This is a genomic window from Litorivivens sp. (genome assembly GCF_057445395.1).
In genome coordinates this window covers 1-56,159 of the sequence record NZ_JBVBUV010000003.1, presented here as the reverse complement: position 1 = coordinate 56,159, position 56,159 = coordinate 1, and the positions used below count along the sequence as shown (strand labels likewise).

The 56,159-nt window shown below is 54.2% G+C and carries 59 protein-coding genes and 1 tRNA gene (1 of these 60 running past the window's edge); 45 read left to right on the top strand and 15 right to left on the bottom strand.

Translation table 11 applies throughout. The annotated features are described in order from the left end of the window. Window positions 1-31 carry the 5' end (the start) of a hypothetical protein gene (locus tag AC222A_RS01770; RefSeq protein ID WP_372747868.1) on the bottom strand. The gene continues 461 nt to the left of window position 1, outside the view, so the window shows 31 of its 492 coding nt (coding positions 1-31); its start codon is at window positions 29-31; its stop codon lies off the left edge, out of view. A 67-nt stretch (window positions 32-98) separates the two neighbouring features. After that, window positions 99-812 carry a DUF1499 domain-containing protein gene (locus AC222A_RS01765; protein WP_486774582.1) on the bottom strand — a complete coding sequence of 238 codons (714 nt, stop codon included), beginning with the start codon at window positions 810-812 and terminating at the stop codon, window positions 99-101. 159 nt (window positions 813-971) lie between these two features. On the opposite strand from AC222A_RS01765, the gene AC222A_RS01760 reads away from it, so the two are divergent. After that, entirely contained in the window at window positions 972-1,748 is a 777-nt protein-coding gene (locus tag AC222A_RS01760) for a glucose 1-dehydrogenase (protein ID WP_372758611.1), read from the top strand. Between the two features lie 24 nt (window positions 1,749-1,772). Here AC222A_RS01760 and AC222A_RS01755 read toward each other — a convergent pair whose 3' ends face one another. Continuing rightward, window positions 1,773-2,615, bottom strand: coding sequence for a MerR family transcriptional regulator (locus tag AC222A_RS01755; protein ID WP_372747865.1), 843 nt, complete (start codon window positions 2,613-2,615; stop codon window positions 1,773-1,775). 287 nt (window positions 2,616-2,902) lie between these two features. Here AC222A_RS01755 and AC222A_RS01750 point away from each other — a divergent pair, with 287 nt between their 5' ends. The 8 genes from AC222A_RS01750 (at window position 2,903) to ung (ending at window position 12,287) form a co-directional block, all read left to right on the top strand. Further along, complete coding sequence (locus AC222A_RS01750) at window positions 2,903-5,380, top strand: TonB-dependent receptor (RefSeq protein ID WP_486774581.1); 2,478 nt, start codon at window positions 2,903-2,905, stop codon at window positions 5,378-5,380. 14 nt (window positions 5,381-5,394) lie between these two features. Next, window positions 5,395-6,060 carry an START domain-containing protein gene (locus AC222A_RS01745; RefSeq protein WP_372747863.1) on the top strand — a complete coding sequence of 222 codons (666 nt, stop codon included), beginning with the start codon at window positions 5,395-5,397 and terminating at the stop codon, window positions 6,058-6,060. A 41-nt stretch (window positions 6,061-6,101) separates the two neighbouring features. After that, window positions 6,102-6,956: a metal-dependent hydrolase gene (locus tag AC222A_RS01740; RefSeq protein WP_372747862.1), complete on the top strand. Its 855-nt coding sequence runs from the start codon at window positions 6,102-6,104 to the stop codon at window positions 6,954-6,956. Continuing rightward, a complete protein-coding gene (locus tag AC222A_RS01735; RefSeq protein ID WP_372781250.1) occupies window positions 6,953-7,954 on the top strand; it encodes an alpha/beta fold hydrolase in 1,002 nt (333 codons plus the stop codon). The genes AC222A_RS01740 and AC222A_RS01735 overlap by 4 nt, the downstream gene beginning before the upstream one ends. Beyond that, window positions 7,951-9,480 (top strand): flavin-containing monooxygenase, encoded by a 1,530-nt coding sequence (locus tag AC222A_RS01730; RefSeq protein ID WP_486774580.1) that lies wholly within the window; start codon window positions 7,951-7,953, stop codon window positions 9,478-9,480. The genes AC222A_RS01735 and AC222A_RS01730 overlap by 4 nt, the downstream gene beginning before the upstream one ends. Before the next feature lie 50 nt (window positions 9,481-9,530). Beyond that, on the top strand, window positions 9,531-10,364 hold the full coding sequence (locus AC222A_RS01725; RefSeq protein ID WP_372747859.1) for an SDR family NAD(P)-dependent oxidoreductase: 834 nt from the start codon (window positions 9,531-9,533) through the stop codon (window positions 10,362-10,364). A 160-nt stretch (window positions 10,365-10,524) separates the two neighbouring features. Further along, window positions 10,525-11,532 carry a conjugal transfer protein TraF gene (traF, locus tag AC222A_RS01720; protein ID WP_486774579.1) on the top strand — a complete coding sequence of 336 codons (1,008 nt, stop codon included), beginning with the start codon at window positions 10,525-10,527 and terminating at the stop codon, window positions 11,530-11,532. A 50-nt stretch (window positions 11,533-11,582) separates the two neighbouring features. Then, complete coding sequence (gene ung / locus AC222A_RS01715; RefSeq protein ID WP_372747784.1) at window positions 11,583-12,287, top strand: uracil-DNA glycosylase; 705 nt, start codon at window positions 11,583-11,585, stop codon at window positions 12,285-12,287. Between the two features lie 56 nt (window positions 12,288-12,343). Here ung and ygfZ read toward each other — a convergent pair whose 3' ends face one another. Then, entirely contained in the window at window positions 12,344-13,369 is a 1,026-nt protein-coding gene (gene ygfZ, locus AC222A_RS01710) for a CAF17-like 4Fe-4S cluster assembly/insertion protein YgfZ (protein WP_486774578.1), read from the bottom strand. 93 nt (window positions 13,370-13,462) lie between these two features. Between ygfZ and AC222A_RS01705 the strand changes: the two genes are divergently transcribed. Next, window positions 13,463-13,723, top strand: coding sequence for an FAD assembly factor SdhE (locus AC222A_RS01705; RefSeq protein ID WP_372747786.1), 261 nt, complete (start codon window positions 13,463-13,465; stop codon window positions 13,721-13,723). Then, entirely contained in the window at window positions 13,686-14,135 is a 450-nt protein-coding gene (locus AC222A_RS01700; protein ID WP_372747787.1) for a protein YgfX, read from the top strand. Before AC222A_RS01705 ends, AC222A_RS01700 begins: the two co-directional genes overlap by 38 nt. Here AC222A_RS01700 and nadB read toward each other — a convergent pair. After that, window positions 14,088-15,677, bottom strand: a complete 1,590-nt coding sequence (gene nadB / locus AC222A_RS01695; RefSeq protein ID WP_372763767.1) for an L-aspartate oxidase — start codon at window positions 15,675-15,677, stop codon at window positions 14,088-14,090. The two genes, AC222A_RS01700 and nadB, sit on opposite strands and share 48 nt — an antisense overlap. Window positions 15,678-15,878: 201 nt before the next feature. Between nadB and rpoE the strand changes: the two genes are divergently transcribed. The 10 genes from rpoE (at window position 15,879) to recO (ending at window position 24,069) form a co-directional block, all read left to right on the top strand. After that, window positions 15,879-16,460 (top strand): RNA polymerase sigma factor RpoE, encoded by a 582-nt coding sequence (rpoE, locus tag AC222A_RS01690; protein WP_372747799.1) that lies wholly within the window; start codon window positions 15,879-15,881, stop codon window positions 16,458-16,460. Then, complete coding sequence (locus tag AC222A_RS01685) at window positions 16,457-17,041, top strand: sigma-E factor negative regulatory protein (RefSeq protein ID WP_372747789.1); 585 nt, start codon at window positions 16,457-16,459, stop codon at window positions 17,039-17,041. Before rpoE ends, AC222A_RS01685 begins: the two co-directional genes overlap by 4 nt. After that, window positions 17,042-17,935 carry a MucB/RseB C-terminal domain-containing protein gene (locus tag AC222A_RS01680; RefSeq protein ID WP_372809922.1) on the top strand — a complete coding sequence of 298 codons (894 nt, stop codon included), beginning with the start codon at window positions 17,042-17,044 and terminating at the stop codon, window positions 17,933-17,935. It begins immediately after the preceding gene. Further along, on the top strand, window positions 17,935-18,408 hold the full coding sequence (locus tag AC222A_RS01675; protein ID WP_372747800.1) for a SoxR reducing system RseC family protein: 474 nt from the start codon (window positions 17,935-17,937) through the stop codon (window positions 18,406-18,408). Before AC222A_RS01680 ends, AC222A_RS01675 begins: the two co-directional genes overlap by 1 nt. Before the next feature lie 108 nt (window positions 18,409-18,516). Beyond that, window positions 18,517-20,316 (top strand): translation elongation factor 4, encoded by a 1,800-nt coding sequence (lepA, locus tag AC222A_RS01670; RefSeq protein ID WP_372747791.1) that lies wholly within the window; start codon window positions 18,517-18,519, stop codon window positions 20,314-20,316. Continuing rightward, entirely contained in the window at window positions 20,316-21,371 is a 1,056-nt protein-coding gene (lepB, locus tag AC222A_RS01665) for a signal peptidase I (protein WP_372747792.1), read from the top strand. Before lepA ends, lepB begins: the two co-directional genes overlap by 1 nt. A gap of 22 nt (window positions 21,372-21,393) precedes the next feature. Then, window positions 21,394-21,771 (top strand): DUF4845 domain-containing protein, encoded by a 378-nt coding sequence (locus AC222A_RS01660; RefSeq protein ID WP_372747793.1) that lies wholly within the window; start codon window positions 21,394-21,396, stop codon window positions 21,769-21,771. Continuing rightward, on the top strand, window positions 21,768-22,448 hold the full coding sequence (rnc, locus tag AC222A_RS01655) for a ribonuclease III (RefSeq protein ID WP_486774592.1): 681 nt from the start codon (window positions 21,768-21,770) through the stop codon (window positions 22,446-22,448). The genes AC222A_RS01660 and rnc overlap by 4 nt, the downstream gene beginning before the upstream one ends. Further along, complete coding sequence (gene era / locus AC222A_RS01650; protein WP_372747795.1) at window positions 22,445-23,341, top strand: GTPase Era; 897 nt, start codon at window positions 22,445-22,447, stop codon at window positions 23,339-23,341. Before rnc ends, era begins: the two co-directional genes overlap by 4 nt. A 5-nt stretch (window positions 23,342-23,346) precedes the next feature. After that, complete coding sequence (gene recO, locus AC222A_RS01645; RefSeq protein ID WP_372747796.1) at window positions 23,347-24,069, top strand: DNA repair protein RecO; 723 nt, start codon at window positions 23,347-23,349, stop codon at window positions 24,067-24,069. A 10-nt stretch (window positions 24,070-24,079) separates the two neighbouring features. On the opposite strand, the gene AC222A_RS01640 is transcribed toward recO, so the two are convergent. Then, window positions 24,080-26,749: an ATP-binding protein gene (locus AC222A_RS01640; protein ID WP_486774577.1), complete on the bottom strand. Its 2,670-nt coding sequence runs from the start codon at window positions 26,747-26,749 to the stop codon at window positions 24,080-24,082. Window positions 26,750-26,901: 152 nt separating this feature from the next. On the opposite strand from AC222A_RS01640, the gene cysM reads away from it, so the two are divergent. Genes cysM through mazG form a run of 3 tightly spaced genes read left to right on the top strand, consistent with a single transcriptional unit; the run spans window position 26,902 to window position 30,880 of the window. After that, entirely contained in the window at window positions 26,902-27,816 is a 915-nt protein-coding gene (gene cysM / locus AC222A_RS01635; protein WP_486774576.1) for a cysteine synthase CysM, read from the top strand. 29 nt (window positions 27,817-27,845) lie between these two features. Next, window positions 27,846-30,077 carry a GTP diphosphokinase gene (gene relA, locus AC222A_RS01630; protein WP_372748249.1) on the top strand — a complete coding sequence of 744 codons (2,232 nt, stop codon included), beginning with the start codon at window positions 27,846-27,848 and terminating at the stop codon, window positions 30,075-30,077. Beyond that, complete coding sequence (mazG, locus tag AC222A_RS01625; protein WP_372748248.1) at window positions 30,077-30,880, top strand: nucleoside triphosphate pyrophosphohydrolase; 804 nt, start codon at window positions 30,077-30,079, stop codon at window positions 30,878-30,880. The genes relA and mazG overlap by 1 nt, the downstream gene beginning before the upstream one ends. On the opposite strand, the gene AC222A_RS01620 is transcribed toward mazG, so the two are convergent. Further along, entirely contained in the window at window positions 30,877-31,209 is a 333-nt protein-coding gene (locus AC222A_RS01620) for a type 1 pili tip component (RefSeq protein ID WP_372748247.1), read from the bottom strand. The two genes, mazG and AC222A_RS01620, sit on opposite strands and share 4 nt — an antisense overlap. A 246-nt stretch (window positions 31,210-31,455) precedes the next feature. On the opposite strand from AC222A_RS01620, the gene adk reads away from it, so the two are divergent. From adk to AC222A_RS01605, 3 genes are all read left to right on the top strand, one after another. After that, entirely contained in the window at window positions 31,456-32,100 is a 645-nt protein-coding gene (adk, locus tag AC222A_RS01615) for an adenylate kinase (protein WP_372748246.1), read from the top strand. A 117-nt stretch (window positions 32,101-32,217) separates the two neighbouring features. Then, window positions 32,218-33,201: a ferrochelatase gene (hemH, locus tag AC222A_RS01610; protein ID WP_372782828.1), complete on the top strand. Its 984-nt coding sequence runs from the start codon at window positions 32,218-32,220 to the stop codon at window positions 33,199-33,201. Window positions 33,202-33,384: 183 nt separating this feature from the next. Further along, entirely contained in the window at window positions 33,385-34,155 is a 771-nt protein-coding gene (locus AC222A_RS01605) for a hypothetical protein (protein ID WP_372748244.1), read from the top strand. Between the two features lie 84 nt (window positions 34,156-34,239). Here the strand turns inward: AC222A_RS01605 and mobA are convergent, their stop codons facing one another. Beyond that, entirely contained in the window at window positions 34,240-34,875 is a 636-nt protein-coding gene (gene mobA / locus AC222A_RS01600; protein ID WP_372748243.1) for a molybdenum cofactor guanylyltransferase MobA, read from the bottom strand. Between the two features lie 44 nt (window positions 34,876-34,919). On the opposite strand from mobA, the gene tsaB reads away from it, so the two are divergent. Genes tsaB through AC222A_RS01580 form a run of 4 tightly spaced genes read left to right on the top strand, consistent with a single transcriptional unit; the run spans window position 34,920 to window position 38,635 of the window. Further along, entirely contained in the window at window positions 34,920-35,582 is a 663-nt protein-coding gene (gene tsaB / locus AC222A_RS01595; RefSeq protein ID WP_372748242.1) for a tRNA (adenosine(37)-N6)-threonylcarbamoyltransferase complex dimerization subunit type 1 TsaB, read from the top strand. Between the two features lie 30 nt (window positions 35,583-35,612). Then, the gene (locus tag AC222A_RS01590) at window positions 35,613-36,416 is read left to right on the top strand and encodes an undecaprenyl-diphosphate phosphatase (protein WP_486774575.1); all 804 of its coding nucleotides are present in this window, start codon (window positions 35,613-35,615) and stop codon (window positions 36,414-36,416) included. Window positions 36,417-36,422: 6 nt separating this feature from the next. Next, complete coding sequence (locus AC222A_RS01585) at window positions 36,423-37,316, top strand: NAD(P)-dependent oxidoreductase (protein ID WP_372748240.1); 894 nt, start codon at window positions 36,423-36,425, stop codon at window positions 37,314-37,316. 5 nt (window positions 37,317-37,321) lie between these two features. Continuing rightward, window positions 37,322-38,635 carry a M18 family aminopeptidase gene (locus AC222A_RS01580; protein ID WP_372758792.1) on the top strand — a complete coding sequence of 438 codons (1,314 nt, stop codon included), beginning with the start codon at window positions 37,322-37,324 and terminating at the stop codon, window positions 38,633-38,635. 67 nt (window positions 38,636-38,702) lie between these two features. Here AC222A_RS01580 and AC222A_RS01575 read toward each other — a convergent pair whose 3' ends face one another. Then, window positions 38,703-39,491 (bottom strand): enoyl-CoA hydratase/isomerase family protein, encoded by a 789-nt coding sequence (locus AC222A_RS01575; protein WP_372750640.1) that lies wholly within the window; start codon window positions 39,489-39,491, stop codon window positions 38,703-38,705. Between the two features lie 69 nt (window positions 39,492-39,560). Between AC222A_RS01575 and AC222A_RS01570 the strand changes: the two genes are divergently transcribed. Both AC222A_RS01570 and AC222A_RS01565 read left to right on the top strand, forming a co-directional pair. Next, complete coding sequence (locus AC222A_RS01570; RefSeq protein WP_372810016.1) at window positions 39,561-40,700, top strand: tRNA-queuosine alpha-mannosyltransferase domain-containing protein; 1,140 nt, start codon at window positions 39,561-39,563, stop codon at window positions 40,698-40,700. Between the two features lie 51 nt (window positions 40,701-40,751). Further along, window positions 40,752-41,765: a tryptophan--tRNA ligase gene (locus AC222A_RS01565; protein WP_372759150.1), complete on the top strand. Its 1,014-nt coding sequence runs from the start codon at window positions 40,752-40,754 to the stop codon at window positions 41,763-41,765. A gap of 49 nt (window positions 41,766-41,814) precedes the next feature. Here the strand turns inward: AC222A_RS01565 and AC222A_RS01560 are convergent, their stop codons facing one another. The 3 genes from AC222A_RS01560 to AC222A_RS01550 all read right to left on the bottom strand — a co-directional run bounded on the left by AC222A_RS01560 (window position 41,815) and on the right by AC222A_RS01550 (window position 44,885). After that, complete coding sequence (locus AC222A_RS01560) at window positions 41,815-43,857, bottom strand: TonB-dependent receptor (protein WP_372782078.1); 2,043 nt, start codon at window positions 43,855-43,857, stop codon at window positions 41,815-41,817. Window positions 43,858-43,872: 15 nt separating this feature from the next. Then, window positions 43,873-44,475, bottom strand: coding sequence for a PaaI family thioesterase (locus AC222A_RS01555; protein ID WP_372750435.1), 603 nt, complete (start codon window positions 44,473-44,475; stop codon window positions 43,873-43,875). A gap of 323 nt (window positions 44,476-44,798) precedes the next feature. Next, window positions 44,799-44,885, bottom strand: a tRNA-Leu gene (locus AC222A_RS01550). Window positions 44,886-45,008: 123 nt separating this feature from the next. Between AC222A_RS01550 and queA the strand changes: the two genes are divergently transcribed. The 7 genes from queA to AC222A_RS01515 are packed head-to-tail and all read left to right on the top strand — an operon-like array spanning window position 45,009 to window position 49,532. Further along, window positions 45,009-46,055, top strand: a complete 1,047-nt coding sequence (gene queA / locus AC222A_RS01545; protein WP_486774574.1) for a tRNA preQ1(34) S-adenosylmethionine ribosyltransferase-isomerase QueA — start codon at window positions 45,009-45,011, stop codon at window positions 46,053-46,055. Window positions 46,056-46,075: 20 nt separating this feature from the next. Further along, window positions 46,076-47,191: a tRNA guanosine(34) transglycosylase Tgt gene (gene tgt, locus AC222A_RS01540; RefSeq protein ID WP_372747249.1), complete on the top strand. Its 1,116-nt coding sequence runs from the start codon at window positions 46,076-46,078 to the stop codon at window positions 47,189-47,191. Continuing rightward, entirely contained in the window at window positions 47,179-47,496 is a 318-nt protein-coding gene (locus AC222A_RS01535) for a YqfO family protein (RefSeq protein ID WP_372763915.1), read from the top strand. Before tgt ends, AC222A_RS01535 begins: the two co-directional genes overlap by 13 nt. Then, window positions 47,489-48,091 (top strand): NUDIX hydrolase, encoded by a 603-nt coding sequence (locus AC222A_RS01530; protein ID WP_372782072.1) that lies wholly within the window; start codon window positions 47,489-47,491, stop codon window positions 48,089-48,091. Before AC222A_RS01535 ends, AC222A_RS01530 begins: the two co-directional genes overlap by 8 nt. Beyond that, entirely contained in the window at window positions 48,088-48,612 is a 525-nt protein-coding gene (locus AC222A_RS01525) for a gamma carbonic anhydrase family protein (RefSeq protein WP_372759749.1), read from the top strand. The genes AC222A_RS01530 and AC222A_RS01525 overlap by 4 nt, the downstream gene beginning before the upstream one ends. Then, window positions 48,609-48,791 carry a DUF1289 domain-containing protein gene (locus AC222A_RS01520; RefSeq protein WP_372763917.1) on the top strand — a complete coding sequence of 61 codons (183 nt, stop codon included), beginning with the start codon at window positions 48,609-48,611 and terminating at the stop codon, window positions 48,789-48,791. Before AC222A_RS01525 ends, AC222A_RS01520 begins: the two co-directional genes overlap by 4 nt. An 18-nt stretch (window positions 48,792-48,809) precedes the next feature. Continuing rightward, a complete protein-coding gene (locus AC222A_RS01515) occupies window positions 48,810-49,532 on the top strand; it encodes a hypothetical protein (RefSeq protein WP_372747228.1) in 723 nt (240 codons plus the stop codon). Window positions 49,533-49,554: 22 nt separating this feature from the next. Here the strand turns inward: AC222A_RS01515 and AC222A_RS01510 are convergent, their stop codons facing one another. The 3 genes from AC222A_RS01510 to AC222A_RS01500 all read right to left on the bottom strand — a co-directional run bounded on the left by AC222A_RS01510 (window position 49,555) and on the right by AC222A_RS01500 (window position 52,251). Then, window positions 49,555-50,013 carry a nitroreductase/quinone reductase family protein gene (locus AC222A_RS01510; protein WP_372747229.1) on the bottom strand — a complete coding sequence of 153 codons (459 nt, stop codon included), beginning with the start codon at window positions 50,011-50,013 and terminating at the stop codon, window positions 49,555-49,557. A 90-nt stretch (window positions 50,014-50,103) separates the two neighbouring features. Continuing rightward, window positions 50,104-51,390, bottom strand: coding sequence for an HlyC/CorC family transporter (locus AC222A_RS01505; RefSeq protein WP_372747230.1), 1,287 nt, complete (start codon window positions 51,388-51,390; stop codon window positions 50,104-50,106). A gap of 66 nt (window positions 51,391-51,456) precedes the next feature. Continuing rightward, a complete protein-coding gene (locus tag AC222A_RS01500) occupies window positions 51,457-52,251 on the bottom strand; it encodes a cytochrome C assembly family protein (protein WP_372747231.1) in 795 nt (264 codons plus the stop codon). A 171-nt stretch (window positions 52,252-52,422) separates the two neighbouring features. Between AC222A_RS01500 and ffh the strand changes: the two genes are divergently transcribed. The 5 genes from ffh (at window position 52,423) to rplS (ending at window position 55,979) form a co-directional block, all read left to right on the top strand. Then, a complete protein-coding gene (gene ffh / locus AC222A_RS01495; protein ID WP_372747232.1) occupies window positions 52,423-53,811 on the top strand; it encodes a signal recognition particle protein in 1,389 nt (462 codons plus the stop codon). 220 nt (window positions 53,812-54,031) lie between these two features. Continuing rightward, entirely contained in the window at window positions 54,032-54,292 is a 261-nt protein-coding gene (gene rpsP, locus AC222A_RS01490) for a 30S ribosomal protein S16 (protein WP_372747233.1), read from the top strand. Between the two features lie 21 nt (window positions 54,293-54,313). Next, window positions 54,314-54,844, top strand: coding sequence for a ribosome maturation factor RimM (gene rimM / locus AC222A_RS01485; RefSeq protein WP_372747234.1), 531 nt, complete (start codon window positions 54,314-54,316; stop codon window positions 54,842-54,844). 4 nt (window positions 54,845-54,848) lie between these two features. Further along, entirely contained in the window at window positions 54,849-55,589 is a 741-nt protein-coding gene (gene trmD / locus AC222A_RS01480) for a tRNA (guanosine(37)-N1)-methyltransferase TrmD (RefSeq protein WP_372758311.1), read from the top strand. Between the two features lie 33 nt (window positions 55,590-55,622). Next, entirely contained in the window at window positions 55,623-55,979 is a 357-nt protein-coding gene (gene rplS / locus AC222A_RS01475) for a 50S ribosomal protein L19 (protein WP_372747236.1), read from the top strand. Window positions 55,980-56,159 lie beyond the last annotated feature (180 nt).

Genomic DNA, 56,159 nt, shown 5'->3' with positions numbered 1-56,159 from the left:
AGCTAGGGTGGTTACACCCGGCTTTGCTCAATCCCGCTTCTCCCATACTGAAAGTGCCGTAAGTGTTGGGCAGACGGCTCGGCACGGCCAACTTTTAATTATAACTCCGCCTTAAAATCCTGAATAAAGGATAGTATACGTCGGGCATTGGCCCCTAGATCGCCTTTGCCAACCCGTGATACTGAGCTTAGATCAACTTCGCTGCCAGAACCACTATTTGTCACTCGAATAACCACATCGTCCTTAAAACCGAACCAACGGGTCGTTGCTACGGCTTCGATCTGATAATTCTGTTCGTCTTTGAGGTAGACTTCCCAACCTTGCCGCTTGGCCGTGGCCAGTGCGAGCTGGAAAGCTTCGGCAGCGCTCAATTCAGTCGTTAGGGTCTGTAGTTCAGGGTAGGCACTGCGCTGGATCTCGGCCAGCTCGGGTGTATATTCCAGCGGGTTGGTGCCTGGCCCCCGCTGGGCCGGGGCGGCCATGAATTTCGGCGGATCTGCCGGGTCGGTCGTTACATTGTGGATCATGGGAGTGCTGCCGCCGCTGAATAAGTTTAGCGAAAAGAAGGCTAGTGCAGGCAGGCCGAGCAGGGCGGCGTAATTCAGGGTGCGACGGCTTTTGTCATCGTTCTGGCGGCGTGTGTACAGGGCCGAAAGGACTATGCTGGTGAGTCCGGTCAAGGTGGCCAGCATGAACAGCAGCAAGCCGATCCTGAAGTTAAATAGCTCCCAGCGGGTACCCAGCGCAGACAGTGGCAGCAATATCAGGCTTAGCGCGGCCATGACCAGGGTTGTTTTCGCAATTCGAGACATAGATAGGCTTCCGGCGGTGGAGGTCGTCTGATTACAGGTTTTACTATTATCTTTTTGTAACTATACCACGCCTTTTCAACAGGCAGACAGCGTGATTAACTACCGCGCCTCAGCTCCGCGGGCACAGCAGAGCATCAGAATGATTAAGTGGAAGGGACTATGACTCGAGTAAAAGACAAGGTCTGTATCGTGACAGGTGCAGCAAGTGGTATGGGCAAGGCGGACGCGATTCGCCTGGCGGCTGAAGGCGCCAAGGTGGTATTGACTGATCTGAATGAGCGAGACGGTCAGGCCGTTGCACAGGAAATTGGCGACAGCGCGCTGTTTATTAAGCACAACGTGACCAGTGAAGATGACTGGAAAAGGGTTGTGGATACCGCGGTATCTCATTTTGGCGGTCTGGATGTGCTGGTGAACAATGCCGGCATGATGACCATGGGCTCGGTCGTGGATTGCACGCTGGAAGAATATCGCAAGGTTAATGGCGTTAACAGTGAGGGGGTGTTCCTGGGCTGCAAATATGCCATCCCGGCGATGGAAGCCACGGGTCGCGGCGGCTCGATCATTAATATGTCATCGGTTGCTGCGCTGCACGGCATGTCTTTTATCGCGGCTTACAGCGCGAGCAAAGGCGCGGTAGCGGCCCTGACCAAATCGGTAGCGCTGTATTGCCGAGAGCGTCGCAACGGTATTCGCTGTAATTCGATTCACCCAGACGGTGTGAAGACTCCGATGGTGTTTAAAGTGGCTACTGGCGCGGAAACCGCCACACGCGAGGAAATCGAGTCGCTGTCTACCGAAGCTAACCCGATGTGTGAACCCGAAGATATTGCCGCGTTGGTGTTATACCTGGCCTCAGACGAGTCCAAGTTTGTGAATGCGGCAGAAATGTTGATCGACAATGCAGCTACCGCTACACCGCCCATTGGCGTGTAACCTACTGGAGCAGGGCGCCCGGTATTACTGGGCGCGATCTTTCCCGGCTTCCAGAGCCTTCATAATATTTTCCAGTTGATCCGCCAGGATATTGCTGGCAGCTACTTCCATCGCCCTTCCCAGCTCTGCTTTCACCACAATTTCAGCCATGGGCCGCATCCGCCAGATCAAGTCGATGATTTTGGGGAATTCCTCCTTGGGCGGGAGCGACTTTTCTTCGTAGGGGCGCAGCACGTTATCTGAAATCAGTCGCACAAATTCCTTGGCCACTTTCTCCACGTTGTCGCGGCTCATGCGCAGGATTTCCAGCTGATCGCCCAAGGGGATACCCATTGCGCACAAATCTGCGGCGACTTTCAGGGTGCTCATGCTGTTCACGCGCACCTGTGCGCCCTGAATGATGGCTATTCCGAGTTCGCTGGCCAGTCGGATATTTGCCGGTGTGAGCTGTCGGCCGAACATTGTCACCATTTGGGTCATGGGAATTATTTCTGGCGCTTCCTTGCCCCAGGGGCTGTTGATTGCAGACTCCATGCCCAGGATTTCGCTCAGGCCAATGCCTTTTTCCAGGCCACTAATCAGATCGAGAATACTGGCGAGGGTGTAACCCCGATCAAGCAAATCAGCGATTACGCGCAAGCGTGACAAATGCTGATTGTTGTAGATACCCTTGCGGCCCCGTAGGGTGGGTGGTGGCAGCAGCCCTTTGTCCTGGTAGGCGCGTATATTGCGCACGGTGGTATTGGCGGCAAGTGCCAGCTCTTCAACCGTATATTCTTTCTTGTCTTCAGTCTCAGGGGCTTGAGGCGCCTCATTCTGCTGGCGGTACTGGGCCATGTTCTGAATTGTTTCTTCGGGAAACTTCATGCTTCGTTTGGCTCGGGCATCTTCAAATAGTGAATATTTGTTTGATAAATGGTGGTTTTCAGCGCAATCCCGCAGCTTGCTTTAATTGGATTGCGCCTTGAAAACAACGACATAGCCCAAAAGCGCGGGGTGCTCGTCATTTCAGCCAATGTCTATTCTACCTACCTCAAACTATCTTGACATCAATTAATGGTAGGTTTATGTTACATCAAATAATGATACATAAATGTGTGTTTCATATTCTAATGGATCATAAGGCAGTGAAACTGCTTCAGAGGATGATAATAATGAATGGTTTGCGCGCTTTTCCCCTGCAGCTGCTAGCAGTTGGCGCGGTTCTCTCACCCTTGGCAAATGCAAAGGCGACTCTGGAAGAGGTGATTGTTACTGCACAGCATCGAGCCCAGAGTCTTCAGGACGTGCCGGTGTCGGTCAGTGCCATCGGTGGCGACAAAATGATCGAAGCGGGTATTAACCGCATGGAGGATCTTCAGGCCTACGTACCAAACCTGACGGTTACGGAGAGTGGTATCAGTACTGATATCTTTATCCGGGGCATTGGTACCGGGATGAACCAGGGCTTTGAGCAATCGGTTGGTATGTATGTCGATGGCATCTATTACGGCCGCGCCCAGTTGGCTAGAGCACCGTTCCTGGATCTTGCCCGAGCCGAGGTTTTGCGCGGGCCGCAGAATATCCTGCATGGCAAAAACAGTATTGCGGGTGCGGTCAATCTGCACACTGCGGACCCAACAGAAGAGTATGAAGGCTTTGCATCGGCACTCTACGAGCCAAATTTTGATGAAAAGGTTTTTGACCTGGTGCTGTCTGGACCATTGACCGATAAGGTGGGGGCGCGGTTTGCAGCGCGTCTGCGTGACTATGGCGGCTATGTTGAAAACCTAACGCTGGACCGCTTCGGGCCGCAACACGATCAGGCGACCTACCGGCTGAAATTAAACTGGGAGGTTGATGACGACACGACCGCCTCGCTAAAACTTGAGTACGGCCAATTTGATTCGCTCGGTCGACACGGTGAGGTTATCCGCGACGATCCTTCAACCTCGTCCACGTTTTTGTTCACCGGTCGCACCGAAGCGGAAATTCTCGATCGAACTTATTTCCCACCGCTGGTTGACGTGGATACCCACGATTCTGTAGCCAACAACTATCAGGACTTTAAAGGGTCTTCCAACGGCAATTACAGCTATAACGACACCTACAACATGACGTTGGATGTGACATGGTTGTCGGATGCGGGGAATGAATTCAAATCTATCACCGGTCTGATGGCCTATGAATACGATGACCTGTGTGATTGCGATTCGACTGCAGCGCCGTTGTTTAAACTGACGTTGGCAGAGGAATACCAGCAGCTCAGTCAGGAATTACGCTGGGTGTCACCCGTCGGTGAGCCCATCGACTACATTGGTGGCGTGTACCTGCAGCGTACCGATCTGACCTTCAACGACAAGCTTATTCAGGACTCGGAGGTTGTCGTGCAATTGTTGAACGCGGCCGATTTTCAGGATGGTGGTACCCGGGGCGATTACGACCCCAACCCTCTGGGAGTTGATCCGGTTGAAGTGCTGGGGGTTGGTGATGCGGGTAATGCGGTAGCCGATATCACGGCACCGCGTGAGTTCACTAGCGTCTCCGATATTGCCTCGGCATTTATGCAGGCTACCTTCAACCTTGCCGAAACTTTTCGTGTGACGCTTGGTGGGCGCTACACCTATGAACACAAAAAAGGCAGCCGTTCGCTCGACCTGGCCGATCTAAACGGTAACAGTCTACCCATCGGTGAGGTGGATACGGTGGCCGCCATCAGCTTTGCGGCCGAACGCCACAACCTGAAAGGCGAGCGCAGTGAAACCCATTTTTCACCGCTGATTAATTTGCAGTGGGATTATTCGCTGGAAGGTATGGCGTACTTTACCGCTACGCGTGGTTTTAAAGCCGGTGGCTTTGATGCGCGCTCCAACCAATCACCAAGCGCTGAGCTCACACCCGCCAATCCGGGCGCGCCAGTGCCTAACCGAGTTTCTCTGGTGGGCACTTTCGAATACGACGAGGAAATGGCTACCAGTTTCGAGCTCGGTATGAAAACCGGTTTGCTCGACGGTGCCGCTGAGTTGAATGTTGCAGCGTTCTATACCATATACGAAGACCTGCAGATCAGCATTTTCGATGGCACATTGGGCTTTAATGTTGGCAACGCCAAGGAGGCGATTACTCAGGGCATTGAGCTTGATGCGCGCTATCAGGTGACTGAGTATTTGAGCTTGGGCGGTGCGCTGGCACTGCTGGATTTTGAATTTACAGATTTCAAAAACGGGCAATGTCGCCAGGGGCAACAGCCTACCTCAGACGATGGACTCTACTGCGACTACACCGGACAGAGCAACCAGTATGTGGCTGACTGGTCCGGCACTTTCATTATCGGCTACCTGCGGCCGATCAGCGCCACACTGGGTATCGGCGCGACGCTCGATATTGTATTCACCGATGATTACAACCCTTCGTCCAATGTAGATCCCCGTGTTGAACAAGAAGGTTTTACCAAACTCAATGGTCGCATCGGAATTGGTGCTATTGATCAGACCTGGGAGCTCTCTCTGGTAGGCAAAAACCTGACCGATGAAACGGTGATTGTCTACGCCGCTGATACCCCGCTGGCCAATACTATTTTTGGCAGTACAACATTTACCGGCTTTGTTGAAGCGCCGCGCTCGGTTGCGCTGCAAATGACCTACCGCTGGTAACCGGAGAAAATACGATGAAATTATTTAAGTATCTCGCGTTATTTGTACTGATGATAGCCGCCATGCCTACCCTGGCAGAGACTGAAGGGTGGACCCTGCAGCGTGAAAAAGATGGCGTCAGCGTCTACACGCGAGAAGTGAAAGATTCTGCGTTCAAAGCGTTCAAGGGTGAAACCGTACTTGAAGTTGAGCTTAATCGAGCCATGGCGCTGATGGACGATACGGCGGCCTGCGTTGAATGGATGCATTCGTGCAAGTCGCCAATTCTGATTCGCAAGCTGTCCCCTCTACAGCGTTACAGCTACATGGTGAACGATCTGCCGTGGCCGGTAAAAGACCGCGCTTTACTGCTTCAGGCCACCATTAGCCAGGAACTTCCTAGCCGGGTTGTAACAGTTGCGCTGACAACGCTGGATCCCGAAACACTCGCGGACAGTGATAGGAAACGTGTGCCCGATGATGGCGGTATTGTATTAATAGAAAAAGCGAATGGCTTTTTCCGTTTTACCCCGCTCAATGAAAAACAGACGCACGTGGAATATCAGATGCACACTGAGCCCAGTGGTGCATTGCCAGCCTCGCTGGTGAACAGCATGGTCGTGGATACGCCGTTCTACACGCTTAAATCCATGCGCGACGTAGTTAAAGCCGAGAAATACACCGATTTCAGACCTTTTTAATGGACTGGCGGCCGCGTGCGGCCACAATCAAGGAGATTGTCATGACTAACCCCGTAATGCCTGTTCGCAGAAACCTGAATTTTCACTTGCCGGCCGAGCGCATCAGCGATTGGCACGGTGGCAGTATTCATATTTCACATTTTCTCAATGCCATGTCTATTTTCTTTCCAGTAGGGGAGCGCTTTTTTATCGATAGCGTGCGCCATTATCGCGATAAGGTCAGCGACCCGACCCTGCAGGAGTCCGTAAAAGGGTTTATCGGCCAGGAAGCCATGCATGGTCGCGAGCACGAGGAATATAACGATGCGTTGACAGCCAAAGGCCTGCCTGCGGATAGATATGAAAGGCTCGTGCTTAAGCTGCTTAATTTTTTTCGTCGCTTTACGCCAAAAGTTTCCCAGCTGGCCGGTACTATCGCGCTGGAGCACCTCACGGCCATACTGGCGCATCGAATCCTTTCGGATAAAAGTCGATTGACTGGCGCTGAACCACGATTCGCCGCAATTTGGCATTGGCACGCGCTGGAGGAAACCGAACATAAAGCGGTGGCATACGACGTCTATGCGAGCGTAATGAAGAACCGTTTTCTGGCTTATATACGACGCTGTGTAGCGTTAATCATGTCTACTGCCATCTTTTTTGTCTTGCTAATTCCATTTCATGTGGGTTTGGTAGCACGCGAAAAAGGCCAGCTCTTTAACCTGAAAGGCTGGTGGCGTGTGACAGTTTTTCTTTGGGGGCCGCGCGGCGCTCTGCTGCGAGCGCTACCAGATTGGCTTGATTTTTTCCGACCAGGCTTCCATCCCTGGGATCACGACAATCGCGAGTATTTGGAAGAAATTGACTCGCTGGTGACTGAAGTTGAAGCCTATAAAGCGCAGGGAGCTGCGGCGTGACTAACGCTGCCAACCTTGAGCAACCCTCGGCGTCGGCCTTTGCCGAGTTGGAAGCGTTGTTTGCGGCCACATCGCTGGCCGCAATTGACCGCGATCAACTAAAGCAGTGGCGTCCGCAGGGTAACCTCTGGAATCGTTTGAAACCATTGATTGCCCGCCAGGCTGGCGCGGATCTTCGTTGGACGGAGATCGACGGCCACCGTCTGCATTACTGGGATAGCGGCACACCGAACAAACCTGTGTTGGTGCTTGTCCACGGGTTCGGTGCCAGCAAGGAAAACTGGTCTTATCTCGCTGCCATACTGCGGCGCGATTACCGGGTGCTGGCATTGGACCTTCCGGGTTTCGGTAGCAGCAGTTTTCGTACCGAGTGTGATTATCGCGTAGATACGCAGGCTGAGCGGGTCGCTCAGTGGTTAACACAGCTTGGTGTCGGTAAGGCATTTATTGCCGGCAGTTCCATGGGGGGCGCGATCGCCGGGCTGGTGGCAGCGCGCTATCCGGCAATGATCGATGGCCTATGCCTGATGAACGCCGCCGGCGCACCGGCAACGCGCATGAGTATGCTAGAGGCGGGCGTGCTCGCCGGGAAGAACTATCTTGTGGCCGACACGGCAATGCAGGCTCAGCGTGTGTTTCAGCTTTGCTTTCACTCTCGCAAACGAATGCTGGGTGTTCTGTTCGGCTTGCTGATGGGTAAGGACATGGCACAGCGCAGTCCGGTCAATCACGCGATATTTGCTGACCTTGTTGGGTCTCTTGGTACGGCAAACGAAGCATTACCCAGTATCGCAGCTCCGACACTGGTGTTGTGGGGTGATAGCGACCGAGTGCTCGACAGCAGTTGTGTAGATGCCTTCCTCGCAGCCATTCCGCAAGCTCGAGCTATGGTGTTCCCTGAAACGGGTCATCTCCCGATGGTGGAGAGGCCGCAGGATACGGCGACAGTATTAAAGGGCTACTTTAATGCCGCACTCGCAATGGAGACAGATTCGTGAATAACAAAAAACAAGTCATTCTGGAAACCGCCATTGTTGGCGCCGGTTTTGGCGGGCTTGGTTTGGCCATCCGCTTGCTACAGGACGGCTGCAGCGACTTTCAGATATTTGAAAAATCTGATGATGTAGGCGGTGTGTGGCGCGACAATATCTATCCCGGTGCCGCCTGTGATGTGCCGTCGCATCTTTACTCTTTCTCATTTGAACCCAACCCCGGCTGGAGTCGAGCGTTTGGTGGTCAGGCGGAAATTCATCAATATTTGCAACACTGTGCTGATAAATATCAGTTGTGGGATAAGATTCAATTTGGCGCGGAAGTGGAAGCGGCGCTATTCGACGAACAGCGGAACCTCTGGACGTTGCGCTTTCGAAGTGGTGATGAAATTCGCGCGCGCGCAGTTGTTCTGGCTGTCGGTGCGTTGAATGTACCTGCCTATCCGTCCATAGAGGGGCTGGATACGTTTAAAGGCAAGATAATGCATACCGCCGAATGGGATGACCATTATAGTCTGGAGGGTAAGCGAGTTGGGGTGATAGGTACCGGCGCGAGTGCGATTCAGGTGGTGCCGAGCATTCAACCACAAGTTGCCGAATTGAAACTTTATCAACGAACTGCACCCTGGGTTATGCCCAAGCGTGACGGTTGGATACCGCCGGTCTGGCGTAAGACTTACGAACGCTTTCCCATTCTGCAAAAGCTTCACCGAACGCTGCAGTATTGGATGTTTGAATCTACCGCTCCAGTGATGATTAAAAATAATTGGATGACACGAGTCGGTGAACGTCTGGGGCGCCGTTACCTGCGCCGCAAGATTCAGGATCCGGTGCTGCGCGAGAAGGTCACGCCGACCTACGCATTGGGGTGCAAGCGGGTTTTGCTCTCAGATGATTATTATCCAGCATTGACCAAAGCCAATGTCGACGTGCTGACCCAGGGCATTCGGCGTGTGGATGAGACCGGCATTGTCAGCGCCGACGGCAGTCACCAACAGCTCGATGCGCTGATTTTGGCTACTGGCTTTAAAGTCCCGGCTGCGGGTGCGCCGTTTCGAATTGAAGGCCTTGGTGGTCGGGTGCTGGACGATGACTGGCGCGGCGGTTCAGAAGCCTATTTGGGGATGGCGGTTACCGGCTATCCGAATCTGCTGTACATCATGGGGCCGAATACTGGGCCAGGTAATATTTCGGTGATTTTCTATATCGAATCGCAGCTGCGCTATATCATGGCCTACCTCAAGCATATGAGGGAACGCAATATTGCCGCACTGGATATCAAGCCCGATGTACAGCGTAAGTTTAACGATATGATTCAGGCGAAGATGCAGAAGACTACCTGGGTATCGGGTTGTGATAGCTGGTATCTCACCGAAGATGGCAAGAATACGACGCTGTGGCCGGGCTATTCCTGGCAGTATCGTATGCAAGCAAAACATTTCGATCCAAGTCTTTATCGCAGTATCCGGACGCGTCCATCGGCGCGTGAACTGGCGCTAGAGCCCGGATGCGAGGCGATACCCTCAGCGTGACTGAAGGTGGCTGATAGAGCAGGGCGAAAATTCACCAATAAGGAAGTCTCATGCTAGAGGTAAATGGCAAAGTTATTGCAATCACAGGGGCAGGCTCAGGAATCGGACTGGCGCTCACCAAACTTTGTTTGCATCACGGAGCGAGGGTGGCGGCGTCTGATCGCAATATGTCATCGCTAACTGCCTTGGGCGTTGAATATCCCGACGTTCTGCATTGCGCGACTGTTGATGTCAGCGACTCGCAGGCGATGACTCAGTGGGCGAAAGATGTGGTGGCGCATTTTGGTCAGTGCGATGTGCTTGTGAATAATGCAGGCGTGTCGCTGTCCAGTAATATCCAGACCATGAAGCGAGCAGACCTTGCGTGGTTGATGGATATTAACTTCTGGGGTGTGGTCAATGGTGTAGAAGCTTTTTTACCACATCTGATTGAGCGTCCCGCCGCCTGTGTAGTCAATATTTCCAGTTTGTTTGGTTTAATGGCAGTGCCTTCGCAATCTGCTTACAACGCCGCAAAATTTGCCGTGCGCGGTTATTCCGAATCGATGCGGCAGGATTTGCGCGACACCAATGTGAAGGTGGTAACCGTGCACCCGGGTGGCGTGAAAACCAATATCGTACGCAATGGTAAGCATTTTGACAGCCTCGATGGCAGTGCAACCAACACCGAAGAAACCGCAGCCATGTTTGCCCGTGTAGCCTCGACGACACCTGAACGCGCCGCCGAGATTATTTTGAAAGGTATTAAGAAGGGGAAGCCCCGGGTACTGATCGGGCGCGATGCCATCTTTCTGGATATTCTGCAGCGTCTGCTGCCGGGTGTGTACGACCGCATTACCGTACCGGCTTCTGTGAAAGGTCGGCGTCGGCTTGCCAGTCAGTAGCTGAATCCTACCCGTGACAAGATTTGCTCCCTCCCTTGGCCTGTCGTTTCGACCGGCCCTTTTTTTCTTCAGCATTTTTTCTCTTGTTGTAAGCACGGTCTGCGCTCATGAAAACCCCTTGGGTTCGATAGACCTGCAGCCAGTGCTGAGGAACCCTTCGATGCGAATGCCGACTGCAGAAACGCTGGTGCACGTCAGCGGTTTTAGCTATCTCAATAACCGGGATCGATTGCTGGATGATCTACTGGACGCCCGTCATGCTGCGGTTGCTCTGGAATCTAGTGTGCGCAGGTTGGAATACTTCCCCGGTGATGAATCTGAGCTTATTGACCTGCTCAGAGGAATGGACGGCAAAGCGACAACGGCGCAGGCCGGTATTGGGTTAGTGTTGGCAACACACTGGCAGGATAACCGCTATACCCTTACCGCTGCTGCGAGAACCCGCTTTGCGGGAACCTTTGAGTATGTGGCGTCTGACGAGCCGAAACTGCGTTTGGCGCCGGTAGTTGCTTTTATAGAACTAGCGAAGCTGGAGTCGAGGGTTCGGGTGTCGGGCTATGGCGTAGCGGAGGTGGCGCTGCATCGGCGAATGGATGAAATTGCGCTGCCTGCCACTCGCATCACATTGAGCGTTAAGCACCAGGAGTATTCCTTGTACGAACGCGATGTACCTATTCAGGATTATCGCGAAAGTGATCTGTTCAAGCTCGGTGATTATAGCCGTCGTTTTTCCCGGCCGAACCTGTCAGTGGCGAGTGTTACCGACGTGGGTGACTGGCGACTGGGTTTAGCGATTGAAAATCTTGTGCCGGATACACTCAGAGGATTGCAAAGCACTGCGTATCGCATACGTCCGCAAGCCACTGTGCAAATTGGCTACCAGTTGATGTGGGGCAGCGCCAATCTCTATCAGGATCTTAACAGTCAGCCGGCTTTTGGTCAGGTGAGTGAGCGCCGTGAAACGGCCCTGAAGTTTGATATGCCGCTGGGAAAGCGTTTCGTAATCGGCGCCGGTTATCAGTATGTAGCCAAAGGTCGTGACGACGATGCCTTCAGCCTGTCGTTGTCATATCGGCTGCCAGACAGTTTCTATCTGGGAGTAAGCGCTACTGCCGCTAGCCGCCATGAGTTCGGCGGTGCGTTTCGCATTCAGTTGCCTTTGTTTTAACAGACGCTCTCTTGCTATCCTTGGCGCGCAAAATCAGTAGGAGATTCCCCGTGTCCCCTCAGGACAAATCGATAAAATTACACCCTTCCTGGCTAAAAGCACTCGATGCCGAGTTTCAGCAGGACTATATGCACAATTTGCGTGGCTTTCTCAGTGAGCGTATCGCAGCCGGTGCAACCATTTATCCCAGGCCGGCTGAGTGGTTCAATGCCCTGGACAGCACCCCACTGACGCAGGTTAAGGTCGTGATCCTGGGGCAGGATCCCTACCATGGGCCGGGGCAGGCGCACGGCTTGTGTTTCTCGGTAAAACCTCCTGTCGCGCCGCCACCATCACTGGTGAACATCTATAAAGAGTTGAAGAGTGACCTGGGTGTCGTGCCACCCCCCCACGGCTGCCTGACCAGTTGGGCAGAGCAGGGTGTGCTGTTGTTGAACAGCGTCCTTACGGTAGAGCAGGGGCAGGCAGGGGCGCATCAGGGTAAGGGTTGGGAGCGATTTACTGACGCGGTGATAGAGTGTATCAATCGGGAACTAGAAGATGTGGTATTTCTGCTGTGGGGTGCTTATGCCCAGAAAAAAGGCCAGTTGGTGGATGCCAGTCGTCATTGCGTCCTGAAGGCACCCCATCCGTCGCCCTTGAGCGCGCACCGGGGCTTTCTGGGGTGTCGACATTTCTCGCAGACTAACGACTATCTCGTTTCGCGTGGCGCTCAGCCGATTAATTGGGAGCTGCCGTTAGCGGTGTCGGCATAGTGTTGAGTGTAGACGTGGATTAAAACGCACGCCTACGCTCTAACTACAGGCGGGGTTTAGTCAGTCTCCGCGAGGTCGCTGCCCAGACCATCGGGGAGTCCATAGGGAGGGGGTGCTACCTGGGTAACGCGGGTACCGCTTTTCAGTTTCAGATCAGTCGATAGTGCGGCACTGGTTGCCAGTACAATGGCGGCGCTGCCGTCGCTGACGCAGCTGGCGACAGTGCCAACAGGCTTTTCAGCGTCAAAGATGTCGTCTCCTGCGGCGCCAGCGCCATCTAATTCGGCCAGATACAGGCGGCGTTTCGGCACGCCCTTAAAATGCAGGCGGGCGACAACTTCCTGCCCGGTATAACAGCCCTTTTTAAAACTTACTGCTCCGTTGAGATCGTAATTCATTAGTTGCGGCAGAAACGCGTCGCGCGTGGCAGCGCAAACGGAGACCTCGCCTGCTTCGATGTCGAGTGCATCCCACAATTCTGAACCGACGGGCTGTGCACGCTCACGCAGTCGGGGCCAGAGTTCGGCTGCGCGATCTTGCGTCAACCACAGCTCGTAGCGTAGAGGAGCGCGATACAGCACCAGATCAGTGCCGCAAACGATTGTGTCCAAAGGTGCTTGCGGAAGCTGAGAATAATGCTGACCCAGTAATTCGGCCGCTGAGGGACCGGCAACCCCAATACCGACGTAGTCGCTGCTGGCATCGCAGAGTTCTACCTTGGAGAAAACCGCGTACTTACCCAGCACCTTTAGGGTATCGTCAGTGCAGTCGCGGCGCAGTTTCAGTAACAGGGTGTCGCTGGCCAGCCGTGCCGCGGTAAAGCTGGCCAGCATCCGTCCTTTGGGGGTGCAGTACGCACCGTTGCGGGCCTGCGACATAGTTACCTGCCGAAAATCCGCGGTGGTTTGGCCTTGAAAAAAGGTTTGGCCGTCGGGACCTTGCGCGCGGACGAAGCCGTATTGAGTCAGTGGAACCAGCCAGTTCTCACCATCAACCGTGTCAGTGGCGGCAAACGTGCAGTGTTCACCGGACAAAATGGCGTTATCTGCTTCGAGTTGATGTGTAAATGGGGTTGTAGTCACCGATCACTCCTGACGTGGTGAGTAAGAAGGCCATGCGCCGGCTGGCCGGTATCGCTATAATGCGCCGCTTAACGGGCGGCAGCAGGCAACTTAATGTACTCAGAAAACGAGATCAAGCGAATTTACTGGGCCAGTCGGCGGGGTATGCTGGAGCTCGATCTAATGTTGGTTCCTTTTATGGAAAACTGTTTTCGTGAGCTTGGGCCCGAAAAACAGCGGCATTATGTTGAGCTTATGGAGTGCGAAGACACCCAGATTTTTCAGTGGTTGCTGGGCACGGAGAGCCCAGCGGAAGAAAACCTTCTAGGGATAGTGAATGACATCAAGGCGTACGCCCGGCGCGCTAAGGGTTGAGCTTCGGCCCTCTCGCCTTCTTCTGGTGTTTCTGGTGCTGCAGCACGTTGCGGTGGCTGTTGCCATACTCATGGCAGGGTTACCGGTCGCTATAGCCTGGGCAAGTGCACTGCTCGTTCTGTTCAGCGTTTTCTATCAGGTCTATCGTCTAGTAGCCGATTCCTGTCGACTGTTTGCGATAACGTACCATCACGGCCGCTGGCATCTAGAATACCGCAGAGGTGTGTTGGTGGGGCACTTACGGGCGCGCTGGCGTCTGCCGTGGGTGCTGGGACTGAGTATCGACCTTGATGGTCAGCGGCAATCGTTACTGCTTCTCAGGGATAGCTGCAGCGCCGATGATTTCCGGCGGCTGCAGCTCTGGTCAGGTTTTGTCGCCACCACGGTGTCTGGGGTCGAGGATCGTGTCTAACGCTTCGGGTAATGTTTCTGGGTAGTCTAGGGTGTAGTGCAGTCCGCGACTTTCTTTTCGTTGCATGGCCGAGCGGATTATCAGCTCGGCCACCATGGCCAGATTGCGCAATTCGATCAGGTCATTGCTGACCTTGTAGTTGCTGTAATACTCGCGAATTTCCTGTTGTAACAGTTCCACCCGGTGAAGGGCGCGCTGCAGGCGCTTGTTGGTGCGCACAATACCCACATAATCCCACATAAATCGGCGCAATTCGTCCCAGTTGTGGGATATCACCACGTCTTCGTCGGAATCCGTTACCTGGCTTTCGTCCCAGTCGGGAATGCGCAATTCTGCCTGTGGCTCTGCGATGCGTTCAGCAATGGCGTCAGCGGCGGAGCGGCCAAACACAATACATTCGAGCAGCGAGTTGCTGGCCATCCGGTTAGCGCCATGCAGGCCGGTAAAAGATGTTTCGCCAATGGCAAACAGGCCGTCTAGGTCTGTTTTTCCCCGGTGGTCAACCATGACGCCGCCGCAGGTGTAGTGCGCTGCGGGTACCACGGGAATAGGCTCGCGGGTGATGTCGATGCCCAGTTCAAGGCAGCGGGCTTTGACGGTGGGGAAATGGTGTAGCAGAAAATCTGCGGACTTGTGGCTGATATCCAGGTAGACGCAATCGGAGCCGAGTCGCTTCATTTCATGGTCAATGGCCCGGGCCACAATATCACGGGGCGCTAACTCGCCGCGCTCGTCATAGCGTTGCATAAAGCGTTCGCCGGTGGAGGAGAGTAGCCTGCCTCCTTCTCCGCGAATGGCCTCCGTTACCAGAAAGGATTTGGCTTGCGGGTGATAGAGGCAGGTTGGGTGGAACTGGTTGAATTCCATGTTGGCTACCCGGCAACCGGCGCGCCAGGCCATGGCAATGCCATCGCCGGAGGCACCATCGGGATTGCTCGTATACAAATAGGCTTTGCTGGCGCCGCCCGAGGCCAGCACCACAAACTTGGCCCTGAACAATCGTACGTGGCCAGCTTTGCGATCCAATACATAGGCCCCATGGCAACGGCCACCACGTACTACCAGGTCAACCGCCACATGCTGCTGGAATATTTCGATAGAGTCTCGTTTCAGGGCTTGGTTGGTCAGCGCTTCAGAGACGGCGCGACCAGTGGCATCGGCGGCATGAATAATGCGGCGGTGGCTGTGACCGCCTTCGCGGGTCAGGTGAAAGCCTTCTTCGTCTGGATAGCGGCTGAACTCCACCCCCTGAGACACCAGCCATTCGATGCTTTCCCGGCTATTGGCGACCGTAAAACGAACAGTATCGTCGTGACACAGCTGGGCACCTGCGGCCAGTGTGTCGGTGACGTGGTCGTCTACCGTGTCTTGCTCGTCGAGCACAGCGGCAATGCCGCCCTGGGCGTAATAGGTTGATCCCTGATTGAGCTCGCCTTTGCAAATAACCGCGATCCGGGCTTTCTCAGCCAGTCGCAGGGCGAGTGTCAGGCCGGCGGCGCCGCTGCCGATCACAAGAACGTCGTGGGTATAGCTGGAAGTCATGGATTGCCTTGGGTGATCTGCACCGATACCATTTGCGGCGATTTGCCGGCCGGCAGAGTATACTGGCATTGTCTAATTCGGCCAATGACAGAGAATTCAGAAAAAACTGGCCGGTACCAGAACTAATGGGGTTACACGTGGTCTATCTGGGTAACGCAGGATCTGACAATCAGGAGCGGCGTGATTGTGGATCGTGCTGAAATGAGCGACAAGCAGCTGGTGGAGCGCGTGCAGCGCGGCGACCAGCGCGCCTATGATTTACTGGTGCTTAAATACCAGCACAAAATATTTGGCCTGATCTCGCGCTATGTCAAAGACAGTGATGAAATTCAGGATGTTGCCCAGGAAGCCTTTATCAAGGCTTACCGGGCCCTGCCCAAGTTTCGCGGTGACAGCGCGTTTTATACATGGCTGTATCGTATTGCGATCAACACCGCCAAGAATTATCTGGTCAGCCGAAACCGGCGACCTCCCAGTATTGATGTGGACGTAGCGGATGCCGAATTCTATGACGGTGCCGACGGCCTGCGCGATACTGACAACCCTGAAAATGTTCTGTTCGGCAACGAGCTAAAAGGGGTTGTCAATGCGGCAATTCAGGCGCTGCCAGAGGATCTGCGCACGGCCCTGACCCTGCGCGAATTTGACGGTCTGAGCTATGAAGACATTGCCGATGTGATGGATTGTCCGGTCGGAACGGTTCGTTCGCGAATCTTTCGGGCTCGGGAAGCGGTGGACGAGAAAGTGAAAGCCCAGATGGGCGGCAGTGAGGTAACGGCATGAGCGATGAACTTCGGGAATCCCTCTCCGCGTTGATGGATGGCGAGGCTTCGGAGTTGGAATTGCGGCGCGTACTGCGCGATGGCAATTCAGAAACTGAAGCCTACTGGGGGCGTATACAGCGGCAGCGCAATATTCTTCGGGGCGACCCGGATTTCCCCGGGTTGGATGTGAGTGCCCGAGTGCGCTCGGCGATAGCTCAGGAAGTGCCACACAGCGCACGTCGTACACTGGAGTGGCGCAAGCCGCTGGCCGGTTTGGCGGTGGCCGCCAGCGTTGCGGCTTTGGTTGTGTTTGGGCTGGGGGGCGCCAATCAGTCGGCGGTGCCCACCCTTGCCGAAAACGGCGCGCCTGCCACCGGACAGGAAAGTGGGCGGGTGTATCTTGCGTCGCCGCAGTCGTCGGTAGGCGCTGTCACTGCCAGTGCCACAACGGGCTCGATCCCGCGTTATCAACAGGTTGACGACAAACGCTCGCGCGAGCGCTTTGAAAAATTCCTGCAGCAGCATACTGAGCGCGCGGCGCTGAACAACGGCCAAGGAATGGTGACTTATGCGCGACTGGTGAGCCATGAGGTTGAATAAGTGCTGAGAAAGAAGTCTGCTCATGCCGTTTGGCTGTTATTTCTGGCGGGGGCAGCCTGGGCGGATCAGCCCCGGGAGTGGCTGGAACGCATGTCCCATGGCCACCGCGAAGTCAGCTATCAGGGTATTGTCAGCCATCAGGTTGAAGATAGACTGACGTCCTATAAGGTTATTCATCAAGTACACGACGGGCGTGAGTTTGAGCTGCTACAACCGCTTGATACGGCCGATAAACAGCTGGTGCGCAAAGGTCACAGCATACACTGTGTACATCCCGCCGAGCGCCTGTTGCGTGGCAGCGAGCCTACCCTGAGTCGGCATTATGACCTTACGATGGGGGACAACGGCTGGGTGGCTGGCCGGGAAGTGGTCACGGTCAATGTCGTACCGCGCGATGTTTTTCGGCTGGGCTACCGCTTGTCGCTGGATTTGGTGACAGGGGTTCCTCTGAAAACCGAAACGCTGGATCAGCAGGATAGGGTGTTGGAGCGTTTTCAGTTCATGATGTTTGATACTACCGAGCAGGGGCAGTTGATTGATTCCCAGGCGCGGGAAGTCAGCCATCGCGAGCCTGCCTCGGCGGCGGATCGCGCGCTATTGCTGGCTAAAATGCCCTGGAAACCGGGCTGGATACCAGACGGCTTTACCCTGGCAGAACCTGGCGAAGGTGCTAATGATGCACTGAGCTTTACCGACGGAATCAGCACGTTTTCTGTGTTCTTGGAGCCTGTCAGTCAGTTTGATGATTCACCGCTGGCAGCCGCCATGCGCAGCGGCGCCACTGTGTCCTACACTTACCCGTTGCCCGATGCCGACTTTGTGGCAACCGTAATCGGTGAGGTGCCGTTGCTCACCGCCGAGCAGGTGGCCAAATCGCTGGTGATAAGTCCGTGATGCAGGAGAGTGGGCGCGTTGTCGCCATCGAACCCGATGCACTGTGGGTGGAAACCATACAGCGTTCTACCTGTGGCACTTGTGCCGCCCAGAAAGGCTGCGGTCAGGGGCTGCTGAACAAGCTGGGCGACGGCAAGCGCAACCATTTGCGGGTGTTGCTCGGTGATACGCCTGCAAGTGAGTTTGCCCTTGATGACGAAGTGCAATTCTCTGTGCCGGAAAATGTGCTCCTCAAAGGTGCAGCAATTGTGTACCTGACCCCACTATTGATGATGCTTCTGGGGATGGGGCTGATACACGAGTTGACCGCTAGCGATAAGCTGGCGGCGCTGGGTGCCCTGACGGGTTTTGTCGCCGGGTTTGGTCTGGTGCGTGTCCATGCATTGTTCACGCGAAATCGCCCCGAACTGCAGCCGCAACTTGTTTCCCACTCTCGCCCATCGAGAAGTCAACCACAGAGTTTGTCCCTCTAACCGCTGCTGCGTGGCGGTGAAGTGCCTGAATGCGCTACAATCGCCGGCTTTGAGCCCCGCCGGTGTCGTTGCCGGCCTTTGTGAACCCTAACCGGCCCTGGGAATTGTGTGAGCAGTCTTAAACATATTCGAAATTTTTCCATTATTGCCCATATTGACCACGGCAAATCGACGATTGCCGACCGCTTTATTCAAGTGTGTGGCGGTCTTACCGAGCGTGAAATGGCTGAGCAGGTGCTCGATTCGATGGATATCGAGCGCGAACGCGGCATTACGATCAAGGCGCAGAGCGTCACCCTGAACTATACAGCCAAGGATGGGGAAACCTACGAGCTCAATTTTATCGATACTCCGGGACACGTAGATTTCACCTACGAGGTGTCTCGCTCGCTGGCGGCCTGTGAAGGGGCGTTGCTGGTGGTCGATGCAGCTCAAGGGGTTGAGGCGCAGTCCGTTGCGAACTGCTATACCGCCATAGAACAGGATCTTGAGGTTATTCCCGTCCTCAATAAGATGGACCTGCCGCAGGCTGATCCAGAGCGGGTAAAGCGAGAGATAGAGGAAATTATTGGCCTGGATGCCACGGATGCTGTCGCGGCGAGTGCCAAATCAGGCCTGGGTATCGACGATATTCTGGAGCAGATAATCGCCAAGATCCCACCTCCTGTCGGCGATCCTGACGGTGAATTGCAGGCGCTGATTATTGACTCCTGGTTTGATAATTATCTGGGTGTTGTGTCGCTGGTGCGGGTCAAGAATGGTGTCATCAAAAAAGGTGACAAGGTCATTGCCAAGACTATTGGTAAAGCACACGGTGTCGATAACGTCGGTATATTCACCCCAAAACTGACGTCAACAGGGCAGCTGCGTGCAGGCGAAGTGGGCTTTGTGGTGGCGGGTATCAAGGATATCCACGGTGCGCCGGTCGGCGACACCTTTACCCACGCCTCAACCAGCAGCGTTGCAGCGTTGCCGGGATTTAAAAAGATAAAGCCGCAGGTATATGCCGGTATGTTCACGGTATCTACAGACGACTACGAGGATTTCCGCGAGGCATTGGCCAAGCTTACATTGAACGATGCCTCCCTGTTTTACGAGCCGGAAACGTCCGATGCGTTGGGTTTCGGCTTTCGCTGTGGTTTCCTCGGCACGCTGCATATGGAGATCATTCAGGAGCGGCTGGAGCGGGAGTACGACCTGGATCTGATCACCACCGCGCCCACGGTTATTTACGAGGTAAAAACCAAGCGAGGAGAAGTTGTACAGGTCGATAACCCTTCGGCCCTGCCAGATCCTGGCGAGTTGGAAGAAATGCGAGAGCCCATAGCGCGTGCCAATATTCTGGTGCCGCAGGAATTTGTCGGCAATGTGATTTCCCTGTGTGTTGAAAAGCGCGGTGTTCAGAAAGATATGCAGTTTCTTGGGCAGCAGGTATCACTCACGTATGAAATCCCGATGAGTGAGGTAGTGCTGGATCTGTTTGACCGCCTAAAGTCAGTGAGCCGAGGCTTTGCGTCATTGGATTACAGTTTTGAGCGCTTTCAGGAAGCCAATCTGGTAAAACTTGATGTTTTGATCAATGGAGAGCGTGTTGACGCTCTGGCCATGATCGTACACAAGGATTTTGCCGCCAGTCGCGGTCGTGCGCTGGTAGAAAAAATGAAAGAGCTGATCCCCCGGCAAATGTTTGATGTGGCGATTCAGGCGGCAATAGGCGGTCATGTCATTGCGCGGCAAACCGTCAAAGCATTGCGCAAAAACGTCACAGCAAAATGCTATGGTGGTGATGTCTCACGTAAACGAAAACTGTTGGAAAAGCAGAAAGCGGGTAAGAAGCGCATGAAAATGGTGGGGAAAGTGGAAATACCCCAGTCAGCGTTCCTCGCAGTACTTAAGGTCGATAGCTAATGGTTAACAATCTGTTGCTGGTGGTTAGTGCGCTAACCCTGATTGTCTGGACGGTACAGGAAGTCCGCGGACGTCGGCAGTTAAATGACGCGCTTTCCTGGTGTGCAGACCACAAAAAAGAAAACAATGGCGAATCTCTGCTTACGCAGGCGATGCCGGGCTGGTGGAACTCGACCACCATGTTCATAAACCTTGCCTGGATGGCCTGGTTTGCCAGTGTAGTGCTGGTGAAAGACGGAGATTTTGCGTTGGTGCTGGTGGTGATTACTGCGCTGGCCGGCCTCATCGCGCTGCTGGATCGTTTGTTTTTTGCGCGTCGCCGAACCTACTTGATAACGGAAGGGAATATAGCGGTCTACCTCAAATATACCGTGAAGGCCGACTATGAAAACCTGAAAGCGCAGCTTTCTGAGCAATTGCCCATTGCCGAAAATGCCAAATCCTTTTTCCCGGTGTTGCTGGTCGTGCTGGTACTGCGTTCTTTTGTTGCAGAACCGTTTCAGATTCCATCGGCGTCTATGGTTCCAAGCCTGGAAGTGGGTGATTACATTCTGGTAAACAAGTTCAGTTATGGTTTGCGTCTGCCCGTGGCCGGCACCAAAATTCTGGAGGTGGGTGAGCCTGAGCGTGGCGATGTGATGGTGTTTTTCCCGCCCCACGACAGTCGCTATTTCATTAAGCGTGTGGTGGGTTTGCCCGGCGATGAGATCGTGTATAAAGACAAGGCACTCTTTATTAATGGTAAGCCTATGGCGCAGACATTACTGGCAGAAGTACCACCGCTGAACCCCCGTTATGAAGTCATCTCTGAAGATTTGGCAGGGCGCGAGCATTTGATACATCATGAGTTGCGCGTCGATCGTGGCGATTTTCGCGAAGTGGTGCGCCCCGGGCACTATTTCATGATGGGTGATAACCGTGATAACAGTAGCGACAGTCGCATTTGGGGGCAGGTACCGGAGTCCAATATTGTTGGCAAGGCCTTTGCGATTTGGATGCACTGGCGCTCAGTAAGCGAACTGCCAAGCTTCGATCGGGTGGGAACCATTCGCTAGATAATAAATGCAGGAGGCGGGTATGCAACTTCGATCCAAACAGACAGGCATGGGCCTGATACCGTTAGCCGTGATCATTTCTGTGGCAGCCCTGCTGGGGTTGTGCACGTTCCGGCTGGCGCCGATCTATCTGGATCACATCACGATCCGGCAGATAGTGAAAAATGCAGCCGAAGACCCGGATCGAAGGGGTATGACTGCATCGGAGATCCGTAAGTCAATGCAGGGCGCGTTTATCACCAACCGCGTGGAAACCATCCAACTGCGTGACATTAAATTTACCTCCGAGCGCAATGTGATCATTATGGACGCGCGTTATGAAGTGCGCGTACCGCTGCTCTACAATATTGATGCGGTTGTGAAATTCGACAATCTGCTGTTTGAAATCCCGCGTAGCTGATGCCTTCCTACGCCGCATTGCAAGAGCGTCTGGGCTACCAGTTTGTTGATGAGGTTATGCTGGAGCGGGCCTTGCGTCATCGCTCAGCCGGTAAGGACAACAATGAACGGCTTGAATTTCTGGGTGATGCGGTACTGAGCCTGGTTATCGCAGAATACCTCAGTGAGCGATTTCCCGCCGCTCGAGAGGGCGAACTGAGTCGTATGCGCTCGACCCTGGTTAAAGGGGTTACCTTAGCGAAACTGGCACGAGAGCTATTACTGGGTGATTACATCCTGCTGGGTAGCGGTGAGCTGAAAAGTGGTGGGCATCGCAGGGATTCCATTCTGGCCGACGTGGTTGAAGCACTAATAGGTGCGATCTATACCGAGGCGGGTTTTGACGAGGTTCGCCAATGTGTCAGGCGCTGGTTCGCTGAGCGTATAGAGCAGATAGCGCCCGGTGAAGCATTGAAAGACCCCAAAACCCGGTTACAGGAATTTCTGCAGTCAAAAGGCGTGGCATTGCCAGACTATGAACTGGTCGACCAGGCCGGTCAGCCACACAATCAAGTATTTGAAGTACGTTGCCGCACACAGTTGGGCGGCACATCCGTTACCGCGAGTGCAACCAGCCGCAAAAAAGCCGAACAGGCTGCGGCCCAGCAGATGCTGGATATTTTACAGGGCGAATCATGACAGAATCCCGCTGCGGCTACATTGCTATTGTTGGCCGTCCCAATGTGGGCAAATCCACCTTGCTCAATCACATACTAGGTCAGAAGATCAGTATCACTTCCCGCAAACCCCAGACCACCCGACATCGTGTATTGGGTATCAAGACCCGTGATACTGTGCAGGCAATCTATGTGGATACGCCGGGGCTCCACCGCGGCCAGAGCCGTGCGATCAACCGCTTTATGAACCGCGAGGCAACCAGCAGCTTGCGTGATGTAGACGTGGTGGTGTTTGTTATTGAGGCGGGACGTTGGACTGAGGAAGACCGCTGGGTGCTTGAACAGCTGCGCGACCGGCAAGTGCCGGTGGTGTTGGTGATCAACAAAGTAGATAAGCTCGATGACAAGGAAGAATTGCTCCCCTTTATTGCCGAGCGAGCCGAAGATCATGAGTATGCGCAGCTGATTCCGGTGTCTGCCCTGCGAGCAGATAATCTCGATGCACTTGAGCAATCACTTGATGCGTATTTGCCCCAGGGCCCCCATTTCTTTGAAGAAGATCAGATCACCGACCGCAGTGTTCGGTTTTTGGCGGCCGAAATTGTTCGCGAAAAAATCACTCGGCAGCTGGGCGACGAGCTGCCCTATGCCATGACGGTTGAAATTGAAGAATTCAAGCAGGAAGCGCAGATAACCCATATTAGCGCGGCGATTTATGTCGAGCGTGACGGGCAGAAAAAAATACTGATCGGTAAAGGTGGCTCGCGCCTGAAGTCGATTGGAACCGAAGCTCGGCGCGATATAGAAAAACTTATCGACGGCAAGGTGATGCTGAACCTGTGGGTGAAGATCAAATCCGGCTGGTCCGACGACGAGCGTGCGCTGCGTAGTTTGGGATACAACGACAACGATTAGCTCTTATGGAAAGCGATTTCGAGCCCGCTTACCTGCTCCACGCGCGTCCCTATCGGGATACTCAGCTGATTATAGAATGTTTTAGTCGCGAACACGGCCGTCTCGCGGCGGTTGCGCGTGGCGTTAAGGGCGGCGGCAAACGTGCACGCGAGCTGGCGGCAGCATTGCAGCCCTTTCAGTTGCTGGAAATACGCTGGCGCGGTCACGGTGAGCTGAAAACACTGGTAGACGTCGAATCCCGGCAACCATTGCGGTTAGCTGGCAATTCACTGTTCTGTGCCCTCTATGTCAATGAAATTACATTGCGAGCCCTGCATCGGCTCGATGCGCACCCGCTGCTTTGGTCTGGCTATGAGACAGCATTGAAGACCATGGCGGATTGTTCGGCGAAGGACAATGAGGCTCTGCAGGTTATTCTACGGCGCTACGAGCTGCAGCTGTTGGCAGAGCTGGGGTACGGGCTGGATTTCTATCACGACACGGCCAGTGGGGCGCCTATTGCCGCGCAAGCCCGCTATAAGCTGAGTAATGACGGCGGCTTTTATCAGGTGCCAGCCGCGGATCAGGGTTATCTGGGGGCGGATCTGTTGGCGCTGGCGCAGGCATTGGAACAATCTGCCACACTGGATCAGTCCAAGCTGCGTGACCTGAAACGCATCTGCCGGCAAGCCCTAGTGCCGTTGGTGGGTGCCGCACCTTTGAAAAGCCGAGCCCTATTCACGCGTTAGTGAGCGCCCGTTATTCCTCGCTGGGAGTGGGTCGCGGCATTAAATTTTCATTGTCCTCGAACAGGAGCGGCAATTCGACGTTGTCACTCCAATCAAGCAAGCGTTCAATTTCTCTGACAACGTGTTCGCCCTCGCGCATCGCTTGACCGACATTGCTGGAGGCATTGAATCTCTCAAGCGCGTTTTCCAGAGCCGGTACACCCACATAGCGACAGGCTCCGCTGAGTTGATGGGCTTCATGGCGCAGCGCTGTGAGGCCCTGGTTTTGTAGAGCCTCTTGCCAACGGCGTTTAGTGGCAGAGAGCTCGCCAAGAAATCGCTCCAGCATTTCCAGTGCCAGCCAATGCCTGCCGCCGGCTCGCTGGATACTCTCACCGAGGGCAACGGGTTTTAGTGACGCATGCGATAAGCAGCGCTTGGCGAGTGCACTGAGCCTTTCCAGGGTGAGGGGCTTTTCAAGCATTTCGTCAAAAACGTCAGGGGCGCAATCGTTGTGGTCATCAGTCAGGTGGGCGGTCAGTGCGACAACATAACTGTGTGCGTTAAGTGCATTTTCACGAATTTTCTCTGCCGTTTGCGCGCCGCCAAGCTCAGGCATCTGCAGATCGAGTATGATCAACGGAAAGTGTTGCTGCTCACATAGTGCCAACGCTTCATGTCCGCTTGCGCATATTCGTGCTGGTAGCTTCAGTTCGTCGAGTAACGCATTGATCAGCAGTCGATTGGATGCATTGTCGTCTACCGCGAGGATTTGTGCAGGACCGCCCTGGTTGGCATCGGGTGCGCGTAAACGCTGCTCTGGGGGAGAGCCAAATAAGGCATCGGTTAGTGATTGCTGGGTAATCGGCTTCTGGAGAAAAAGGTAGTCCTCTCGCGAGAGCACCTGAGTCAGGCTGGGGAGCAAAATCACACGGATGTGCGCATGTGGAATGTTGCGTTCGTGCGCAGCAAAGTCGGCGTAGCTGCTGAATCCTAGCAAGAGGATATCGTCTCTGGAGCTGGCTGCGATCAGCTCGTTGAGGTCATCATAGGCGATAAAGGTAATTTGCAGTGCCTCGAAACGATGTTGCAAGGCGAGTTTAACTCGAGGATTGTCTTCCCAGATCAGCACGCGGCGTTGCAGCTTGTTTGCAGGGGGTGATTGTTCATCAGATCGCGTCACCGGCAGCCGCAGCTCAAAGGCTGAACCATTGTGGCCCGATTCCAAAAGTTCAATGTGGCCATTCATCAATTCAGCAATGCGTTTGACAATAGCCAGCCCCAAGCCGGTGCCACCGTGTTCGCGTGTGTCGGAGCCATCGAGTTGCTGAAAGGCTTCAAACAATTGTTGTTTCTGCGATGGTCGGATGCCGATGCCGGTATCGCGAACAATCATTCGAAGTTCGACCGTGTCGCCGTCTAGCGGTTCGGTGTGAACAGATATAACGACCTCACCCCGGTCGGTAAACTTGACCGCATTACTGATCAGGTTGGTTAGCATTTGTTTTAGGCGTGCAGGGTCGCCGATGACGGAGCATGGCAGATCAGGGGCGGCGTCGACAACTAGTGCAATATGCTTATCGGCGGCTTGCTGGGCAAATAGCCGTGCGCTGTCTTCAATGACGGGCAGCAGAGCAAAGGGTTTAGTGCGCAGTGTAAATTTGCCGGCTTCGATCTTGGAAAGATCGAGAATGTCGTTCAATACTCCCAGCAAGTGCTCGGCCGACGTACGAATGCTCTCGAGATACTCGCGCCTGCGAGGATTACGCTCATTTTCCAACAGGACATTGCAAAATCCCAAAATGCCGGACAGCGGCGTCCGCACTTCGTGACTGGTATTGGCCAGAAACTCGGATTTTGACTGGCTGGCGCTGAGTGCCTCAACGCGTGCCAGTTCCAGTTCCATATTGCTGATTTCAAGGTGTTCAAGCGTGCGTTGCAGGTCCCTATGGCTGTGCTCAACTTCATTCTGGAGTTTGCGAAACGATTGTTGGGTTCGCTGGGCCAGGCTGTTAATAGTTTCGCTTAGTAGCGTCCAATCTGGGAACTTGGAATCAGGCAGGCGTGTGTTCCATTGATGGTTGTCCAGTGTGCTGAGGATATCGCGCAACTGCAGTATCCGGCTTAGTAAGATGCGATTTATCCGCCCGCCCAGATAAATGGTTAACAGGATGGATAGCATTGCCCAAAGCACTCCCCAGGCAATGGTGAGGTAGCGGGTCTTGAGGATTTTGGTGTGCGCTGCCGTAACGGCGACCCAGCCGATTAACGCGTCTGTTGTGCCGCGCTCGGCTGGTACGGCGGTGTTGGTGTACCGGTAAATTGGCCAGCGAGCTGAAACGTGGCTTTTTTCCCATACTATCGAGTCACTGTTAAACACAGTGGGTTTGAAATCGCCGCTGGTAATGCGAGGTTTCAGATCAGGCGCTAGAATGGCGACACCTAAGATTTCGCGGTCAAGGCTAGTATCCAGCAGGGATTGGAGTGACGCGATACGGCCATCGAGCAGGGCAGTCCTTGCACTGTTGGCGATCAGGCGAGCGGTGCGTTTAACGTGCTGTTCGTCAAGCGCATGTGTTTCCACATGGTAGCTGTAGAGCATGAAAAGCCCGGTGGCGCTAACCACCAGTAAAAATGGTAAAATCGCCAGCACCATGATTTGCTGACGCAACCCAAGCTTAGGCGTGGGAATGACGGGCATGAGCAAGTAGGCCCTTGAAATGTTAGAATTAACAAGCAGTTGTTCTGCCCGGCGAAATGCATTGACGCGTCCGGTTTCAGTGAATATGCCCAACTATTTCGCGGAAATCCACCTATAATACCGGCCAACTACGAGGATTGCTGGTTTATCCCATGATTGAATTTCCCACCATCGAACAGTTTGTCGGCGCTACTCCGCTGGTACGGTTACAGCGCCTGCCCGGTAATACCACCAATACGATTCTGGTGAAGCTGGAAGGTAATAATCCGGCGGGATCAGTGAAAGACCGGCCAGCGTTGAGCATGATTAACCGCGCTGAGCAGCGCGGTGAGATTAAGCCCGGCGATACCCTTATCGAAGCCACTAGCGGCAACACCGGTATCGCACTGGCCATGGCTGCCGCAATTAAGGGCTACCGGATGGTGCTAATCATGCCCAGCCATATGAGCCTCGAACGCAAGCTGGCGATGGCTGCCTATGGTGCCGAGTTGGTGGAGGTGAGCAAGGAGGAAGGCATGGAAGGTGCGCGTGATCTGGCACTGAAAATGCAGTCGGAAGGTAAAGGCAAGGTACTTGACCAGTTTGGCAACGCCGATAATCCTGAGGCACATTACACCGGGACGGGCCCCGAAATATGGAAGCAGACCGAGGGCAGCATTACACACTTTGTCAGCTCTATGGGGACAACCGGTACAATTATGGGGGTATCCCGCTTTCTTAAAGAGAAGAACCCCGCGGTGGAGATCATTGGCTTGCAACCCGATGATTGTTCAGCGATACCTGGAATCCGGCGCTGGCCGAAGGAGTACCTGCCGAGTATTTACAAGCCCGAGTGTGTGGATCGCATTATCGATATGGATCAACGCACAGCGGAAGTCACCATGCGCAGAATGGCGGCGGAAGAGGGGATACTGTGTGGTGTATCCTCTGGCGGCGCAGTCGCCGGCGCCCTGCAGGTGTCTGAAACCGTCAACAATGCAGTTATTGTCGCTATCGTATGTGATCGAGGCGATCGTTACCTCTCTACGGGGGTGTTTGATGCGGCGCTTGGCAAGGGGAGTCAGTAAGCGCTTCGCGGGGCGCCTGAGGACAGGGAATGGTTAAGGTTCGCGAAGACTATCCACTCAAGGCCGATGGCGAGGTTGACCTGCTCGCTTGGTATCAGCGCTTGCCGGTCAATCCCCAGGATGTAGACGCCAAAGTTTTGATCAGCGCTTGTGAGTTGAGTGCAGACTGCGCGCGTCGTACGGGCGCGTCGCACAATAACGCAATGCCAATGGCCAGCTTCTATACTGGCCTGGAAATGGTGGAAATCCTGTCGGATTTACACCTTGATCAGGATGCGCTGGTGGCGGCCGCCCTGTACCGTTCGGTGCGCGAAGGGCGTATCTCCCTAGACGAAGTTGCAAAGCGCTACGGCGCCATGGTGGAAAAGCTGATCGACGGTGTGCAGCGTATGGCTGCCATCACCGTGATGAACGCTTCCCAGCATGATTCCCAGATCCTCGGGCAGTCCGAAGCTCAGAGCGAAACCATTCGCAAAATGCTGGTGGCCTTGGTCGATGATGTCAGGGTCGCGTTGATTAAGCTCGCGGAGCGCACCTCGGCCATCCGCGCAGTCAAAAACAAACCCGAAAAACGCTATCGGGTGGCGCGCGAAGTGTTCGATATCTATGCGCCGTTGGCACATCGCTTGGGTATCGGTCATATCAAGTGGGAGCTTGAAGATCTCAGCTTTCGCTATCTTCAGCCCTTGGCGTACAAGAAAATTGCCAAATTGCTTGATGAAAAGCGGCTGGATCGCCAACGCTATATAGAAGAAGCGATTGCGCTGATCAGTGAGTCCGTCGGCAAAGAGGGCGTTACTGCGGAAATTGTCGGGCGGGCCAAGCATATATACAGCATCTGGCGAAAAATGCAGCGTAAAGGTATTGGTTTTTCCCAGGTTTATGACATTCGCGCAGTGCGTATTTTGGTGCCGGATATCAAGTCCTGTTACACCGTGCTCGGCGTTGTACACGGCCTGTGGCGCAATATCCCGAACGAATTCGACGACTATATCGCCAACCCCAAAGAGAACGGTTATCGCTCCTTGCACACTGCCGTGATCGGGCCGATGGGCAAAGTGCTGGAAGTGCAGATCCGCACCAGCAGCATGCACGAAGAGGCAGAATTTGGTGTCTGTTCGCACTGGCGTTACAAAGGGGCCGATGCCAGCGGGAAAAACACGGCTGGATACGAAGAGAAAATCGCTTGGTTGCGTCAGGTACTGGATTGGCACGAAGAAAGTGGCGACAACCTCGATATCGCTGACCACTTTCAGCACGCCCAGGACAGGGTGTATGTGTTTACGCCCGATGGCCACGTGGTCAACCTCCAATACGGTTCAACCCCGCTGGACTTTGCCTATCACATCCATACGGAAGTGGGGCATCGCTGTCGGGGTGCGAAGGTCAATGGCCGCATCGTACCGCTGACCTATACGCTGCAGACCGGTGAGCGGGTTGAAATTCTCACCGGGAAGGAAAATGCGCCACGACGAGACTGGTTACAGTCTAATCTTGGGTACCTGAAAACGTCTCGGGCGCGCAGCAAAGTACAACACTGGTTCCGGCAGCAGGCCAAGGAAGATAACGTTCTGGCCGGTCGCTACTTGCTGGAAAAGGAATTCAAGCGACTGGGGCTGACCAGCGTCGACTACAAGACCATTGCTAATAAGGTGAACTGCCAATCGGTTGATGACATGTACGCGGCGGTTGGCGCGGGTGACCTCAGTTCCATGCAGGTTATTAAAGCTGCGCATTCCCTGCTGGGCCAGGACGAGCCGAAGCTGCCGCAATTTGGCAGTGGCCCAGCGTCGCCAACCGATGCATCGAGTGATATCAGTATCAGCGGTGTGGGTAATCTGTTAACCCAGATAGCCGGCTGCTGTAAGCCTTTGCCCGGTGAAGCCATTTCGGGGTACATAACGGTTGGGCGAGGTGTCAGCGTTCACCGCCAGGACTGCAAAAAGCTGCTCCACCTGCAGGCCGTTGAACCTGAGCGCATCATTGAAGTCAGTTGGGCGGGGCGTAAAACAGAAACTTATCCTGTGGATATTGCCCTGGAAGCCTATGATCGCCAGGGGCTATTGCGCGATATCACCAACCTGTTGAGCAATGCCCATGTAAACGTCATTTCCATGACGACCAATACCGACACGAAAAGCCACATTGCCTCAATGCAGCTGCGTGTCGAGGTAGCAGGACTGGCGGAGCTGGCGGATCTGTTTGCCAAGTTGAACGGGTTGCCGAATGTTGCCACTGTGCGCCGTATAAGCGAGCTTTGATGTATACCCTGGATGATCTTCGCGAGTTAATGCGCTGCCTGCGTGACCCTGACCACGGCTGTCCCTGGGATCTGAAGCAGAATTACCAGAGTATTGCACCCCATACACTGGAAGAGACATACGAGCTGATTGATGCCATCGAGTCGCACGATGTTGATCAGATTCGGCAGGAGCTTGGGGATGTGTTATTTCAGGTGGTGTTTTACGCTCAGTTGGCAGAAGAGGCTGGTGATTTCAGCTTTGATGCCATCACCGACAATATTGTTCGAAAATTGCTGCGCAGACATCCGCACGTATTTCCGGACGGTGTGCTGGAGCGCCCTGGCAATGGCCGCCATGCCAGCGAGCAGGAGATAAAAGCTCGGTGGGAGGAGATCAAGGCAGAAGAGCGAGCCGGCAAAGCGCAAACTGGTATCCTCGATGATATTCCGCAGTCGCTACCGGCGCTAACCCGGGCACAGAAGCTCCAAAAACGGGCGGCAACCATTGGTTTTGACTGGCCATCGGTGGACGGGGTGCTGGAAAAGCTTACGGAAGAGCGAGCAGAACTCGAAGAGGTGTTGCACAGCAACGACCGCGAGGCCCAAGCCGAAGAGCTGGGTGATTTATTGTTTGTCGCGGTAAACCTCGCACGTCACTTGGGCTTCGATGCCGAAACCGTGCTGAGAGACTCAAATCGCAAGTTTGAGCGTCGCTTTCGGGAAATGGAGCAGCTGTCAGCCAAACATTTGAGAGAGCAGTGCCCCGCAACCCTGGAGTCGCTGTGGGAGGAGGCCAAGCGGCGCCTCAAGTCAGCGGATTAATGTCCCGCTGTTTTGTACTGCGCCAGGTGTTTTTGCAGTAGTACCCGGTAGCGCGGCGTTGGGCCAACGTCCTCGTAAAGGGGGTCTCCGAATTCATCGTGCGAAACCACCGCTTTGCCGCGCACATAGGGCAGCGTGCGCTCCACTTCTGCCAGCGAGGCAGATAATAGATCAGTGACGATTTCTTCGAGGGTGCGGCGCGGATAAAGCTCCGCTAAAGCGCGTAATTTGGAGGCCTCTTCGAGAGGGAGTCGAACTTCGAACACATCTTTGGTCAGCTCAGCCCTTGCGGTGTCTTCCCAAAGATCGAGCAGCTCTTTGATTTCCATAGAACCTTCCGATTTCAGACAAGCACAAATGCTCACTATCATCATAGAGCCGAATTGGTCGGCTTCGCAACTTAAAATCCATAAAATACGTACAAATATCAAGCGATCTGGCGCTGTCGCCACCGGCCGCAACGGCTGCTCTGGCGGGGCTTGGGGTTGTGCTGGGGCAGGGAGCTGTGTATCTTGTCGCCTCTTTCGCGGGCAGCCCCCTGCCTGCGACCGGAATTACACCGTGGGGAGCAAACCATGCGCGTTATATTGTTGGGGCCACCAGGGGCTGGCAAGGGCACCCAAGCCCAGTTTATCTGCGAGCACTTTTCCATTCCGCAGATTTCAACTGGCGACATGCTGCGGGCTGCTGTTAAAGCAGAGTCGAAGCTCGGGCTTCAGGTAAAGGAAGTCATGACATCGGGCGGGCTTGTGTCAGATGAAATCATTATCGCGTTGGTCAAAGAGCGTATTCAGGCCGACGACTGTGCCAATGGCTTTTTATTCGATGGCTTTCCACGCACCATTCCGCAGGCTGAAGCCCTGCAGGACGCCGGCGTGGTTATCGACAAGGTGCTTGAAATCGCCGTTGCCGACGAGGAAATCGTGTCGCGCATGAGCGGTCGTCGGGTGCATGAAGCATCTGGTCGAACCTACCACGTGGACAATAATCCACCAAAGCAGGCCGGTGTCGACGATGTGACCGGTGAGCCGCTGGTGCAACGCGAAGATGATCAGGAAGACACAGTGCGTAAACGTCTCTCGGTATATCACGAGCAGACCAAGCCATTGGTAGACTTCTATCAGAACCTGAGTGGCGCTAATGCACCGTCGTACGCCAAGGTAGAAGGTGTAGGCAGTGTAGAAGAGATCAAGCAGCGGGTACTGTCTGCGCTGGCCTGATTCTTCCAATGTGTCCCCGAAAGCGCCCAACGGCGCTTTTTTTTTGCCAGTATAATGTGATCGCTATATAAAAAGGCTGCGTAATCTATGCGCAGCGATGGTGACGCGGAGAGAGCTATGCCAGACAAAGCTATGCCAGACAAAGCGGTAATTCTGATTAATCTGGGTACACCCGACACCCCCGATGCGAAGGGTGTAAGGGCCTTTCTTAAGGCATTTCTTTCTGATCGCAGAGTGGTTGAAGTACCGCGCCTGCTCTGGCTGTTCATACTCTACTGCATAATTCTTCCATTTCGTTCCCCAAAAGTGGCAAAGAAGTACCTTCCGCTCTGGGCTGCCGGCGATTCACCGCTGAGATTGTTTAGTGAGCAGCTGCGAGACCAAGTGCAGGAACAGCTCGACGATGAGGCGCGTGTCTGTTTGGCAATGACCTATGGTCGACCGGGAATTTCCGATGTGCTGGATGAATTGCGTGCCGATGGCGTGAACGCCTTCTGTTTTATTCCTTTGTTCCCCCAGTATTCAGCGACTACCACCGCAGCCGCTATGGATATTGTTGGGCGGTATTTTCAGCGCCAGCGTGATATCCCTGCCTGGAATTGGGTTCGTAACTACCACGACGATGACTACTACATTGCTGCCTTGGCAGCACAAGTGAGAAGTCATTGGGCTTCGCACGGTCGCCACGAGAAGCTATTGATGTCGTTTCACGGCATCCCCAAGCGCAATATTTTGCTGGGCGACCCTTACCAGCGCCATTGTGAAGTAACAGCGCAACGGTTGGCCGATGAACTCTCGCTTTCCGAAAATGAATGGGTGCTTACCTATCAATCAAGGCTTGGTAAGGCTGAATGGTTGCAGCCCTACACAGATAAAACGGTGGAACAGCTCGCTCGTGACGGGTGTAAGTCGCTCGATGTTATTGCCCCGTCGTTCGCTGTTGATTGTCTTGAAACTCTCGAAGAGCTCGATACCGAGGCAGCGGAGATATTTTACGAGCACGGTGGTGAAAGTTTTTCCTATATTCCCTGTTTGAATGCGTCGCAAGATCACGCCAGTTTGTTAGCGTTACTGGCGCGTAAAAATTTGCAGGTGTTTTGAGTTGTTTGGGTGAAAAATTGAAACTTGAAACGTGTTTCCTTTAAAAATTTATAAAATTGGATAACTTTTTCGTAAAAAGTCGTTGAATTTTGTGTATTTCTTTGGCGTTTTCTTGGCTGTTGTTTAATTTATGTGCTATTTTGATTTCGACAGTTTCTGTTGATGCGTGTCGAGGAGAAAATAATGGCCGTTAAAAAAGCAAAAGCAAAAGCAAAAACAAGAAAAGCGCCTGCCAAGAAACGAGCGCGGAAAGCTGTAGTAACCACGCCCGCGGTGAAAAAAGCTGAAGCTGCTTTAACCAAAGCAAGCAAGGCTGTTGAAGCCGATCGAAAAGCAGTAGCCAGTGCGCGAAACGCTGCAACTGCAGCCAAAGCGAAAGCTGCGAAATCATCCCTCAAAGGGGATAAAAATGCAGCCAAGCGAGCGGCAAACGCTGTGAAGCGCGCTAATGAAAAGCTGCGTAAATCCCGTGAAGCAGAAGCAAAAGCCAAGTTGAGCCTTTCTAAGGTTCAGGTAGAGGCGAAGATCAAAGCTTCTGAGCAAGCGGTTAAAGACAAAGTAGCCGAACGTGCCAAAGCGCTGGACGACAAAACCGAAGCGGATATGAAGAAAGCGCTGTCGGCCTTCCAGTCTCGCTGGCGCAAGAAGCGTCTTGCAGCCAACAAGAAAAAATTGGCTGCCATAGCGCGTAAACTTGCCACCAAGCACAAGCAAGCGGCGAAGAAACTGGAAGCTAAAGCAAAAGCTGCGGAGAAAGCGGCGGCGAAAAAGGCGCGTAAGAAAGCAGCACCCAAAAAACGCAAAGCCCCCGCCAAGCGAAAAGCCGCAGCGAAAAAAGCGCCAGCCAAGAAGAAAGCTGCCGCCAAGAAAGCAAAGGCACCGCGTAAAAAGGCAGCCGCTAAGCGTGCAGCGCCAAAGAAACGCGCAGCCGCAAAGCGTAAAGCTAAAGCATAATCTGACATAGCGCCCGCGCGGGCGCTATCTACAGAGTGCAGCAACACAATAGGGAGCGACAGCTGTCAGGCAGCTGTCGCTTTTTTATTTTTCGGGGGGCGGTTTTGCTGCGGAACCCGGTACATAGTTCATATTTACGAAGGCCTGGCAGTTCTCGAAGGGGGTTGCCCGTTCTCCCAGGCCTTTCAGCCACCCTTTGACACTGCCATTGCTGTTATTCAATTGAACTGAAATATCGGTGAGGTACTGCGTCCGCACTAAGCACGGAAGGTAGTGTGGTCGTTCATCGGTAGCATAGGTCGCATTGACCTTGAACGTATCAAGGGTTTTTTTCAGGTCTCGGACAAGTGTTAGCGGCAATTTTGGCGTGTCGCAAGCAACAATCAATGTAAAGGGATTGCTGCAATGGCTGGCGCAGGCTTCTATACCCGCAAGGGGGCCGTTAAAACCGGTGCGGCTGTCTGGATAAACGGGATAACCGAATTGCCCGTAGTCCAGCAGGTTGCGATTGGCGCTGATAACAATCGACGCTACCTGGGGCGCAATACGGTCGATGACATGGGCTATCAGCGCTCGCCCTTCCCAGTCAACCAGCCCCTTGTCACGGCCACCCAGTCGAGCTCCCTGTCCGCCCGCCAGAATGATGGCATCAACTGTTGACGTGGTGGTTCTGTTCACTGCGCGACGCTCGTCAATTAGAGGAAAGGGCTGTGTTATCATGCGCACTCGTTTAACCAGCTGCATTGTAATTGGAGGCGGTCGCAATGGCCACTTTGCTAGCCTTGGAGACTTCAGGTGATGCCTGTTCGGTGGCCTTGTGGCGCGATGGAGATGTTGTCGAAAGACACGAGGTAACACCGCGCTCGCATACCCAGGCAGTCTTGCCATTGGTGGATGCCATTCTGTCTGAAGCGAATATGTCACTGCCCTCGCTGAATGCCATAGCATTTGGCTGTGGCCCCGGCTCGTTTACCGGGTTGCGGGTTTGTGCATCGGTGGTGCAAGGGTTGGCTTTCGCCGCGGATTTGCCCTGCTTGCCCGTGTCGAGCCTGGCGGCGCTCGCCCATACGGCTATCACCCAGCATCAGATAGGTGAGGGGCAGCGGATTCTCGTGTGTGTTGATGCGCGAATGGATGAAGTGTACTGGTGCGCCTATCGTGTGGTGGATGGTTTCCCGCAGGCGCTGGGCAATGAGCAGTTGTCTTCTCCGGAAGCCGTGCTACTCGAAGGCGATTTCCATCGAGTGGGATCAGGTTGGCAATATGCTGAGCGTTTGCCAGTATTCGCTGAAGGAGCTGATATTCATTTGTTGCCAAGAGCGACCAGTGTTGCTGCGCTGGGCGCTCAATTATGGTTGGCAGATGGCGCCGTACCCAGTGACCGTGCGCTGCCGCGATATTTGCGCGACGAAGTCGCCTGGCGTTGATCGTTATCATTATTGGAAGGTAATCTCACTGTGGATCTGATTCAGGCGCTTATTCTGGCCATCGTGCAAGGGCTCACGGAGTTTTTGCCGGTGTCCAGTTCTGGTCATCTGGTATTGCCAGCGGCGTTGCTGGGATGGAAAGACCAGGGCTTGGCCTTTGACGTTGCGGTGCATTTTGGGTCGCTGCTTGCTGTGGTGGTGTATTTCCGGCGTGATATTCTGAGCTTGTTCACGGCCTGGTGTACCAGCCTTGCCAAACGTGAGGCTAGTGATGACAGTCGGCTGGCCTGGTGGGTTGTTGTGGGAACTCTCCCGGCGATTGTACTGGGTTTTCTGTTTGATGATTTTATTGAAGCGCATTTGCGCACAGCCTGGGTGCTGGGCGCCACGACACTGGTGTTTGGTTTGTTATTGGCATTTGCCCAGCGCTTTGCGGCTGACAAAAGCTGCAGAGATTTAACCTTGATGATGGTGCTGATTATTGGCTTTGCCCAGGCGCTGGCATTAATTCCCGGCACCTCGCGTTCGGGTATCACGATTACGGCGGCGGCCTTTCTTGGTCTGAGTTTGTTCGAGGCGTCCCGTTTTTCCTTCTTGCTGTCGATTCCGGTTATTTCCGGCGCGGCACTGCTGAAATCGCTCGATCTTTTTGGTGCCGAAGCGGCCATAGATTGGATGGTGTTGGTAAGTGCCATGGCCCTGTCGGGGATCACGGCATTTCTATGTATCGGCTGGTTTATGCGTTGGGTGGAGCGCATTGGTTTGGTACCGTTTGCGCTTTATCGCGTGGTGCTTGCCATGGCGATTTTTGCCACAGCCTATTGGCAAGTTTAGGGTGCCATGATGACAAATGATACTTCTCTGAAAATTACCTTCCTTGGTCTTGGCGTTATGGGATTTCCCATGGCCGGGCATCTGTCTTCGCGTTACCGCGTTACTGTCTATAATCGGAGCGCCGATAAAGCACGACTTTGGTTAGACACGTACACCGGTGAGGCGGCGAATACACCTGCGGCGGCGGTTGTCGATGCAGACATTGTGTTCAGCTGCCTAGGCGCTGATGAGGATGTGGAGACGGTGCTGACCGGGACTGACGGTGTTCTGGCCGCAATGAAAACCGGCGCGATACTGTGTGATCACACCACAACGTCGGCAGAACTGGCACGCCGTATGGGGCAGGCGGCGCTTGCCAAAGGCATCCGCTTTGTGGATGCGCCGGTATCAGGTGGTCAGAAAGGTGCGCAAGACGGTGTGTTGACCGTGATGATGGGCGGTCGTGAAGCGGATTGCGCGGCTCTTTATCCGGTCTTGGAATGCTATGCCAAGCGTGCCAAGCGGTTGGGCGATATTGGCGCCGGCCAATTGACTAAAATGGTTAATCAGATTTGTATTGCCGGTTTGGTGCAGGGTTTGGCTGAAGGTATTCAGTTTGCCAGAAATGCCGGGCTGGATGCTGCTGAAGTGGTTGATGTAATTTCCAAAGGCGCGGCTCAGTCCTGGCAGATGGAAAATCGTTACCAGGCGATGATCGATGGGGAGTTTGATTTCGGTTTTGCCGTGGAATGGATGCGTAAGGATTTGAATTATGCGCTTGCCGAAGGTCGTCGCAATAATAGCCACCTGCCGGTAACCGCGCTGGTTGATCAGTTTTACAGTGAAGTTGAGGCGATGGGCGGGGCCCGCTGGGATACCTGCAGCTTGGTAGCCCGCCTAGAGAAGTATTCCGGGAAGTGATGGTAATGGAAAAGTCAGGCATGCAGGATAAAGACGCTTTTAATCGGGAAATGCTGGAGTTTTTGCAGGCAAGCACCACACCATTTCACGCGGTAGCGGAAATGAGTCGTCGCCTTGACGCTGCGGGTTTTAGCGCGTTGCGCGAAGCAGATGCCTGGGAGCTTCAGGCCGGTGGTAAGTACTATGTGCAACGCAATCAATCAAGTTTGGTGGCATTTGTTTACGGCACGGACGAATTGCCTGAAAAGGGCTGGCGGATGTGGGGCGCACATACGGACAGCCCCTGCCTGAAGCTTAAGCCAAAACCAGATATCGAAAAGAAAGGGTATCGCCAGTGGGGCGTACAGGTTTACGGTGGCGCTTTGCTGAACCCGTGGTTTGACCGCGATTTGTCGTTGGCTGGACGGGTTCACTACCAGACAAAAGATGGTGCGTTAAAACAACGCTTGATCGATTTGCAGCGTGCCGTGGCGGTTATTCCCAGTCTGGCTATCCATCTGGATCGTGAGGCAAATAATGCGCGGACGGTAAACCCGCAAACGGATATGCCGCCTATTGTGTGTTTTTCCGGCGACAACTCGGATCTGGAGACGCTGCTTCTGGAATATCTGAAGGCGGAGGGTGCGCCCGACGCGGTTGAACTGATAGATTTCGAGTTGAGTCTTTACGATACGCAGCCGCCTGCGGTGATAGGCTGGCGTAACGAGTTTATTGCCAGTGCCCGGCTCGATAATCTGCTGTCCTGTTTTGTAGGCCTCCGAGGTTTATTGGCGGCGGGCAATAAAACGCATGCAGTCTTGGTCTGTAATGACCACGAAGAAGTCGGTAGCTTGTCGGCCATCGGTGCTCAAGGGCCAATGCTCAAAGCTATTTTGCAGCGCGTCGTGGGCGATCACGAAAGCTTCGAGCGGGCTATCCACCAGTCCTTGATGGTGTCGGCGGACAACGCCCACGGCGTTCATCCCAATTACGTTGACCGGCATGATAACAATCACGGACCCTTGCTGAATGCCGGGCCGGTGATCAAAATCAATGCCAATCAGCGCTATGCGAGCACCAGTGAAACCAACACGTTGTTTACCGCCTTGTGCAAAGCGTGCGATGTGCCCGTACAGCAGTTTGTCATTCGCAGCGATATGGGCTGTGGTAGCACGATCGGGCCTATCACGTCTGGTGCGCTCGGTGTGCGGACAGTGGACATTGGCGTGCCAACATTTGCTATGCATTCCTGCCGAGAACTGGCGGGAAGTGAGGATGCCCACGGACTGGCCAAAGTTGCAGCGCATTTTTTTGCCAGTCGCGAGTTGCCGCAAATATAGTATCTAGCGGATTAAAAATTGGCTGGCTCGCTCCTGCTATCGGGTGCGAGCCAGGTTCGAAGATAGATTACAGTTTGAACTCAGGCTTGCGCTTCGCTTTGAAGGCGTTAATGCCTTCGCGGCCATCGGCAGTGTTCATCATCGCGGCAATACCCTGGGATTCCACTTCCATCTGGGTTTCCAGGCTTTCGTTAAACGTACTGGCCAGCAAGCGCTTGATAACACCGTGCGAAAGGCGAGGGCCGGCGGCCAACTGGGCGGCGAGTTTTTCCGCTTCTTCCATCAGTTCAGAATCTGCCACAACGCGCGTTACCATCCCCCAGTCTTCTGCTTCTGCTGCGGTCACGCGGCGGTTGGTAAGCATCAGTTCCTGGGTGCGGCGCAAACCAATCAGGCGCGGCAGAAAATAGGACGAGCTGCCGTCGGGGCTGGCGCCGATGCCGGTGTACGCCATGGTGAATTTGGCCGACTCTGCAGCCAGAACCATGTCGCCGATAAGTGCAAGGCTGAAACCTGCGCCAGCGGCGGCACCGTTGACCGCAACAATCAATGGCGCATTCATGCGGGTCAGGCGGGAGATGGCGGCGTGTAGATATGCGGTAATTTCTTTGACCAGTCCACCGACATTGTTACCGGCCTGATCGAACGCCTGTATGTCGCCACCCGCACAGAACAGCTTGCCGTTGCCGGTCAGAATGACTGCACGTACCGAGTCTGATTCACTTACTGTGATAGCAGCCTGCATCAATTCTCTGGCTAGCTCGACATTCAGCGCGTTAGCGGCATCGGGTCGGTTTAAGGTAATCTTGGCGATGCCATTTTGCTCTTCAAGAGTAAGGGTATTGTAGTTGCTCATTGTATGTGTCTCTTTGCTTGGATGCGGCGAGACTAGTTTAGCCGTTGCTGGGGGTCAAGTCGCCGCGTTATGCGAATTCTTGTGTTATCTGCCTATCATGCTGCTAGCCACGATTACTGGTTGCAGGGTTTGCAAGCGCATTTACCGCAGATACAGTGGCGAGTTCTAACCATGCCGCCGCGCTATTTTAACTGGCGAATCCGTGGCAATCCCTTGAGCTGGTTCAGTGAGCAGCGGCACTTGCTAGACGATCCGGTGGATCTGGTCATCGCTACTTCAACTGTCGATATAGCTACCTTGCGCGGTCTTGTTCCAGCGCTGCGCAATATTCCCTGGGTGGCATATTTTCATGAGAACCAGTTTGCGTATCCGCCATCGCCACAGGGTTCCCGTCAGCAGCAGATAGAACCGCAGATGGTAAATCTCTACGCCGCGTTGGCGGCAGATCAATTGTGGTTTAACTCACGTTATAACCTGGACACTCTGATCGCGGGTTGCGAGGCACTATGCCGTAAATTGCCGGATCAGGTTCCCGAAAATGGCTGGTTTGAGTGCTTGCGGCAGAAGTCGCGGGTATTGCCGGTGCCGTTGCGGGCGTTGGATAGTGTTGCTGGCCGTGAAGAGGAGGTAGCGCCAGAACAACCCTTGCGACTTGTCTGGAATCACCGCTGGGAATATGACAAGGGCGTGGCGCAACTGGAAGCGCTGGTGACAGCTTTAGAACGTGGCCGACAGCTGGTTGAGCTGACATTGCTTGGGCAGCGCTTTCGGACCTTACCTGAGGAGATGAAACGCCTGCTGGCGAAGTCGGGCAATGGGTACGTACGCGTTGTTGATACAGGGTACGTAGCTGACAGGGCAGAGTATCTGGCGGAGCTGGGGCGGCAGCAGGTTGTGCTTTCCACTACATTGCATGATTTTCAGGGTTTGGCAGTGATGGAGGCGGTACAGGCCGGGTGTGTGCCATTGCTACCTGATCGGCTGTGCTACCCGGAGTTTTTTGCTGATGCGTACCTTTATCCATCACGGCCCGGTTTGCCGGCGGATGAAGCCATGGCGGTGGTGGCGCGACTGTCCAGCTGGCGTCGCGACGGATTGCCGCCTTGCCCGTCATTGGCTTCACTGGCTTGGGATCGCCTCGCAACTGATTACCAGCGCGCCATTGACGATGCTGTCAGTAACATTTTGCCCCGGGAGCCAGTATCATAGTCGGCTTCTACTGTATTGATACCCTGTAATCTGGAAACTCTGGAGCTTTTAGTGTCATCCGAAAAACTTCGCGTTCTGACCGGAATCACAACAACTGGTACGCCCCACCTTGGAAATTACGTTGGGGCGATTCGCCCGGCCATCGCCGCGAGCAAATCTACTGACTTTGATTCCTTTTTTTTCCTCGCCGATTATCATGCATTGATCAAGTGTCATGAACCGGAGCAGGTGCGGCAGTCGGCGCGCGAGATAGCGGCTACCTGGCTGGCGCTTGGGCTCGATACCAATAACACCACATTTTACCGTCAGTCAGACGTGCCGGAAATTCCCGAACTTACCTGGGTACTCACCTGTGTTGCGGCCAAGGGATTGATGAATCGCGCACATGCCTATAAGGCGGCGGTGCAGGCCAATGAAGAGGAGCAGCAGGATCCGGACTTCGGTATCAACATGGGGCTGTTCAGTTACCCGATATTGATGGCTGCCGATATCCTTGCCTTTAACGCGCACAGAGTGCCTGTAGGTAGAGACCAGGTTCAGCATCTGGAAATGGCGCGAGATATCGCACAGCGCTTCAATCACCTTTACGGGGATACGTTTACGTTGCCCGAGGTGCAGGTGGACGACAATGTGGCGGTGCTCAAAGGTCTAGATGGTCGCAAGATGAGCAAGAGTTACGGCAACACCATTCCGTTGTTCCTGCCGCCGAAGAAAATGCAGAAGGCTATCAATAAAATAAAAACCAACCTGCTGGAGCCCGGCGAGCCCAAAGACCCTGATACGTCCACCGTGTTTCAGATATGGCAGGCTTTTGCCAGTGAGGAGCAGACTGCTTGGATGCGTAAGCAGTTTGCAGAAGGTATTGCCTGGGGTCAGGCCAAGAAGGAATTGTGTGCCTTGATTAATGACGAGCTGGCCGAGGCGCGCGATGAGTATGAGCGGTTGATGGCCGACCCTGGTTTTGTTGATGTGCAATTGCGCAAGGGTGCTGAGAAGGCGCGGGAAAGAGCGGGGAGGCTGTTGGCCAAAGTGAAAACGGCGGTGGGCATACCGCCGCTAGCCTGAGGGTGCTTCCGCCTCCCAGCCTTGTTGGGAGGCGATATGGACGCCGAGTTTAAAACTCCGCAGAAATGCCTACGTAAGCACTACGCGGTTCGCCAATAAAATAGCGGTAATTGCCAAAGGCAAAGTCTGCTCGCTCCGCATAATCCTCGTCGGTCAGGTTGGTAACCCGCAGTGACAGCTCAAGTCCCTTGGTCAGCCCCTGGGCAAGACGCAGATTGACCAGATCGTGGCCCCCATACTCCCGACTATTGGCTTCATCGAGATAGTGCTCGCCCACGTGTACCCACTCCAGTTCTGCCTTGGTTGCAGATAGCGGTTGCCATTTCAGCTGGGCGCTGGCCAATTGTCGTGGTGCTGTGGCCAATTCATTATCCTCAACGCCGAGAACGTCATTATCGTACTGGGTTTTGGCGTAGCTACCCTGTAGCTCTAGGCGAAGATTTTCCCGTATGTGCCAGCTAAGCTCCAGTTCTATGCCGCGACGCAGGGTTTTGCCATTGCTGAAGTTCTGACGGTTTGAATCCTGGAGGATAATGTTGTCTTTTTCGAGACGATAGGCGGTGATTGACGCGCTCGCGCGGGACCAGTTGCCCCGGAGACCGAGTTCGGCGTTGATCACTTCCTCAGAGTCCAGATCGGCATTGAGTTGCCCCTCTTGCAGACGGTACAGCTCTGAGGCCTGCGGCGCGCGGAACCCCCGCGAGAAATGGGCGACGGCATCCACGTTGTCGCTCAACGATTCCCGGTAACCTAAATAACCAGACCAGTTGTAGAAGTTGTCTTTGTCATCTGACGGTCGGGTATAGCGGCAGGGGCTGGCGCAGGGCACGCCATTTTCGTCGGTACTGCCATCAATCATCAGGTTATCGTAGTCGTAACGCTGAATCTCGTAACGTACGCCAGCATTGAGTTCGCGCTCGGCTTTAGGTTCCCAGTTGCCACCCACAAACCAGGCGGCGGTCGTGGCGTCTACCTGATAATCGTAGTGTTTGCCGCTGGGAAACCCCGTGCCGAAACGAGTGAACGATGCTGAAGCCTGAGTCTGTGTCAGATAGCTTTCCGTGAGATCCGCGTCAAAACCATAGTGCAGGCTGGTATGGGCGCCCTGATTGCTGAAAAACGCGGTTTGCACCCCGACACTTTTCTGGCCATTTTCTTCCAGCGGCGTACCGGGCAGGAAGTGCTGTAGAAAATCCATCTCGGTGTAGCGCAAATAAGGTGTTGCGACAAAATGGGTATCCTGGCTGCCTTCGCGCTCCCAGCGACTGTAAAAGCGTGCGCTCTGACTGTCGCGGAAGGCTTCGGGATTAGGGTTGGATTTTTTCAGGTCGTCATTTTTGTAGGCGTCCTGGCCCAACACATAGCCTGCTGTTTCCTGGTTGAGGTTGGTCGCGCTCAACACGTTCTGGCTGGTCCAGACGCTGCCGGTGTAATCGTAGCGCAGGGTCATCTTTTGCTGATCAAAGCCGGAATCTTCCTTGTAACCGCCGTCATGCGCACCATTGGCATAAATGCCCACCCGGTGAGTTGAGTTACCCTGACTGTGCTCCAGTTTCAGGCGGCTGTAATCGTGTGGGCCACCTTCGGCGGTGAGTCGAGTTAATGGTTCTTCGCCGGGCGCACGGGTAATCACATTAATAACCCCGTTCAGTGCGTTCGAGCCATGTACCGCCGTACCGGGGCCACGAATTACTTCCACTCGGGCCGCTTGTTCGCTGTTGGCGTCAAACAGCTGATTTACGTTGCAAAAGCCGGGGGCGCGCAACGGAATACCGTCCTGAGCCATATAGAATGCACCGCAAGAGCCGCCACCTGTAAGCACTTCTGAACGAATCGCGGTCAGGTGTTCCTGGCCGTTGCCGCGCGATACCCATACGCCGGGAGCACGGTTCAGCAATTCATTGATATGGATGTGTGAAACGGTGTCGATGGCCTGTTTGCCAATGACAGAAACACTGCTGAGCGGCGTTTGGGTCTGTTCGAGTCGGGTAGCTGATACAACGACCTGTTCCGGCTCAGTCCCGAGGGCATTGGCAGTTAGCCCGAGAAGTGTGGCGTAGGCCAATGCCTTTTTAGTAGTAGAGTGAAGCATAGTAATCCCTGTTTTTTATGATTCGGGCTGAAAAGCAATAAACAGTCCGGTACAGCGGGTCAGAAGTGTACCACTACTGTGGCATTCTGCCTTCACAATCACCTTTTTCCCGTTGACGCTGTCAACCCAGCTGGTGAACGTGAGTGGCGCGAATAGCGGCGTGCCGGCTAGGTAGTCAACGCTGAGATTGGCGGTAAACCCTGCCACTTTCTGGTCTACGGCTGAAAAAGCCATAATTTGATCGTAAATGGCGGCTACGACAGATCCGTGCACGAGTTCTGGCGGGCCTTCATAAATTCGGCCGAGGGTCAGCGTCGCGGTCAGGCGAGTTGAATCCTCCTCGTCTCTCATGACATCCAGTGGCGGTGCAATGGGGTTCAGTGCGCCAGAAATCGGTGAGTAGGGCAGTATGCTTGAAAGCCGGTCGCCGTAATTGATATTAAATTGCGGTAGCGGCTTTTGTTCGGTGTGGGGTTGGAGCTGCTGGTTCAGTTGCTGCAGCTGTTGTGCTGCCGCATTCAGTGTTTCGGTGTCAGCGTTGAGATTGGCACTGAGTTCCAGTGTCTGGCGCAAAGTAGCGATGTAGTGGTTGAGTGCGGTGAGATTTTCCGGCTGCATGGCTTTATCGTGTGATTGGATGTCATTGCAGTTTCGAGGATGGGCGGCGCGAGGACAATGACCAAACAGGCCGAAGGTGTTGCCTGTTGCGCAGGAAATTGTCAGCGCAGGAATATCTATAAGTGAATGGCGGATTAGAGGGTGTTAGAGGCCGGATTAATCAAAACAGCCTGAGGGCTGTATTGCGCCGTGGGGCGTCGCGGCTTGCCGCCGCTCATCAAATTGCTGGCCGCAATTTGTCGAGCCTCGCCGGTTCAAGTCCGGCCTGTGGAGGTTTTGCTGGATTATTTCTTCAGCGAATAGCTTCGGTAAAACTGTTTAGATGGTACCAGAGGCCGGACTCGAACCGGCACGCTTTTTACGGCGGGGGATTTTGAATCCCCTGTGTCTACCAATTTCACCACTCTGGCACAGGATGAAAGAGCGCGCGATTATAGCAATCTCACACCGGCGGTCAAAGGTTTCTGTGCGTAACTGGAGGCAAAACGCGATTTCCGGTAACCTGCGCGCCTGTTTTATGAACGATATCCTCCATGAAAACCCGCGATTTCCATTTTGACCTGCCAGATGAACTGATTGCGCGCTATCCGGCGGCGCAACGTGACCAAAGCCGATTGCTGGTGCTGGACGGTGCGCAACATCAGGTTGAGCACCGGCAGTTTCCAGAACTGGCTGACTATCTGTGCGCTGGCGATCTGCTGGTGTTTAACAACACGCGGGTGATTCCCGGGCGCCTCTATGGCCACAAAGAAAGCGGCGGCAAGCTAGAATTGTTGATAGAGCGTGTGACAGGTGAATACAGTGCGTTGGCCCACATACGGTCAAGTAAATCGCCCAAGCCTGGGGCGCGATTGCATCTGGTGCGCAACCACGGCACCGAACCCCTTGCCGAATGTACGATGATCGACCGCCAGGGACAGCTGTTTGAACTGGCATTCGAAAAGCCGGTAATCGCAGTTCTGGAAGCCATCGGTCACATGCCGCTGCCACCGTATATTGACCGCGCCGATGAGCAGCTTGACCAAGAGCGCTATCAAACGGTGTATGCGCAAAAACCGGGAGCCGTCGCTGCGCCGACAGCTGGTTTGCATTTTACCGATACCTTGCTAGAGACGCTGAAAGCGAAGGGTGTCGACACGGCCTTTGTCACCCTGCATGTGGGGGCGGGCACTTTTCAGCCGGTTCGTGTTGACGATATTCGCGATCACCAGATGCATTCTGAATACCTTGAGGTCAGCCAAGAGGTTTGTGAGGCCGTGCGCACGACCAGGGAGCGCGGCGGCCGTGTAGTGGCTGTGGGGACCACCTCGGTGCGTAGCCTGGAAACGGCGTCGCGCTCGGGTGAGCTTGCGCCCTATGCGGGTGAGAGTGACATTTTTATTTATCCGGGGTATCGCTTTCGCAGTGTGGACGCGTTGCTGACCAATTTTCATTTGCCAGAATCAACCCTCATCATGCTGGTCAGTGCCTTTGCCGGTCGCGAAGCGGTGCTTGATGCCTACCGGCAAGCGGTGGCGGAGCGCTACCGGTTTTTCAGTTATGGAGATGCCATGCTGGTGTTTCCCAGTCAAGGAGTCTGAGCGTGTCTCGCCAGTGTGATATGCAGTTTTCTGTCAGTGCCAGTGATGGCGAAGCCCGGCGCGGTGAACTGAGTTTTAGTCGCGGTACGGTGCAGACGCCCGCTTTTATGCCGGTAGGCACCTATGGCACAGTGAAAGGCATGCTGCCGAGGGATATTCGTGAGATCGGTGCGGAGATCATTCTGGGCAATACCTTCCACCTGATGCTGCGGCCGGGTACGGAAGTGGTAAAGGCTCACGGCGATCTTCATGATTTCAGTGGCTGGGATGGCCCGATTCTTACCGATTCTGGCGGCTTCCAGGTGTGGAGTCTGGGTAAGCTGCGCAAGATTACCGAGGCTGGTGTGGGCTTTCAGTCGCCGGTGGACGGCAGCAAGGTCTATCTCGACCCTGAAACCTCGATTGCGGTGCAGCACGATCTAGGGTCCGACATTGTCATGATTTTTGACGAGTGCACGCCTTATCCGGCAACGCAGAGGCAGGCTCGAGAATCCATGGAGTTGTCATTGCGTTGGGCTGCGCGCAGCCGCGATGCCCACGGTGATCACCCTTCTGCATTGTTTGGTATCGTGCAGGGAGGTATGTACCCAGCGTTGCGTGAGGAGTCTCTTAAAGGTCTGGTTGATATTGGTTTTGACGGCTACGCCATTGGTGGGTTGTCAGTCGGTGAACCCAAGGACGATATGCTCAATGTGTTGGACCACCTGGCACACACCATGCCCGCAGACAGGCCCCGCTATTTGATGGGAGTGGGTAAGCCGGAAGATATTCTCGAGGCGGTACGGCGCGGCGTCGACATGTTCGATTGTGTCATGCCAACGCGCAATGCGCGCAATGGCCACTTGTTTACATCGGGCGGGGTAATCAAAATTCGCAATGCGCGCCATAAGCAAAGCACGGCGCCGCTGGATGAAAACTGTGATTGTTACACCTGCCAGAATTTCTCGCGCGGCTACCTGCATCACCTGGATCGCTGCAAGGAAATATTAGGGGCGCAATTGAATACCATCCACAACCTGCGCTTTTATCAGACGCACATGGCAGGCATTCGTGCGGCGATCGAGAACAACACGCTGGACGCGTTTGCCGATGAATTTTACGAAAGCCAGCAACGGGAGGAACGGTGTACAAGCTGATTGTTTTCATACCTGAAACCCATGTTGAAGAAGTAAAAAATGCCCTGTTTGAGGCAGGCGCAGGGCGCCAAGGCGATTATGACTGCTGCGCCTGGCAAACACGCGGGCAAGGGCAGTTTCGCCCTCTGAAGGGTAGCAGCCCTTTTATTGGTGCCCAGGGCGCGGTTGAAACCGTTGCAGAATACCGGGTGGAGATGCTGTGTGAGCCGTCGCTGCTAAGCGCAGTAGTAGGTGCCTTACGGCAGGCCCACCCCTACGAGGAACCGGCATTCGAGGTGATTCAGCTGGTGGATATCGATGGCTGATTCATCGGTAATTCAGACGCTGAAGTCTCGCATCGAGGGCTATCAGCCCCAAACCATCGCCGGTGACTATCCGGATGCCGCCGTAGTGGTGGCGATTTCCGATGACGCTAAGCCGGGGGTGCTCCTGACGCAGCGTTCACCGCACTTGAGTCTGCACGCGGGGGAAATAGCCTTTCCCGGCGGAAAGCAGGATGAGGATGATTATGACCTGCTGCACACAGCGGTCCGAGAGATGGAAGAAGAGGTTGGAATTCCGGCAGAACATTTCACTTGTCTCGGGGCGTTAGATCAGCGTATTACCCGCACTAAAATTCGTATGACACCCTATCTGGGTGTTGTGCCAGCGGAGCTGGAGTTCAACATCAACTACGGTGAGCTCGATAGCGCCTTTTATGTGCCGATCGACCAATTGCTGAGTGGGAAGCTGTTTTCGGTGGTCGATGTGCTGGATCAGGGAATTACCAAGCGGGTGGCCCGGTTTCAGTTTGAACAGTACGATGTTTGGGGTGTGACAGCCATGGTTCTGGCTGACGTGCTCAATGAATTACTCGATGCGGGCCTGCCCGTGGAAACCCGAAGGGGAGCAAGTTCATGATTTTTAGTCTTGGTGAACTGTCGGTGCAGCGTAAGGCCGATAACCAGTTTATTGCTCACAATGCGACCGTCATTGGTGATGTAAGCCTGGGAGAGCTGGTCAGTATCTGGTTTAACGTGGTGATTCGCGGTGACGCTGAACGTATCAGTATTGGCGATCGCAGCAATATTCAGGATGCCTCGGTATTGCATGCTGATCCGGGCTTTCCGCTGGAAATTGGCGAGGATGTCACTGTTGGGCACAAGGCCATGCTGCATGGTTGCACGGTAGGGGATGGCAGTCTTATTGGCATCAATGCTGTGGTATTGAATGGCGCGAAAATTGGCAAGGGGTGCCTGATCGGCGCCAATGCGTTGGTGACAGAAGGTACTGAGATTCCGGATGGTTCTATGGTTCTTGGGGCGCCCGCTAAAATCAAACGGGTGTTGTCGGAAGACGAACAGGCGGCACTGCGGCTGTCAGCCAGCCACTATGTGGAAAATGGGCAGCGGTTTATCAAGGAACTCAAGGCTGAGCCATGACCGAGGTTGTAAAGTCCCCTTGTATATCGGTATGTGCCTTGGATGAAGATGATTTGTGCATGGGTTGCTACCGAACCATGCAGGAAATTACCGATTGGTCCGAGTATACCAATGAGGTCAAGCGCGAGGTGATTGTTCGGGCTCAGCAGCGGATGAAACGGCGTTACAACATAAGCTGATTAGCTGGAGAGCGAGCAGTGGCAAAACCGTTGAAGATACGTCTGACCGACGGGCCAGACTTATCCGACGAGCTGGTATTGGAGCTCTGGGCATTGCGGCGGCGCTATGTATCGCTGGCCCGAACCGAGTCAGAAGATCAGGCTTATTTTCGTAAGTTTGTGAGTGCAGATGATTCGATTGTGGCATCGTTTCATGGGTCAGATGGAAAGCTAGGTGGCTTCTTTACCATCGCGCAGCGACCGGTGGATCATGCGGGGCGTCGCGGCATACTGCTGTATTCGAAATATTTTTACTTTGATAAAACCTATCGTGGGCACTACAAAACGCTGATTGCTCCCTGGCTGATTCTGCCGCGGGTTTTTCGTAGGCATGGCCTGCGACATCTGTATTTCGTTACCACCGCCTTCCCGCAAAGCTATGTTTCACTGGCGCGATCGACGGGTAATGTTCGAGCATTGCATGATGCTAAAACCACACCTTGGGAACGCCAGGCTTTGCACGAATTTGCCGGTCACTATTTTGGCCGCGACTGGCAGCCGGAACGTGGTGTTGTGATTAATCAGAATGTGGCTGACTCCGAATCCCTGGCGCGAAGCGAAGAGGCGCAAGCGCTGACCGCGAATTTTGAGCGGTTAAACCCGCAGTGGCGTCAGGGACAATCATTGCCCATTATTTTTCCAGTCGACTGGACCACGATTTCGCATTCCATAAAAAGAACGTTGCGTCGCGCCGCTCGTTAGCTGCGTCAGCTAGTGACCTCTGTTAGCGGTTAAGGGGTTCTAGAATCACTACCGGGATTTCCCGCACTCCGGCGGCTTGCTGGTAGTCGTCGTAGGGTGGGTAGAGCTTGGCCATTTTCTCCCAGAGATGCTGGCGTTCGTGAGCGTCAGCAGAGCGTGCCAGAGCATTCATGCGCTTGGTGCCAACACGAATTTCGCACTCGGGCGTGCTCTGCAGATTGAGGTACCAGGCCGGGTGATCCGGTGAGCCGCCTTTTGAGGCAATAACAATATAGTTGCCGTTGTCTTCACCGTAAATCAACGGCAGTGGGCGCAGTTCTCCGCTTTTACGGCCGCGAGTGATCAATAATAGAGTGTGCAACAGGCCGGAACCGCCGCCAAGGCTGCTATCCCACAGGTGGGCTTTTTCAGGGTTTTCAAGGTAGAGCTGGATATGTTGCTTGATCCAGTCTGGCATGTATTCGGGAATATCTATCTTCATCTGTCGCGCTCCCTGCAAAGGATTCAGGAAAGGTCTGAGTAAACCTGAACAGGTGCGTCGTCGTCAAAGTGTAAAATGCACAGGCCTGGTTCAGGTTTTTTTCCGTTTCTTGGTCTTTTTACTGGGTTTCCAGGCGAGAACGCTTTCAATACGATTGTCTTTCAAAGCCTCAATTTCAAAGCGGCAGCCATTTAGTTTAACGCAGCAAGGGCCATCGGGGAAGGATTCAAGATGCTCCAATAGCAGCCCGTTCAGTGTTTTGGGGCCATCGGTGGGCAGCTCCCATTTCAGTGATTTGTTGACGTCGCGAATGGTGGCGGTGCCGTCGATGCGGTGGGTGCCATCTTTTAGCGACACGATATCCTGATTGATATCTTCGAGCAGATTGGAGGTGAATTCGCCGACAATTTCTTCCAGCAGGTCTTCCAGCGTGACGATGCCTTGCACCACACCGTATTCATCCACGACCACTCCCTGGCGGTGCTTGTGTTTCTGAAAGTTAAAGAGCTGGGTGTGCAGCGGGGTGCTTTCCGGCACAAAGTAGGGTTCTTTGATGATCCCCATTAGCTTATTCAGGTCAATTTCGCCCTGAGCGTTGATGCTGCTGATCACATCGCGCTGATGCAGGATGCCCACAATATTGTTGATGTCTTCGCGGAATACCGGCATGCGGGTAAATTCGGACTCCTGCAGGCGAGAGCGAATGATCTCCGGTGCGTCGTCCAGATCAATGCCGTACACCTCGTTGCGGGGAATCATGATGTCATCCACGGTGACCTGTTCAAGGTCGAGTATGTTCATCAGCATATGCTGGTGGCGCGGCGGGATCATCTGGCCAGCTTCGCCAACGATGGTGCGTAATTCATCGATGCTCAGGTGTTCGGCGTCGCTTTTCGCCTCGAAACCGGTGAGCCGCAAAAAACCGTGAATAAAGCGGTTGATTACCCAGATTACTGGGTGCAGCAGTGTTTTGAGCGGGGTGAGAACATAACTCACCTTGAATGCCACCGCCTCAGCTTTATACGCGGCGATGGTTTTAGGGATGATTTCCGCAAAAATAAGGAAAACCAAGGTAAGCAGTATGGAGGCTGGTACAACGGCCTTGTCGCCGTAAAGCCGGATTGCGAGCACCGTGGCGGTGGCGGCCGCCAGGTTATTGACCAGATTGTTGCCGATCAGGATAGCGCTGATCAGGCTCTCCGGCTCCTCCAGCAGTTTGCTGGCCTTGCGGGCACCGTTGTGACCACTCTTGCTCAAATGACGCAAGCGATAGCGATTTAGCGCCATCATGCCCGTTTCAGAACCAGAGAAGAAACCAGAGAGGAGGATCAAAAAGCCAATCAGGCCGAAAAGAAAACCCAGCGGTGCCTCGTTCAAGAAGCCGTAAACCCCGTAATCGTTGTTGGGCGCCTATCTTGAAGAAAATCGCCCGGACAGGCAAGTTCAGATACGGTGTAACAGCACTTCCAGTACGAATTTCGAGCCCACATAGCCCAACAATAGCAAGGCAAAAGCACAAAGGGTCCAGCGGATGGCGGTGCGGCTGCGCCAACCCATACGGTGTCGCCCGATAAGCAAAATGCCAAAGCAGGCCCATGCCACCAGCGTGAACGCGGTTTTGTGCACCAGGTGTTGGGCAAATAGGTCGTCTACATAGAATAAGCCAGTGCCAATCGACAGGGTAAGCAGTACAAAGCCGATCAGTACCAATTCGAACAGCATCTCTTCCATGGTGACCAGTGGCGGCAGGGCCTTCAGGATGCCACGTAGTTGGTGGTGTTTAAGGCGGTATTCCTGAATGGCTAATGCGATGGCCTGGATGGCGGCAATGGTCAGGACGCTGTAGCTCAGCACTGACAGGATAATGTGGAACATCATGCCGCCAGGCTGGGTTAGCAGACGGGCTGGGGTGTCCACCAGTAAGGTAATAATCAGCACTGCGGCGGTAAACGGGAATATCACCACAAGGATATTCAATAGCGGGCGTAGCATGCCACTGATCAGGGTAATCATCACCACGAACCAGCTGATCAAAACGCTCATTTCCGTCAGGCTGAGATTCATGCCGGCTGGGGTGATCATTCCCACAAAACTGGCGGTACCGTGGCAGAACATGGCGCCAACGCCCAGTAACAGGGCGAGTTTGTAGCGAGCGTGGCCTTGCCGAATTTCCTGCCAAAGCAGCACGGTTGCGATAGCGTAGAGCGTAATAGCCAGCAAACTCAGAGCCGTATTCATGATAATTGGCAAGTGTTCCTCAGGTCGGACCGTGGCAAATCGGTGGTTAGCGGTGGGGCTGCGGCGATTAGTCCGCTATAATGCTGCCCTTCGATTTTTAGAGCACGATTGTAAGCGTGTTAACAAGGCCCTGTCGACAGAGCAGCGGCACTGGCAAGAGAGCACAATGGCATGTTTGAGAATTTAACCGAACGTTTATCGTCTACCTTGCGCACGGTAACCGGCCAGGCCCGCCTGACCGAGGACAATATCAAGGATACCATGCGCGAAGTGCGCAAGGCGCTGTTAGAGGCCGATGTTGCCCTCCCAGTAGTCAAGGATTTTGTCGATATAGTGCGCGAGCGTGCGGTCGGGCAGGAGGTCAGCAAAAGCCTGAGTCCTGGCCAGCAATTCGTCAAAATTGTTCAGGAAGAGCTGGAGCGCGTTATGGGCTCCCAGGCTGAGCCCCTGAATTTTGCCACGCAGCCGCCAGCAATCATTCTGATGGCGGGTTTGCAGGGTGCGGGTAAAACCACCTCAGTTGCCAAGCTGGCTCGATATCTGAAAGAAAAAGAAAAGAAAAAGGTCATGGTGGTCAGTGCCGACGTTTATCGTCCTGCTGCTATCAAACAGCTGGAGACCCTGGCTGCCGATGTGGGTGCGACCTTTTTCGAAAGCCATGCTGAGCAAAAGCCTGTAGATATTGCCAACGCGGCGGTGGCTGAGGCCAAGCTCAAGTTTCAAGACGTGCTGATCATCGATACCGCAGGTCGACTGGCGGTAGACGAAGCCATGATGGCGGAGATCAAGGATCTGCACGCCGCGGTCAAACCTATCGAGACCCTGTTTGTGGTCGATGCCATGACGGGTCAGGATGCGGCCAATACCGCCAAAGCGTTTAGTGACGCCCTGCCGTTAACTGGGGTAGTGCTGACCAAATCGGATGCAGATTCGCGTGGTGGTGCCGCTCTATCGGTGAAGCATATCACTGGCAAACCGATTAAGTTCCTTGGGGTGGGCGAGAAAACCGATGCTCTGGAGACTTTTTATCCGGATCGTATTGCGTCGCGAATCCTTGGAATGGGCGATGTTCTCTCGCTGATCGAAGAGGCGGAACAGAAGCTCGACAAGAAAAAGGCTGAGAAGCTCGCCAAGAAGATCAAGAAAGGCAAGAAGTTTGATCTTGAGGATCTCAAGGATCAGCTTCAGCAGATGCAAAACATGGGTGGTATCACTGGCATGCTCGACAAACTGCCAGGTATGGGGCAGATGGCTCAGCAGGCGCAGTCGCAGATTGATACCAAGATGTTCAAGCGGATGGAGGCGATCATTGACTCGATGACGCCGGCTGAGCGCCGTAACCCGGATCTTCTAAACGGCTCGCGTAAGAGGCGTATTACACTGGGGTCCGGAACCGAGCTGCAGGATCTTAACCGTCTGCTTAAGCAGCACAAGCAGATGCAAAAAATGATGAAGAAAATGACCAAAAAAGGCGGCATGGCCAATATGATGCGCGGTATGGGAGGCATGATGCCCCCCGGCGGTGGTATGGGCGGTGGCGGTCGTTTCCCCGGAATGTAACCGGCCTGGGAGCGGGGGTTGATTGCCGCCTGGCACGACGGCGGCGTGCGTTACCTGGTTGTCCGGGTTCAGTGGGTGAAAAAACGTTCCATTTCAATGTGCTTTCCCGTAGAATGTCGCGCCTTTAAAGGCTCCTGTTCAGTGCTGGGGCTGTGAAACTGATTTGAAGATGGGCCGGCTTCCCTGGAAGTTGGCCGAAAACCGTAGGAAATTCAAAAGCATGGTAACTATTCGTTTGTCACGCGGCGGCTCCAAAAAGCGTCCGTTTTACCACCTGACTGTAACCGACAGCCGCAATTCTCGCGATGGTCGTTTTATCGAGCGCGTGGGCTTTTTTAACCCTGTTGCCCGTGGTCAGGAAGAGCGTCTGCGCGTTGATACCGCTCGTGTTGAGCACTGGGTTGCTCTGGGTGCCAAAATGTCTGAGCGTGTCGCCAAGCTGGTTGAAGAAGCTGGCCAGGCGCAACAGGAAGCTGCGTAATTCAGCGTCAGGCATCTGAATATGTCGGATGACCTGATTACCGTTGGCAAGGTGTCGACGGTTTATGGTGTCAAAGGGTGGGTGAAGCTGTATTCCTTCACCGACCCCATGACCAACCTGCTCGATTACGAGGCTTTGTTCCTGAAGCGTGCAGGACAGTGGCAGCCCGTCACGATTCTGGAAGGGCGGCGCCACGGTAAAACCCTGATTGCTGCGCTGGATGGCGTTGCAGACCGGGAGCAGGCAAGGGAATTGGCTGGGTGTGAGCTGGCAGTGAGTCGCAAAGAATTGCCAGAGCTACCCAGCGACGAGTTTTATTGGCATCAGTTGGAAGGTTTACTGGTGTCTGTCAAGGCAGGGCGAGACAACCTGCTTTTGGGCAAGGTTGATCACTTGCTTGAGACTGGCGCCAACGATGTGCTGGTAGTAACACCCTGTGAGGGCAGTATAGATGATCGGGAGCGCCTGATTCCCTATCTGCCGGACCAGGTGATTAGGGAGATTGACCTCGCCGCCGGCACAATGGTGGTGGAGTGGGATCCGGAGTTTTAGGGCGGTGAAAATTGGTTTCATCACCCTGTTTCCGGAAATGCTGTCAGCGGTAACAGACTACGGGGTTACCGGTCGCGCCATCAAGAATGGCTTGCTGACACTTGATAGCTGGAACCCTCGGGATTTCACCCACGACCGTCACCAGACGGTGGATGATAGGCCCTACGGCGGTGGGCCAGGCATGGTCATGAAGACTGAGCCGCTGAGTGACGCCATTGGCGCAGCCCGGCAGGCATTGCCAAAAGCCCGTGTGGCTTATCTGTCACCGCAGGGGCGAACGCTGGATCAGGCTGCATTGGCAGAATTGGCACAGCGCGAAGAATGGATTTTACTGGCCGGTCGCTATGAAGGCGTGGATGAGCGCCTAATTCAGGCGGAAGTCGACGAAGAGTGGTCGATCGGTGATTACGTGTTGAGCGGCGGTGAGCTGGCCGGCATGGTAATGATAGACGGAGTCGCCCGTCTTCTGCCCGGAGTACTGGGGCATGAGCTATCGGCGGTGGAAGACTCCTTTGTGGATGGGCTTTTGGATTGCCCGCACTACACCCGCCCGGAACACTACCGGGGTGAGCAGGTACCTGCGGTGCTGCTCAGTGGTGATCATGAAAGAATTCGACGCTGGCGGCTGAAACAGGCGCTGGCAAGAACCTGGGAGCGTCGCCCGGATTTACTGGAAAAAGTGACGCTAAACGATGAGCAACGAAAGCTGTTAGCCGAGTATCAAGGCGAGCAGACTAGCCAATAGCTGTGAAGCTATGACTTTATTGAGGAGCATGCCATGAGCAACAAAATTATCGCGGAACTGAACGCGGAGCAGATCAAGCAGGACCTGCCGGAATTCAGCCCTGGCGACACCGTTGTAGTTCAGGTGAAGGTTAAAGAAGGTAACCGCGAGCGTCTGCAGGCGTTTGAAGGTGTTGTGCTGGGCAAGCGCAATCGTGGCATCAACTCGGCTTTCACAGTTCGTAAAATTTCTCACGGTGTAGGCGTTGAGCGTACTTTCCAGACGCACAGCCCGCTGGTTGACAGCATTACCGTCAAGCGTCGTGGTGATGTGCGCCAAGCCAAGCTTTACTACCTGCGCGAGCGCAGCGGCAAGGCAGCGCGTATCAAGGAAAAGCTCGACACAAAATAAGCCGCGAAAGCTGCTTGTCAAAAGGCACCTCCGCAAGGATGTGCCTTTTTTTATGCCGCATAACCGGGGTGGGTTTGTGTTTTTTTTTTTTTAGAACAAAAAAAAATAATAAGTACACCGGGTTTTTTCTTAGTTTTATTTATAAGAGTTGTTTTTTTTTTGGTGGGGGGGGGGGTTAGA

Excerpts from the sequence above, each read along its gene's own strand:
- rplS (WP_372747236.1), top strand. The coding sequence starts at position 55,623 with ATGAGCAACAAAATTATCGCGGAACTGAACGCGGAGCAGATCAAGCAG.
- AC222A_RS01520 (WP_372763917.1), top strand. The coding sequence starts at position 48,609 with ATGACCGAGGTTGTAAAGTCCCCTTGTATATCGGTATGTGCCTTGGAT.
- AC222A_RS01605 (WP_372748244.1), top strand. The coding sequence starts at position 33,385 with ATGGCCGTTAAAAAAGCAAAAGCAAAAGCAAAAACAAGAAAAGCGCCT.
- AC222A_RS01750 (WP_486774581.1), top strand. The coding sequence starts at position 2,903 with ATGAATGGTTTGCGCGCTTTTCCCCTGCAGCTGCTAGCAGTTGGCGCG.
- AC222A_RS01755 (WP_372747865.1), bottom strand. The coding sequence starts at position 2,615 with ATGAAGTTTCCCGAAGAAACAATTCAGAACATGGCCCAGTACCGCCAG.
- AC222A_RS01620 (WP_372748247.1), bottom strand. The coding sequence starts at position 31,209 with ATGGAAATCAAAGAGCTGCTCGATCTTTGGGAAGACACCGCAAGGGCT.
- AC222A_RS01725 (WP_372747859.1), top strand. The coding sequence starts at position 9,531 with ATGCTAGAGGTAAATGGCAAAGTTATTGCAATCACAGGGGCAGGCTCA.
- adk (WP_372748246.1), top strand. The coding sequence starts at position 31,456 with ATGCGCGTTATATTGTTGGGGCCACCAGGGGCTGGCAAGGGCACCCAA.
- rpsP (WP_372747233.1), top strand. The coding sequence starts at position 54,032 with ATGGTAACTATTCGTTTGTCACGCGGCGGCTCCAAAAAGCGTCCGTTT.
- relA (WP_372748249.1), top strand. The coding sequence starts at position 27,846 with ATGGTTAAGGTTCGCGAAGACTATCCACTCAAGGCCGATGGCGAGGTT.
- AC222A_RS01705 (WP_372747786.1), top strand. The coding sequence starts at position 13,463 with ATGTACTCAGAAAACGAGATCAAGCGAATTTACTGGGCCAGTCGGCGG.
- AC222A_RS01500 (WP_372747231.1), bottom strand. The coding sequence starts at position 52,251 with ATGAATACGGCTCTGAGTTTGCTGGCTATTACGCTCTACGCTATCGCA.
- mazG (WP_372748248.1), top strand. The coding sequence starts at position 30,077 with ATGTATACCCTGGATGATCTTCGCGAGTTAATGCGCTGCCTGCGTGAC.
- era (WP_372747795.1), top strand. The coding sequence starts at position 22,445 with ATGACAGAATCCCGCTGCGGCTACATTGCTATTGTTGGCCGTCCCAAT.
- ffh (WP_372747232.1), top strand. The coding sequence starts at position 52,423 with ATGTTTGAGAATTTAACCGAACGTTTATCGTCTACCTTGCGCACGGTA.
- tsaB (WP_372748242.1), top strand. The coding sequence starts at position 34,920 with ATGGCCACTTTGCTAGCCTTGGAGACTTCAGGTGATGCCTGTTCGGTG.
- tgt (WP_372747249.1), top strand. The coding sequence starts at position 46,076 with ATGCAGTTTTCTGTCAGTGCCAGTGATGGCGAAGCCCGGCGCGGTGAA.
- hemH (WP_372782828.1), top strand. The coding sequence starts at position 32,218 with ATGCCAGACAAAGCTATGCCAGACAAAGCGGTAATTCTGATTAATCTG.
- AC222A_RS01570 (WP_372810016.1), top strand. The coding sequence starts at position 39,561 with ATGCGAATTCTTGTGTTATCTGCCTATCATGCTGCTAGCCACGATTAC.
- AC222A_RS01530 (WP_372782072.1), top strand. The coding sequence starts at position 47,489 with ATGGCTGATTCATCGGTAATTCAGACGCTGAAGTCTCGCATCGAGGGC.
- recO (WP_372747796.1), top strand. The coding sequence starts at position 23,347 with ATGGAAAGCGATTTCGAGCCCGCTTACCTGCTCCACGCGCGTCCCTAT.
- AC222A_RS01685 (WP_372747789.1), top strand. The coding sequence starts at position 16,457 with ATGAGCGATGAACTTCGGGAATCCCTCTCCGCGTTGATGGATGGCGAG.
- nadB (WP_372763767.1), bottom strand. The coding sequence starts at position 15,677 with ATGACTTCCAGCTATACCCACGACGTTCTTGTGATCGGCAGCGGCGCC.
- AC222A_RS01740 (WP_372747862.1), top strand. The coding sequence starts at position 6,102 with ATGACTAACCCCGTAATGCCTGTTCGCAGAAACCTGAATTTTCACTTG.
- AC222A_RS01760 (WP_372758611.1), top strand. The coding sequence starts at position 972 with ATGACTCGAGTAAAAGACAAGGTCTGTATCGTGACAGGTGCAGCAAGT.
- AC222A_RS01555 (WP_372750435.1), bottom strand. The coding sequence starts at position 44,475 with ATGCAGCCGGAAAATCTCACCGCACTCAACCACTACATCGCTACTTTG.
- mobA (WP_372748243.1), bottom strand. The coding sequence starts at position 34,875 with ATGATAACACAGCCCTTTCCTCTAATTGACGAGCGTCGCGCAGTGAAC.
- AC222A_RS01700 (WP_372747787.1), top strand. The coding sequence starts at position 13,686 with ATGACATCAAGGCGTACGCCCGGCGCGCTAAGGGTTGAGCTTCGGCCC.
- lepB (WP_372747792.1), top strand. The coding sequence starts at position 20,316 with ATGGTTAACAATCTGTTGCTGGTGGTTAGTGCGCTAACCCTGATTGTC.
- AC222A_RS01510 (WP_372747229.1), bottom strand. The coding sequence starts at position 50,013 with ATGAAGATAGATATTCCCGAATACATGCCAGACTGGATCAAGCAACAT.
- cysM (WP_486774576.1), top strand. The coding sequence starts at position 26,902 with ATGATTGAATTTCCCACCATCGAACAGTTTGTCGGCGCTACTCCGCTG.
- AC222A_RS01660 (WP_372747793.1), top strand. The coding sequence starts at position 21,394 with ATGCAACTTCGATCCAAACAGACAGGCATGGGCCTGATACCGTTAGCC.
- traF (WP_486774579.1), top strand. The coding sequence starts at position 10,525 with ATGCGAATGCCGACTGCAGAAACGCTGGTGCACGTCAGCGGTTTTAGC.
- AC222A_RS01745 (WP_372747863.1), top strand. The coding sequence starts at position 5,395 with ATGAAATTATTTAAGTATCTCGCGTTATTTGTACTGATGATAGCCGCC.
- AC222A_RS01560 (WP_372782078.1), bottom strand. The coding sequence starts at position 43,857 with ATGCTTCACTCTACTACTAAAAAGGCATTGGCCTACGCCACACTTCTC.
- AC222A_RS01580 (WP_372758792.1), top strand. The coding sequence starts at position 37,322 with ATGGAAAAGTCAGGCATGCAGGATAAAGACGCTTTTAATCGGGAAATG.
- rimM (WP_372747234.1), top strand. The coding sequence starts at position 54,314 with ATGTCGGATGACCTGATTACCGTTGGCAAGGTGTCGACGGTTTATGGT.
- rpoE (WP_372747799.1), top strand. The coding sequence starts at position 15,879 with ATGAGCGACAAGCAGCTGGTGGAGCGCGTGCAGCGCGGCGACCAGCGC.
- AC222A_RS01640 (WP_486774577.1), bottom strand. The coding sequence starts at position 26,749 with ATGCCCGTCATTCCCACGCCTAAGCTTGGGTTGCGTCAGCAAATCATG.
- AC222A_RS01585 (WP_372748240.1), top strand. The coding sequence starts at position 36,423 with ATGATGACAAATGATACTTCTCTGAAAATTACCTTCCTTGGTCTTGGC.
- AC222A_RS01525 (WP_372759749.1), top strand. The coding sequence starts at position 48,088 with ATGATTTTTAGTCTTGGTGAACTGTCGGTGCAGCGTAAGGCCGATAAC.
- AC222A_RS01765 (WP_486774582.1), bottom strand. The coding sequence starts at position 812 with ATGTCTCGAATTGCGAAAACAACCCTGGTCATGGCCGCGCTAAGCCTG.
- AC222A_RS01575 (WP_372750640.1), bottom strand. The coding sequence starts at position 39,491 with ATGAGCAACTACAATACCCTTACTCTTGAAGAGCAAAATGGCATCGCC.
- queA (WP_486774574.1), top strand. The coding sequence starts at position 45,009 with ATGAAAACCCGCGATTTCCATTTTGACCTGCCAGATGAACTGATTGCG.
- AC222A_RS01675 (WP_372747800.1), top strand. The coding sequence starts at position 17,935 with ATGCAGGAGAGTGGGCGCGTTGTCGCCATCGAACCCGATGCACTGTGG.